The sequence below is a fragment of the Acidicapsa ligni genome (assembly GCF_025685655.1).
GTDB lineage: Bacteria > Acidobacteriota > Terriglobia > Terriglobales > Acidobacteriaceae > Acidicapsa > Acidicapsa ligni.
Window position 1 is genome coordinate 57672 of sequence record NZ_JAGSYG010000006.1, and the last position, 57671, is coordinate 115342.

Genomic DNA, 57671 nt, shown 5'->3' on the forward strand with positions numbered 1-57671 from the left:
TTACAGTGCATTCCCCGGCAAATATCTGAACGACAGCCCGTGGTATGGCAGCTTCCGCATTGTGGAGCGTCGCGGACAGCTCTGGGTCGATGGCGAATCGCCGTTGATCGAAATGGGCGACGCGCTTTTTCGCATGGGAGATGAGCCGGACAGTCCCGAAACGCTCGCTTTTTTTCATATCGCGGATGGGCGCGCACAGATGGTCAAGGTGAGTGGCATCGACTTCTGGCGCATCACTACGGAATCGGATTAGATCTCGGATTAGAGCGATGTCCGATCCGGATACACATGAGCCGACCTACTGATCTACAATTCATGGCTAATGACTAAGACTGTTTCCAAACCTGCCGCTCGCGTCACCAAATCGCCGGCCGTCAAGTCCGCCAGCAAACACTCTCCCGTAACTCTCACTGTAGATATCGGCGGCACCGGTCTCAAGATGATGGCGCTCAGCGGCGCAGGCAAACCGCTCAGCGAACGGCTGCGTATGCTGACTCCGAAAGATCCTACGCCAACGCGCGTTCTGGCTGCGCTCGACGAACTTCGCGACCAGTTTCCATCGGATACACCGGCCTTCGATCGCATCTCGGTTGGCTTTCCGGGCGTCGTCAAACACGGCGTCACGCTTATCGCGGTGAACCTGCATCCGGATTGGGCTAATTTTCCATTGCAGGCTACCCTGCACAAGCGCTGGAAAAAGCCGGTGATCGTCGCGAATGACGCGTCCGTGCAAGGCTACGGAGCCATTTACGGCAAGGGTGTAGAGCTTTGCCTGACGCTCGGCACGGGGCTGGGTTCTTCGCTGTTCACGGATGGGCGTCTCTGCCCCGGCCTGGAGCTGGCGCACCATCCCTGGCGCAAGGGCCTGACTTACGAGGAATTCCTGGGAATACGCGCGTTCAAGAAGCAGGGCAAGAAGCGTTGGAACAAGCTGCTGCAGAAGGCGATTGCGCAGACTGCTGCGACCTTCAACTGGGACTATCTGCACATCGGCGGCGGTAATGCAAAACATGTTGATTTTGAGCTGGGAAAGAATGTCCGCATTGTGCCGAATGAAGAGGGTTTGCTGGGTGGAGTAGCGCTCTGGCGGCATCAGTAAGAGAATTCGATCTATAAAATGAAAAGCCTGGGAACAAATCCGAGATCGACTCGGGCTTGTTCCCAGGCTTTTTGTTGCTGGACTATTTTTGTCTATTTGCGTGTTTCGTCTATTTGCGCGCAGGCGCGGTGAGCCCCAGCTCCCGCATGGCGATCTGGAGATCGGCCCAGGCGTGTTTTTTCTGGTTCGGATCGCGCAGTAAAAATGCCGGATGATAGGTCACGATCAGTTTTGTACCGCGTAGAGGATGGACCGTGCCGCGCCATGCTGAAAGCGGCTTTTTTTCGCCGGTGAGATAAGTCACAGCGGTCTGCCCCAGAGCCACGATTACCTGCGGCCTCACGACATCAATCTGTCTGAAGAGAAATGGTGAGCAGGTATGAGCCTCGTCCGGCTCGGGTGTGCGATTGGCAGGCGGCCTGCACTTCACCACGTTGGCGATGTAGACATCTTCGCGTTTGAGGCCCATGGCGTTGATCATGTTGTTCAACAGTTGCCCGCCGCGGCCTACGAAAGGCAGGCCTTGCGCGTCTTCATCCGCACCGGGGCCTTCGCCTACGAAGAACAGTTTGGCTTCGGGATGACCGTCGCCGAAGACGATCTTGTTGCGGCCCTTGGAGAGGTCGCAACGAGTGCAGTCGCCGATCTCTTCGCGAATGAGTTTCAACGCGGCAAAATGCTGCTCCGGAGGCAGGGCTGCGGCTTGAGGTGGGGGAGCGGGAAATGGTTTGCGGGGTGCGATGAGAGACTCCTCGATCTGGCTTGAAAATATAGCAGCATTGCGCACAGGCGGCGCGGCAGCGGCAGGAATCTCGCGGCGAACGGGTTCGGGCGGTGCAGCGACCCTGGCCTCTTCAAGCTGAGGCTCAGGCTCAGCTTGTGTCCAGGCAGCCTCGTCCACGGGACGGCGATAAAACTCGCCGATCCCCAGTTCGCGATAAAAGCGCAGGCGTTCGCTCAGTGCTTCGCGCATGGCTGGATCATTTGGAAAAGGAAGCGTCACAAAAACCTGCTGAGATGTGCGATTGAATCGCCTACTCGATCATAATCTGGCGGCGTGCTGCGGCTTGCGACTCCACACGATCCACCGTTTCGTTGGAGGCCAGCTCCACAAGCAATGACTGCGGCCTGCGCAATCCGACAACTTCGTCCAGGATACGATCGGCCAGCTTGCGTTTGGGCATCTCCGGCAGATCGATAGCCGTGGTTGCAGTCAGGAAAGTGGCTGCGTTCAGATCCGAATCAAAGCCTACGCCTTCGCGCGAAACATCGTTCATGACAATCGCGTCCACGCCTTTGCGCAGCAACTTGGCGCGACCGTTCTCGACACCGTTTTCGGTTTCGGCTGCAAAACCGACGATCAATTGCCCCGGCTTGCGCTGCCGTACTACTTCGGCGAGGATATCCTCGGTAGGCAGGAACTCGATGGTCAATGGGCCGGTTCGCTTCAGCTTCTGGTCGGCGACGATGCTGGGGCGGTAATCGGCTACGGCTGCCGATTTGATGACCAGCGTGGCTTCCGGCATGCGGCTCAACACGGCAGCGCGCATCTCGTCTGCGGTGGTGACTTTCACCAGTTCGCAATGGGCCGGGGGATACAGCGCCGACGGACCGCTGATCAGGATCACCTTTGCTCCGCGGCTCTGCGCGGCTTCGGCGAGAGAATAACCCATTTTGCCGCTCGAACGATTGCCCAGGAAGCGCACCGGATCCAGTGCCTCGCGTGTGCCGCCAGCGGTAATCAGGACTGTTTCGCCCGCGAGATCATGGCTGCGGCCCAGCGCGCCAAGGACTGCGTTGGCAATAAATTCCGGCTCGGCCATGCGGCCAGGACCGACCATTCCGCAGGCGAGATGGCCGGACCCGGGCTCGATTACACGAACGCCGCGCTGCCGCAGAATTTCCAGATTGGCCTGGGTGGCAGGATGCTCCCACATATTGACATTCATCGCCGGGGCAACCAGGACCGGGGCCGCCGTGGCGAGATACATGGTGGTTAAAAAATCGTCGGCCATGCCATGTGCGAACTTTGCCAGGGTGTGTGCCGTCGCAGGCGCGACAACAAGCGCATCCGCCCATTGGGCCTCGGCAATATGCTCGATGCTGGATTCAAACCCGCCGTCGCCGCTTCCGCCCGCTTCCGCCGACTGGGGCCAGAGACTGGTGATGACTTTATGCCCGGTCAGCGCGGCAAAAGTGAGCGGCTGCACGAACTTCTGCGCCGCATCGGTCATGACCACGCGGACATCCAGAGCCTGCCGTTGCAACTCACGCACCAGTTCAGCGGCCTTGTACGCCGCGATGCCGCCCGATACGCCAACCATGACTTTCATAACACGATTGTAACGCGGATGGAGATATCAGATCTTGCAGCGGCACGTCTGCGAAAAGATAACGCCGCCTGAGAATTCCAGGCGGCGTTGCATTGCTTCCAGTACCGCGAAACGAATCGCGATCATTTGCAGAAGAGTCAAACGGTTAGAACTTGCTGTAAAGGTACGAGCACACCGCGCCAGTTTTATCGCTCGTAAGGGCCAGATTTTTGGAGGTAAGCGCACGGCTGGAGCAGTATCCCGTGGAGTTGCCGGTAACGTAATTCTGCGTGCTGTTTGCCGAGCGGCCGGTGAAATTGCCGTTGGCGTCATAGTGCATATCATCCTGTGAGATCACTTCATTCATAGTCGCGTTCAGGAAGGGAGTTGCGTGACGGCCGTGGTCATCCCAGGGAGTTGCTCCGATGAACCAGTCCTGTTGATTTGAGGCATTGTGGACGGTGAGGGTACCGTCGGCATTCACGGTTTCATCGTAGTTAAAGGTGAAGGGATAATAGATCGTGCTGGCTACGACGGTCTTTGCTCCGTCAGCCACGGTCGTTGTTGTGACCAATCCTTCTGTGGATTGCGTCAGGTCTTGTTTGTAGGCTGAATCGTTGATGACAAAGTTCTGGCTGTTGGAGAAGTTGAGATTTCCAGCCACGGTTGTGATTACCGTTCCATGCGATGTTAGAGTCTTGCCGACAATCGAAAAGTTTCGTTTGGAAGCGACCGTGACATAGCCGGTAATATTGCCGCTTGCATCGGTGAGTATCTTATTCGTTATCGTCGGTGTTGGCGTGGCTGCCAGCGTGTTGGAGATAACTTCTCCAGTTACCTGCCTTGAATCCCTATCGGTATAAACAAGCAGGGTTGCAGTCGCGGCGAAGTAACTATCCGCATTGAAAACGCTGATCGCTACAGTATGCGGCTTGCCATTGGAAAGCACTCCGGCAAAGGGTGTGAGGTCAACGCGGAATGGTTTGAAATTGAGCGTCTGCACGCCGGGAATCGGCTCCCACAGCGCAGGATCTATTCCACCGGTGAAGATCCACGGATAGACTGGCGCGACGCCTGCGGGAACTCCATCGATACTGATCTCCGTCTCACGGAAGCCAGTGCCGCCGCAGCTTTGTAACTCGGCGGCCAGGGCATCGGGTACGCATAGATACCAGAACTCATCGTTTGACTGGCTCTGCGCGATTACATCCAGATAGGCCTTTTCCACATTCCTGGGGAGAGTTACAGCCTGAGTTAGCTGGCTTGCCGTTGTGTTCAGCGTAGCGGCGCCGCCGTTGCCGGGAAGGCCAATTACCACGTCTGGAACAGCGGGAACGCTTTCGCCACGTTCTGGAGGATAAAACTCCAATTGGGCATCACCATAAATGATGCCGGTGTAATCGGAGCCGCCCGACTCGCCAATGAAGTTACCCAGGATAGCTGTTCCAGCCTGCGAGTTATGAAGCAGCGCACTTAGATCGGTAACATCCCGCTCGACATGCCAGGAGGGGCTAAGTGCCGCGCGTGGCTCTGGCGTTGTGCCAAAGAAGATATTCGCACCACCCAGATAAAACTGGGCTGACCTGTCGAATTGCAGCCCTGCGGTTACGGTGAAATCCGCTTTGAAGATAACCTTTGCCCACGGCCCCTCGCAGCCCTTGGGCGGAGTGTAGGTATAGTTCTTGGTGTTGTAATCGGCAAACTCCAGGTTGGTAAATAGAGTTACCGCGCAGGGCGTGGTTTTTGGATGAGAAACGGGCGGATCGGCGGTAACAGTGTTACTGCTGCCGATAACTGGCGGATCGGGCGCAATAACAACCTGGGCATGTGTGGCCGATGGGAGAACAGCGGCGCAGACTGCTAACGCCAGCGTGGCATAAAATCTGGAATTCCATACGATGAGTGTCATTTTCGTTTCCTTTGGCTACCGGGTGAGATAGGAGAAAACCGATTCCGGTTTTCACGGAAAACAAGGCAAAAGACTCTCGACGCAACACGAACGAAGCTGGCAACGAACGCAGTTAAAGGGCACCGAAAAATGCAGTGAGAACAGAGGCGGGAGTTGAGGCGAATTGGTTGAGTTAAAGGGCTGATTGGAACGCAATCGTATCTGCTCCGTACGCAGGCACCCACGGCTATCCGGCAGCCCAGGATGGGGAATCCTGAGCTGGCCTGGAATTATTACCGCGCAATCATACAGCTAGATGGCAAGAATGGGAATGCCGGGATCTTCGAGTGTGGGTTTTTCCGGAGGAGGGCCGGTATGCACGTAGGCAATTTTGCCCGCCATGATCTCTTCCTGCGCGAGACGGCAGGCTTTGTTTGAATTGCTGCGGATCAGCGGGCTGGCGCCACTCTGAATCTGGCGTGCGCGACGTGCGGCTACCAGGACTTTACGGTAGTTGGAGTCAAACTTGGTCTCAATCGATAGTTCATTCGTTGGTTCCATGGTCATCTGTGGTCTCCAAAAGGCTGTACTGCTGTGAATGCGGGCCGGGAAGTATTCCAAACGACTCAAGCACTGGCTGTAGCCGCTCCCGCGAATTTGCTTCGCGGCAGCCTTCTGCAATCTCAAATTCCCGTTTTGTGCGCTGGTCTATCGGCCTGCCTTCCTGCCGTATTCGCTCCACCACCACAACTGCTTCCAGTTGCGCGACAGCACGCTCCAGTACATCGTTAACCAGAATATAACGATACTGACTATAATTCTCAATTTCCTTTTTGGCCTCGTTCAGACGCCGCTGCAAAACGGCCTCGTCTACATAGCCTTCGGCGCGGCTCCGGTTGCGCAATCGTGTCCGTAAGACCTTTGGATTGGGCGGCATAACGAAGATAGTCACGGCTTCCGGCACGCGCTGGCGCACCTGGACGGCACCCTGAACATCGATGTCCAGTAACAAGTCCCGCCCGCCCGATTTAGCCTCATCGAGCGAGCGCCGCGCCGTGCCGTAGTAGTTACCGAAGACTTCGGCGTACTCCAGAAACTCGCCCGCGTCGCGCATTCGCTCAAATTCATCGCGTGTGGTGAAGTGATATTCGCGCCCGGTCTGCTCGGAGCCACGGGGCTGCCTGGTGGTCCAGGAGATAGAAAAATCAATGCCGCCGACCTGGGAACGGAGCGCGTTCACCAGCGTACTTTTGCCCGACCCGGAGGGCGCCGAAATGATAAATAAAATGCCTGCCACAATCCCCTTTTTCTTTCCTGGTACGTCCTGCTTTATTACTGTTCTTTTATTGCTTTTCTTTATTGCGGTTCCATGATTCCCAGGACGATCCGTAAGATGATTCCTAAGACAATCCTTAAGCCCGGTTCCCTGCCCTATTCCAGGTTCATGATCTGCTCGCGGGCTTTTTCAATCTCGGCTTTCATGGCCAGGCCCAGCTCTGTGATCTGCGTACCTTTGCCCGCTACGCCTGCCGTCTTCGAGAGCAGTGTATTGGCTTCGCGATTCATCTCCTGCAGCAGAAAATCAAGCTTCTTGCCGGTTTCGCCGCCTGTTGCCAGTACATCGCGGAAGTGCTGAATATGCGTATGCATACGCGCAATCTCTTCGGAGACATCGCTGCGCTCTACCAGGAGCGCGACTTCCTCCAGCAGACGCTGACGATTGATTTCAGTGCCGATGGCGGCTTCGAGCTTTTGAGTCAGGCGCTCGTTATGCCGCGCCTCAACCTCCGGACGCAGATCGGCTACGCCGTTGACTGCTCGCGAAAGCCGGTCCAGCGTGTCGGTTAATACAACTGCGAGGGCAGAACCCTCCCGATGCCGCATGGCCTTGAGCGAAGCGATGAGCGCATCCACATGCTGTAGAACGCTTGCCGTCAGAGCGGCTGCGTCTTCGTCCACCGAACGCGACTCGATTTGCAGCACTCCCGGCATGCGCAGGATGACGTTGAGATCAGGCTGGCCTTGTAACTCAAACTCCAATGCTGCCGCCTGAAAAGCTTCAACATACGCATCGACAAGCTCGCGATTGTATCCGCCTCGTTGCTGTGCGGTGCGATCTACGGAGAGCGCCAGTTCAACATGGCCGCGCAGCAGACTTGCCTTGAGAATGCGGCGCAGTTCCATCTCCAGCAAATCAAGGCCGGAGGGCAAACGCAATTGCAGATCAAGGAAGCGATGGTTCACGCTCTTCAGCGTCAGGGTGTAATTGAGTTGCTCGTTTACCTGCACGGCGACGCGCGCGAAGCCGGTCATCGACGATACAGAAGAAGCAACGGGGGCAATGGCCGTGGGGAACTCAGATGACATAGATGAGTTTATTGACCTGTCTCCATAGTAATTGCAGCTTCAGGCAGTAAAACTTCAGACCCGCTCATAAATTGCAGGCTGTGCAAACGCTGATAGGTGGGTGAAGTGGTCAGCAACTCTTCATGCGGACCGATTGCCGTGATACGTCCATCTTCAAGCACCACGATTCGATTGGCGCGCCGTATGGTTGACAGGCGGTGCGCAATCACCATCACAGTTCGTCCCTGCATCAGGTTGCTGAGAGCAATCTGCACCAAGGATTCGCTCTCTGCATCGAGCGCGGATGTTGCTTCGTCCAGAATAAGGATCGGCGCGTTCTTGAGGATCGCACGGGCGATAGCAATTCGTTGCCGCTCGCCACCTGAAAGACGAAATCCCTTTTCGCCGATGACCGTGTCGTAACCCTGCGGCATGCGCAGGATGAAGTCGTGTGCAAGGGCATTGCGAGCAGCCTCTTCGACTAACTTCATCGCGGTATCCGGCTGGCCGTATGCGATGTTGTTGCGCACTGTGTCGTTGAAGAGAATTGTCTCTTGCGTGACCTGCGCGATCTGCTTACGCAGTGAATCCAGAGTAAGCGTGCGCACATCGTGACCATCAACCAGGATGCGTCCGCTGCTCACGTCATAAAAGCGTGGAATAAGATTAACCAGCGTGGATTTACCTGCGCCGCTGGGGCCGACGAGAGCCAGCATTTCTCCGGCGCGAACTTCAAGATCGACATTGTGAAGGATCTGATGTTCGCCTTCCTCTGTCGAATACGAGAAGCACACATTCTCGAATGCGATCTTGTCGTGGAAGCGCTTGAGGGAATGCGCCAGCACCTTTTCACGCACATCATGCTCAACATCGAGAAAGTTGAAGATCGAAACCGAGGCGCCCATCGCCTGCTGAAAACTGTTATAGAAAAACGCGAACTTGCGGACAGGATCGTACAGCTTGAAGAGCGCAATGATGAAGACGACAAAAGTCCCCATATCCATGCGCCCGGCCTTGATTTCCTGGCGGCCGATGTAGAGCAGCAGGGCGATGGCAATCGACCCGATCACGTCCATCAGTGGAGAGCTGATCGACTGCACGCGCACGCTGTGCAGGTTGGCGCGGAAGAGTCTGCGCGCTGCCTTCTTGAAGCGCAGAATCTCCCATATCTCCGTGCTGAAAGCTTTGACGATGCGGTTACCGGTGATGGTTTCGTGCAGGATGTTTTGAATCTCGGCGACGCGATCCTGACCGGTACGCGTTCTTGTGCGGACAGATCGGCCGATCTTGCGCGCCGACGTAATCACCACCGGCACGAATAGCAGGAGAGCCCAGCTCAGACGACCGCCCAGCGCAATGACCGCGGCCATCGTAAACAGAAAGGTAAATATCTGTTGCAGAAATTCGCCGAGAACTGCGCTGACCGCCGTCTGCACCCGCTCTACGTCATTGATCAGCGTCGAAAGAATCGTGCCGGTGGCGTGCTTGTGGAAGAAGCTCGCCGAGCTCTTCATGATGGTTTCGTAGAGGTGATTGCGTAGATCGGTGATCATGCCGTAGCCGGCGTAGTTCACCATGTATGTGCCTACGTAATCGCAGATGCCCTTGAGCAATGTGGACGCAATCAGGGCAAAGGTCACGACCGCCCATGCATTGTGAAAATGCGGCGGCACAAAATGCATCAAATCAAATTGATAGGGCTTGGGGAGATTGGGAATCAGGGGAATGGTTTGCGTCGGTGTGCCGGGGTTCAGCACCGTTTTGAGCACTGGCCCGAGAATCAGCAGCCGGACCGCCTCTAACAGGCCCACTGCGGCCAGCAGCACAATGCCTAGAAATGCCTGAAACCAATACGGAGCCACGTACCTTGTGAGGCGAAAGAACCGCTTCATGCCGCACAACCTTCTCCGGATACGGATCCGGCCAGAAGAGGCTGTGGCGTTTGGTTCGACTGCATTTATGTATTGTATCCGGCAAAGCGGATCGCTTCCCGGACTCCCGGAAATCTAGCTGGCTTCTCGTGGCGCGGTTACGAGGGCCATCAGGGTTCCGCAAGTTACGCCGATGGCGTCCACGAGAATGTCCTTCCACTCCAGAACTGAGTGGTAGATAGCATGCTCGGCAAATTCAATTCCGAAGCCAAAGATCAGGGCTGCTGCAAAAAGAAGCAGGCGTGCGCGGGTGGATCGAGCAAGTCTTGCCAGGGGGAAAGCGACAATACCAAAGGCGATCAGATGTCCCCAGGAATGGAACCTGCCGCGGGTGTGCAAAACCTCTTTGCCATCGCCGGGTAGAAAGGAAACGACTGCAATGCCCGTAACAACGAGGCAGGCAAGGACGATGGAGATTGTTCGTTCTCTGCGCGATCTACGGGCAAGAACGGATTGTTTCGAGACACTCACTGATTCATACTAACTTCTGCCGGTGTCCAGAACTCGGTCTTAATGAATCAGTGCTCTCAACATATGCGGTAATTCTGTTTGCAAATTATCGCGGCATATCCCGATGCACGGCCTTGATGCGATAACCGGCCTTCTCCAGCCGCTTGCCCATCTCTTCGGCCATCATTACCGAGCGATGCTGGCCGCCGGTGCAGCCAAAGGCCACGGTCAGATAGCTCTTGCCTTCCTTGATATAGTGCGGCAGCAGGAAGAGCATCATCCCCGTTACTCGCTCAAGAAACTCCGTTGTCTGCGGAAAATCGCGCACGTATTTCGCTACCTTGGGATCTTGTCCCGTCAGCTTACGAAACTCCGGAACGAAGTGCGGATTGGGTAGAAAACGCACATCGAAGACCAGATCGGCATCCAGAGGGACACCGTTTTTGAAGCCAAAGCTCAGGCACGAAACCAGCAACTGGCTGCCGGGTGAGACCGATCCATCCTGGGGACCGAACTTGGCCTGCACATGCGCACGCAACTCATGGACGTTGAAGCCCGAGGTGTCGATGATGAAATCCGCCACATTGCGCACCGCGTCCAGCAATTGCCGTTCGGAGGTGATGGAACGCGCGACCATCTCCGATCGGCTGAGCGGATGCGGCCTACGAGTCTCGGAGTAGCGGCGCACCAGTACGGCATCCGTAGCATCGAGAAAAATAACGCTCGTACGCAGCGTCTTTTTTACCTTGAGCAGAATGACAGGCAATTGATCGAGCGTTGGTCCTTCCCGTACATCCACCACAATCGCTGCGCGGTTCATCTCAGGAGAATCATGCACCAGCACGGCAAAATCAGGCAGCAGTTCGAGAGGCAGGTTGTCGACCGCGTAATAGCCCAGATCTTCAAAAGCCTTGAGTGCCGAGGCTTTGCCCGCACCTGAGATCCCGGTCACGATGACCAGTTCTTTTGAACTGGGCAGGACAACGGCGCTCTTCCGTGGTCGCGATGCTTTCTTAGCGACGGCTTTGGACTGCAATTTGATTTGGGATTTGCCTTTCTCATTCGACTGAGAATTCGGCTTATGGTTTGTGCCTTTGGAGGAACGCGACATGGCCCAATGCTAAACCTCCGCAGCTAAAATTTCGACGCTACTTTTGTACCATCTCTCGTTGGGCTTTAAGCATGCGGTACGGGGAGCCGATATCGGCTCCCCGTCTTGATGATTCCTTTATAGAAACCGCAGTGAAACCCGGCATCGAAGATCATGGAACGAAGATTATGGAACTTCGACCAACTCCATTTTTCCATCGCGGCGGCGGTGCAGTACGAACAGGTCTCCGGTTGCGCTGCGGAAGATCAGCAGATCCCGATCGCGAAACTCGGCCTCTTTCACAGCTTCCTCAATCGTCATGGGCCGAATCGCCAAGGCTTCGGCGGCGCTCAGGATATGCGGCTCGACAACTGCGGGTTTGCCTGGAAACGAATGTACAGTAATCGCGGCCTTGGTCTTCTTGCCCGGTGGGCGAACGATGGGAGGTTTCTCTACTTCTGCGGCGATCTCAACCCCGGGCCGCCCCGTCTTGCGAGGTCCGCGCGTCTCTGCCGTGGGAGCGACTTTGGGCAGTCGTTTGCTCGCACGCAGTTTATCTCGGAAGCGGTGCGCCTGGTGCTCTGCATGGGCCAGGGCATCGCGCAGCGCGATCTCCTGGCTGGGGGATTCGCCCTTGGAAACAATGCTGTGTTGTTTGCTTTGCAGTGAGATTTCTACGATCTGCAAGTGGCGTTCCGCTTTGAAGATAAGCGCTGCCGAAGTGACCTTGCCCAGCGAAATCGCGATGCGCTCGATACCTTCGACCGCGTTCGACTTCAGTGTTTTGGAGATTTTTACCTGTCTGGCAGTGAACTCTACGTCCATCTTCCCTCCAAACCTCCCTCGGCTCCCTATCTAACTGCGAAAGGTGAGCCCGAGGAGATGTAGTCAGGAGAGAATAAACCCATCAGGCCATCTTCGTCCGTGTCGAAATCAACGACAGCGTCGCGCAGCCCGATCTATTTCGATTTTGAGCCGCAAAATTAGTGGCCTCGGCGAACAGTTCCCTCAGGGGCAGGCTTCTGCGGCTGTCGCAGAGCAGCTTTTTGACCGCGCCGTCCCAGCAGAAACATGGTGAAGCCAAAAATCAGCAGAACAATGCCCCAATCGAGATTGGCATTGATTCCCAGGGACCTCGTATAGATCACGCTGCCCTGAGTGGCGAAGCCAAAAACGGTGAGGATCACGCCCACCAGCGTAAACATGAGCCCCATCGGAATACGCAAATCAAGATTCATTCCAGAGTCCTCTCGTCCGCGGATTAGCGGAAAATAATGTTCAGGCCAACGACCATGACCAGCAGAACTATCGCCAGCGCCTCAGGACGCTTCCACCACGGCAGATGTCCCATCTCAGGTTTGGGCGTAAGCGAATGCACCAGTCCGACCAGTTCCGACTCGGGCCTGGGTTTACCGAAAAGGCTCACGATGATGGTCACAATAAAGTTCGTGGAGAAGGCCCAGATCGCTGTCCAGAAATTTTGCGCCATATCGCTGGGATAGTGATGGATGACCGCGATCCAGCCGCCGTGCAGACCAGGATGCGCCTCGATTGGCAGCGACAAACCGTGATGGATGATCGCTGCCGTTGTGCCGGAGATCAGTCCGATAAACGCTCCGTTGCCGGTTGCGCGCTTCCAGAACATGCCCAGCAGGAAGGTCGCGAACAGTGGCGCATTCACAAAGGAAAACACCAACTGCAGGGTATCCATGATGTTGTTGAAGCCGGTCGCCGCGTAGGCTGTTGCCATGGAGAGCAATATGCCTCCGACGGTTGCCCAGCGACCCATCGCAAGGTAGTGGCTATCACTTGCGCCCTTCTTGATATACGACTGGTAGAGATCGTAAGTCCACACGGTATTGAAAGCCGTAACGTTGCCTGCCATGCCGCTCATAAAGCTGGCCAGGAGCGCCGTGAGCCCCAGCCCCAGAATGCCGGTGGGGAAATAGTGCAGCAGCATCGAAGGGATCGCCAGATCGTAATCCAGCAGCGGCTTGCCACTGGCGTCGAGTACGATCTTGCCCGTAAGCGGATCGGTCTTTGCCGGCACCAATCCCTGCCCCTTCATCGCGGCCTCGCTTGGAAACTCCGTGCTGCGCATGATCGCGCCATTCGGGCCCACATGCGTCGTTGTTACCGGCTTCGGCGTGGTTGCGGCAATCGCCAGCAGGCCGGGCAGGATAACGAGGAACGGGAAGAACATCTTGGGAATCGCGGCGATCAGCGGCACACGGCGCGCATTCTCCTCGGAATCCGTTGCCATCGCTGTCTGGATCACGAGGAAGTCTGTGCACCAGTAACCGAAGGACAACACAAATCCCAGACCCATCGCGAGGCCGAACCATTCGACGCCGAGCGGGTTGGTGTTGGCATGCTGCATGCCCTGCCACGAATGCAGATACGCCGGGCTAGGCAGCGAAGCCTTCAGGCCGTTCCATCCGCCGACATTTTTGAGGCCGATCAGTACCAGCGGTAAAAAGCCCGCGATGATCAGGAAGAATTGCAGCACTTCGTTGTAGATCGCGCTCGTCAGGCCGCCGAGGAAGATGTAGCCCAGAACGATGATCGCCGAAAGCAGAATCGAAAAGTGGAAGATGTAGCCAAGCGGCAGGCCTGCGGACAGGAAAAGATAATCAAAAACATGCAACGTCTGGATCAGGCGTGCCATGGCATACATCGAAATACCGGACGAAAACACCGTCATCACGGCAAACGAACAGGCATTGAGCGCGCGTGTCTTTTCGTCAAAACGGAGCCGTAAAAACTCCGGCACCGACCGCGCCTTGGATCCGTAGTAGAACGGCATCATGAAAATGCCGACAAAAATCATCGCCGGGATGGCGCCAATCCAATAAAAATGGCTGGTCGCAATGCCATACTTGGCGCCCGAAGCGCCCATGCCGATAACTTCCTGCGCGCCAAGGTTGGCGCTGATAAACGCCAGGCCGCAAATCCATGCCGGAAGCGCGCGGCCAGCCTGGAAGAAGTCCTTGCTGGTCTTCATGTAGCGCTTGAGGGCAAAGCCGATCCCCAGCACAAACACGAAGTACAGCAACATGATAAGCCAGTCAACAGAAGTCAGATTCGTATGGGTCAAGGCAGGCGAACTCCAGGCGTCGCAAAATGATACGCCGAAGTTCACTCTACTTATGCTGTGGGTCAGTCGTCCAGTCCAAAATGAAAACATTTCCAATTGTTCCGTTTCGGACCCTCTTTCGAAGCGGTTAAACTGGAAGAGATGATACTTACTCTTGAATGGACCCCCGAAGGCGTCCGGTTTATTGACCAGACCAAGCTTCCACTGGAAGAAAGCTACGTTCTTGCTACCAGCTACCAGCAGGTCGCGGACGTAATTGTGACTATGGTAGTTCGCGGAGCACCCGCGATCGGCGTCTCCGCTGCCATGGGTATCGCCCTTGGCGCGAAACAGACCAAGGCCTCCACAACTGAGGAGTTCGCGCCTGAATTTGAGCAGATCTGCAATCTTCTCGCGGGAACGCGCCCTACTGCAGTCAATCTGTTCTGGGCGATCGACCGCATGAAGGTGCTATTCAGCAAACTGCAGGCCCGCGAAGCCACACTTGCTGAGGTTCAGGAAGCGCTGCTCGCCGATGCGCTCGCTATGTACGACGAAGACATCGCCGCCTGCAAACAGATGGGTGCCTACGGCGCCGATCTCATGCCCGACGAAGGCACCGTGCTCACGCACTGCAATGCCGGAGCCCTGGCCACCTGTGGTTACGGTACAGCTCTTGGCGTGATTCGCGGCGCAGTCGAGCGCGGCAAGCGCATTCATGTTTTTGCCGACGAGACGCGCCCTTTTCTGCAAGGCGCACGTCTTACCGCCTGGGAACTGATGGCTGACGGAATCGAAACAACTGTTCTTTGCGACAATATGGCCGCAAGCCTTATGCGCCAGGGGCAAATCCAGGCTGTTGTTGTAGGAGCAGATCGCATCGCAGCCAATGGAGATGTCGCCAACAAGATTGGCACCTACGGCGTTGCGGTGCTCGCCAAGGAGCACGGCATTCCGTTCTACGTCGCCGCTCCGTGGTCCACGATCGACCGTGCGACGCTGACGGGCGACGCAATTCCAATCGAAGAGCGCGCTGCCATTGAAGTAACCCACCACGGCGGCAAACAGCTTACACCGAACGGTGTCGGTATCCGCAACCCCGCCTTTGATGTAACTCCGGCCAAGTATGTTACGGCGATCATCACGGAACGCGGCATTCTTAAAGCACCTTACTCCGAGTCGCTTCAGGCAATGGAACTGATAGCACAGTAACCAGGATAGTCAGCAGGGCGCGACGGATAACATCCTCCATCGCGTCCTGCTGGAGCTAGCCCCGCTGAAGTTATAGATATAGAAACTTCCACACCTACAAATCTCCCGGCGCAGAGACTACTTTCGGCATCTCAATCTTCTGCTTCATGGATACGATATTTACAGGCAGCGACAGCCTGGCTGGCATAACCGTGACCACTCCTGTTGTGCATTGAAAGCTGTAATTCGCCGCCTTGAGTGTGCCCACGCTCGCGATGAGCTTGTAGGATCCAACTGTAGATTTGCCGATGACGGATGTCTGCAATACAGGTTTTCCCGTCACAACACCTGCTGTATCGCCGTTAAGCAGCCCGCTGAACTGATACGTAAATACCGGCAGCGAACTACCATAAGTCATCGATACAGACTGAGGAACAACCGTTAGAGTGGCCTTGTTCACTGTAACGACTCCCGCCTTCATTTTGAAGGAGTAGATCGCACTGGCCAGCGTTCCCAATTCTGCCGTCACCGCATAGCTGCCAACGTTCGCCCTGGCGGGTGCCATGATCGCAAAAGCCGGTTTACCAGACACTGTGCTCGCTGTATCTCCATTCATAAAGCCGGTGAGATCGTATTGAAATAACGGAACCTTGCCGCCATAAGTCATCGAGGCAGCACGAGGCGAAATCGTCAACACCGCCTTGGCAATCACGGCTTGTGCCGTTCCCCATTGAAAGCTGTAGTTTGACGAAACCATCGTTCCGGCCTGTGCGGTGATACGGTAACTTCCGGGCTTTGATTTCGAACTCGCCGATGAGGTCAGGACTGGAGCACCACGGAATGCTTTGGCTGCCGTATCTCCACTTACAAGGCCTGCGACCTGATAGGTGAGCTTCGGCATACTTGCTCCATACGAAGCAGTTACAGCATCGGGTGTAATTGTAAGTGGAGCCTTGCCTATCGCGAGCGTACCCGATACGAACCTGAAACTATAGTTCGCCGAAACAAGGTTCCCCTGCGCGGGTGTTATCGCGTAGCTCCCGACCGTTGAATTTGCGTTTGCTGTCGATGTCATCGCAGGTGTTCCCTTGAAAGCTGTCATCGCGTTATCGCCGTTGACAAATCCTGAGGTTGTATAACTAAAAGAAGTAGGAATCGTTCCGTACACAGCGCTTATATTGGTGGCTTTAATCGTAAGTACGGCGGCAGTGACCAGGAAGCTCTGCGTCACGGGAGAAGCAGCAGTGGTGGATGAGTTGCCCACCTGAAGCGCCTCGATGACAACCGTGCCAACACCGCTTACCGTTAACGTCGTGCCGCTTTTCGCAAGAACCGCGGAGCCACTTATGACCTTGTAACTTACAGCCAATCCGGACGAAGACGTGGCAGATAATAAGACCGGCCCGGAGCCATAGATTACATTGCTGATTGCTGGAAAAGTGATCGTCTGATTGGTTTTTCCAAGAGCGGTTCCTTGCATCGGAATCGACTCTACAACGTCATTTTCCGCGCCTGTGTTGATCGCGAATGTGGCGGCTTCCTGAAGTGGAGTTCCCGCTGCCTGTGGGGCAAAATCAATTGATAAATTGCAAAATCCCCCTACGGAAATATTACTTTCATCGGCACACAGATTGCTGGCGGAAGCGGCCTCTGGAAAATCTTTGGCGTAGCTGATCGAACTGATCGCAAACGATTCGTTACCCCTGTTACCAATCCGCATCCCCTGCGCGCTATCTGCGCTTACTGAGCCGAGATAGGTGTTTGCAAAATTCATTTGCGCAGGCGTGGATAAGTCAAATTTTATAACTTGGTTATTTCCTGTATCCGCTACATATACATTTCCGTCTCTATCCAGAGCGAGGCCGGTCGGTCCATTCAGGCCTGTGGCCACGGTCACTTGCGGACCATAGGCATTTCCATTCCAGGGCAGCATTACGAGCTGATTGCCGTTTGTATCCAGCACGTAAAGATTCAAGTTGCCATCAACGGCGATCGCCGTGGGAAGAACCACTCTACTGAGAGTTATAGGCACCTGCAGAAGATAACTCGTCCCACTTTTCGGCAGCTTTACCAGCGCTTTCAGATAAGGATTTGTGATGTATACATCGCCTTGAATATCCACGGCAATACCGGTTGGAAATTTGAATGATCCATTCACCAAAGTACCCTTGGCAAAACCGCTGCCAGTCCATGCTTCGTAGTCGAGACGGCTGTCGAGCGTATCCGTGATGTACACATTGCCATGAGAATCGGCAGCGACATTCGATGGTCCGTACATGCCGGTTCCAAGTTTGATGGCAGTTCCATAGCCACTCCCCATCCAGGGCAATCGAACTACCTTGTCATTTCCATTTGAAACAACATACAGGTTATTCGCAGCATCGACCATGAGGCCCATCGGACTGTTCAGCCTGTCGATAGGGAGAGTTATCTGTGCTCCAAAGCCAGTGCTGCTCCAGGGCAGTTCAACTACGCGATTGTTGCCGGTGTCTGCAATAAAAACATTGCCATTGCCATCAATAGCCACACCGGATGGACCGCTCAAACCCGAGCCCAGAAACGTCCGCGTAGCAGGGAGAAATGCGATCTTCGGCTGCAATCCCATGCCGGCAAAGTAAGCGGCAGCCAGTATATTTCCTTCGGGGTCGTAGATCACCAGGGCACCCATGCGCGCGCCCGAGTCGCTCGGTGTAAAGGCAACATTGATTCCACATGCAGTAAGTGCGGCATAACTCTGTGCTAAGCATGAACTTGATCCTGCATCGGTAAAATCATGCCCGATCATGCCGTTCGTATAGATACTTACTGAGCCTATAACTGTTCCTGCTGCGATATTGAAGTTATAAGTCTGAACAGCGGCTGAAACCCCCACCGGCGTCGATGGAAAATTCACACTCGTCGTCAGCACCTGCCACGTCTGATTGCTGGCCGTTTCCTCAACATAGACTTTGCCGCTTCCGTCCACAATTACGCCGGATGGAGAAGCAAATACGCTGGCCACGGACACCTGCCCGTTAAAGCGAGTCTGGCCTGCTGCCCATATCTCTTCCACAACGCGATTGTTACCGGTATCCGTGACGTAGACGTTGCCCCCGGGATCTACAGCGATTGCAGCAGGGGCGAGTAATTGTTTGCCTAAAATCTGCTGCGTCGTGTACCTGGTTGCGGACCATGTCTCCTTCAACGCGCGGTTGTTTCCTGTATCCGCGATATACAGATTCAGCCCGGCATCGACGGCAACGCCGCGTGGATTACTTAAACCGGCGATGAGTACGGCAGGTGCGCCATAACTATTACCCAGGCGCGGCAGAATCACGATGCGATTGTTCCCGGCATCGGCCACATATACGTTGTCGGCAGCGTCTACAGCAATGCCGCTCGGAGTATTCAGACTCCTGGCGATAACTACGGCGGGGCCAAAGCCTGTGGATGTTACGGGCAACATGAGAATGCGATTATTACCCGTGTCCGATACATACACGTTGCCGCTCCAGTCAACGGCTACACCGGTCGGGCTTTCGAGTCCGCTGAGGATCGTTACCGGCGCTCCGAGTCCGCTACTGGAAGCCGCGAGGTACACCACGCGGTTGTTGCCTGTATCCGCAATGAACAGGTTGCCTTTGCCATCGGTGGCCAGCGCGGTTGGCGAGGCCAATCCCTGGTGCGCGACGCTGATTTGCGTCCCGGCAAATGTAACCTGCGCTTCTCCCTGTGCAGGCCAGAGCAACAAAAAAGCGGCAGGAATTGCCACTCCACGCAATACCAACAGCCTAGTCTTACCGATGGTCTTACCAAGGAAAAGCCAGCGACTAAGCATGGTCAGTAGAGCCTCGCATTCAAGTGATTTCAAATCCATTCATCGACGAGCGATCTGGATTTCTTGAATGAAAACCCGCTTTGGCACACTTATAATCGGGTAGATTTTCTGCTTACTTAGTTTTGCCTATAACGGGAAAGACCAGGCCTTATTAAAAACCAGGTCTTATTCTTTTGCCGTAGAGTGAATGCAGTGCTGCAGCGATCTCCAATCTTCCGGCTCAAACAACGATCCCTGGCCCGTGGCACTATCCTGGCCCTCGCGTGCTTCGCCATCAGTTTTCGCATGTCCAGTTTCCCGGATGTGCAGCCCTGCCTCTGGCTGATTCTTCCCTTCCTGGTAGTCTGCGGCGCTACATGGGACACGGCCCGGTGCCTGCAAAAACGCTGGAACTTTTATCACGGCGCGGTTCTGTTGCTGCTGTACGTCGATCTGATGATCCTGCTGATGATCGTGTTTTTCCTGCTGGCTCCCTACTCCAACGTTCTGCTGTAGTGCAATGTGAGTCTTCCCTTCGCCACATCCACGTTGTAGGATGGGCGAGTCGGGCATCCTGACCACGAAAGAGGGCCTTCATGCTGAAAGGTTTCAGGGACTTTATTCTTCGCGGGAACGTTGTTGATCTCGCAGTGGCTGTCATCCTTGGCGCCGCGTTTAACGCCATCGTCGGTTCGCTGGTTGCGAATATTCTCAACCCCCTGCTAGCAGCCCTCGTCGGTAAACCGGACTTCAGCTATCTGATCCTCGAGGTGCATGGCGGCAAAGTTCAATACGGACTCTTTCTCAATGCAGTCATTAACTTCCTGCTGGTCGCCAGCGCGGTTTATTTCGGCGTAGTTCTGCCGATCAACAAGTTCACCGCACGACTCCAGGCGCTTAAGGGACCTGCACCCGTCGCTGCTCCCACCACCAAGGCCTGCCCGGAATGCCTCAGCGAGATACCGCTGGCCGCCAGGCGCTGCTCCCACTGCGGCCAGCCTGTCGCCTGATTTCGGTCGTTTGTTTCAACGTAAATGGGCCTACGGAACTTGGTACGCATAACTCGCGTACACCAGGATGTCTGGAGGTCCAGTTTGCCTAATTCACGCGCCGGAATTCTCACCTTTGGCGGCCTTGCACTCGGCTGTCTCTTTGCCTGGGGTGTCTTCTGCTTTTCGTCGAACCCCTCTTCTGTCTCCGCCGCGGTCAATGAAATCTCCCCGCCAGCCTACTCCCTTGTCTACGACAAGGATGGCGATCTCGCCCCGCCGATGCAGTACCGCCAGTGGGTCTATCTCACCAGCGGTCTGGACATGAGCTACACGCCGAAAGCTGACAGCAGCATGTCGATGTTCGACAACGTCTTTGTAAATCCAGAGGCGTGGAACAGTTTTCAGACGACCGGCACCTGGCCCGACAAGACGGTGCTGGTGCTAGAGGTCCGCGGGGCTCAATCGAAGGGCTCCATCAATAAGAGCGGCCATTTCCAGAGTGGAGATCTCATGGGAATGGAGATTCACGTGAAAGACGAATCCCGTTTTCCCGGCAAGTGGGCTTTCTTCGATGTCGCCAGCCCGACAAAGGCTACGCTCATTCCCGAGAAAGCGTCCTGCTATACCTGCCATAAGGACCACGCAGCCGTAGACACAACATTCGTTCAGTTCTACCCGACACTACTGCCCATCGCGCAGAAAAAGGCCACGCTAAGCGCCCCCTATCGGAAAGAAGTTTCTCCCGAGACACCCAATAAGGCAGACGCCAAATAGCGGCGTCTATAACCTAGTGCGCGAACCGCAACACGGATGAGTCAACGCTCTGCAGCAGAATGTACAGGTAGCAGGCCGCACTCAACAAGGGTGGAAGCCACAAGGCTGCATGCTTCCGCACCAGATAATTGATTACCTTCATGTTAGGCGTCTTGTGGGGTGGAAAAGCCTTGCGATCATGCCGCGAGGCTTTTCGCGCCGCATCGAGGCTGAGTTCCGTCTTGAGGAGCGCAAAATTGGCCGTGTTGTGAAAGCGAAGTAATCCACGCAGCAGATGATCGGTGTCAATCCAGTATTCGCGGTCATAATCTGCCTCAAGCAGAGCGCAGGCAATCGCTTTTCTGGCCACGTGATCCAGATCCGGATGACCATCGTGATTCGGCGCAACCTGGGAAGGCGATGCAGGCAGTCCGGAGAGCCAGCGCAGGTAAAACGCATTGTCTTTCAGATGCCCAATCCGCACCGCGCGCGAATTTTCCTCCACACTGATGCCAGAGAGGAGATCCGCGACAGTAACTGTCATCTCCCGACGACGTTGCGCCTCATGACGAGCAAAATACAATGCCCGACGAGCCTCTTCGGTGTAGCGCTGCACAACGATCTCGGCTGTGTTGTTTGCCGATGTTTTCCCCGGTCCGATGAGTCCCATTTGCCCCGTCTCCTTCAGCTCTCTACTAGTCTTGCGTATATAAAAGTAGGTCGATCGATGGACGTTAACAATCACACGATAGCGCTGTCAACTTCCACCTATGGGTCACAGAAACGAAGAACCAAATCGGGTAGAAGTTCAGTCAGTTTCCCAATCTGGATCGCATCTGCAATTCACAAAATGGCGGCGATAGAGCAACGGGCGGCGGCAATGCGAATCTATCATTAACCGAAATTCGTCCATTAGAACCAGCGAGAGATTGCCTGTTGTAATCTGATTCTTCAATATTGTTTGCAATATCTAGCGATTGAGGAATCCCATACATGCATCTGCGCTCAACAGCTATACCGGTTTTATTTACTGTTTCGATGGCCTTCATCGCAGCGCCGCTCGGTGCGCAAACTTCTGCCCAGCCTCTGCCGGCCGCACCTGCGCATATTTTCGGCTATACCGACTTCACCGCGCAGGCTAAAATCGACGCGGATTTCCTCGCTGTTCCCGATGCCAGACTTGCCGGACAGCATCTCAAGACGCTCACCGCCGAGCCGCACATCGCCAGTTCCAAAGAGGACTATAAGACTGCCGAGTACGTCGCCGCCAGGTTCAAAGAAGCTGGTCTTGAAACCGAGATTGTGCCCTATCGCGTGTTGTTGAATCAGCCGCGAAAAGTCAGCTTTGAGGCCAGGTCAGACGATGGCAAACTGCTCTCCAGCGGACCCACGAGAGAGCATGTCAGCAACGATCCGTTTCAGGATGACCCTCGCGTGGTGATGCCTTTCAATGGCTCATCCGGTTCAGGAGATGTGACTGGAGAGGTCGTCTACGCCAACTACGGACGTCTCGAAGACTTCGATAAACTGGCCGAGCAGCACATCGATCTCCACGGCAAAATCGTCCTGGTTCGATATGGAGTGAACTTTCGCGGGGTGAAGGTCTACATCGCGGAGCAGCGCGGTGCCAAAGGCGTCCTCATCTATTCCGACCCGATGGACGATGGCTACTTCAAGGGCGACATGTACCCCAATGGACCCTGGCGTCCAGAGACAGGCGTGCAGCGCGGGAGCGTTCAGTATCTGTTCAAATATCCTGGCGATCCGCAGACCCCGGGCGTTGCCTCCACGGTCTCTCTGCCAGACTCGGCGCGGCTTGACCCACTCAAGACCGGCAACCAGCCCAGCATCATTTCCGTGCCGATCAGCTACCACGACGCCGCGCCTATTCTTGAAGCACTCAAAGGCCCCAGCGTTCCCGCAGGATGGCAGGGAGCGTTGAGCTTTCACTACCATCTTGGCGGAACTGGAGTGAGCATCCACCTGGTTTCTGACCAGGACTATAAAGTCCGCACCATCTGGGATGTGATCGGCAAAATTCCGGGTACGGATAACTCCGACGACTGGGTCGTTGCCGGGAATCACCGCGATGCATGGGTTTATGGAGCCGTCGATCCGAACAGCGGCACTGCGTCCATGCTGGAAGCAGTTCACGGCCTCGGCGTTCTGCTCAAGCAGGGTTGGAAGCCGAAACGCACCATCGTTATCGGTAGCTGGGATGCGGAAGAAGAAGGCCTCATTGGTTCGACGGAGTGGGTCGAGGAGCATGCCAAAGTTCTCGAACACGCCGTCGCTTACTTCAATGTGGACGTAGCTGTCGCCGGGCCGGATTTTGGTGCGGAAGCCGTGCCGTCGCTCAAGCAGTTCATTCGCGAAATCACCCACGAAGTTCCCAGCCCCAAAGGCGGCACGGTATACGACCAATGGAAACTTGAATCAGGCCATCAGCCAGGCGATGTCAACACAGGGCACGTTACCCGCTCCCACGCACCGGCTGAAGATGTCCGCGTCGGCGATCTAGGCTCCGGCTCGGATTACACACCGTTCCTGCAGCATGTCGGTGTTCCTTCGACGGATATCGGTTCGCATGGCGATTACGGCGTCTACCATTCGGTCTTCGACAACTACGCCTGGTATGTCCAGAATGCCGATCCCACCTTTGTCTATCTCCAGGAGATGGCTCGCATTCAAGGCCTTGAGATTCTTCACATGGCTGACGCCGACGTGCTGCCATACGACTACGTCACTTACGGCAAAGAAATCGTCTCCTATCTTCAGTCGGTGGAGCACATTCCCGGGGCAACGCTTGATTTTGCCGCCGCCGAAGCCGCTGCTGCCGGTTTCGTGCAAGCAGCTGAAGCTGTTCGCACGCGCCAATCGGCTCCGGGAATCGATGCGACCCAGCTCAATCGCCAATTACGCGCGACCGAGGCGGCCTTTATATCGGAGGCTGGTCTGCCCAACCGAAGCTGGTACAAACACACCATCTACGCTCCCGGTGAATACACCGGTTACGCGGCTGTCGTTATTCCCGGTGTAACCGAATCGATTGAAGCCAAAAGGCTTACAGTCGCCAGCCAGCAACTGGAAATCCTTACGCAGGCTTTGAATCGAGCTACACAAACGCTGAATACGCAGCAATAACAGCCTCGGTCGAGGGAGAGGATTTTTCCATACTTTCCCTCGCCGTGTCATCAAAAATATTTTTTCGAAATTGTTAATTTTTATCTGGACTATTTGTTTTTTTAGGCTCAAAGTAACCTTACTAAAGAGCTCCATGTAAGCAGTTTGCTATTACCAACGGGGGTACCCTGTGGATCAAGCTGCCTGGTGGAGCTGCCAGAGAGAACGTTCATGCATGATTTGTTAATCGCTGTGGTTTTCGTTGCAACAGTCGCATCCCCTGCCTTGATCGCGTACTCGCCTAAAAACCCGGCGCGACCTCGCGATAAACAATAACATTCCGCCTCGTCGCCCTGACTGCACGGTTGGACGATGGGAAGAGATCCCTCCCCCAGGACGGATCGGCATTTTCCGGATCGATACATATCGATCCGGAAAATGCCTTAAAGCACAGACTCAACCTTCCGGTCGGTTGACCCCGCCCACCACGCCTCGTAGAGTAGAAGATGTTCCCCGCTTCACGCGCTGAGATGAACAAGCAGCCAGAAGCACAGGAAAATGGGGTCAAAATGAAGCTATCTGGTCAATCTCTCCGCATCGGAATTGCTGCCGTAATCGTGCTCGGCACTATCGGCTACCTAGCCTACACGGGTACAGCCGCCAACAAGAGCTACTACGTCACCGTCCCGGAAATGCAGAATATGGGCGAAAAAGCCTACCAGTCGCACCTGCGCGTCGAGGGCTACGTCAAGCCGGAGACCATCCAGCGCAGCGGCCCCAACGTCCGGTTCACCCTCACCGAGTTTGAAAGCCACAATCCCAAGGCCACGCCCAATGCGCGGGCGATCACGGTCAGCTATCAGGGATCTGAGCCGCCACCGGATACCTTCAAAGGGGATGCCCAGGCGTTGGCTATCGGAACCTGGGGCCATGATGGCGTCTTTCACGCCACGCAGCTTCAGGCCAAATGTGCATCGAAATATGCTCCCGCTGGACCGAATCAGCAGCCCGGTCAGACACCAGCGACACCGATGAGCAGCCCATCTCCCAGCACCGGTCGCGCCTCCGTCGATTCCGCGCCGCTATCGACGGCCGTAGCTTCTGTTACTGGCCGGTAGGCCAAAAATCGCATGAGTGAGGCCGCCGAAGCCGCGCAATCCCCAGCCTCTGACTTGCAATCGGACGTGCTTGCCCGCATCGATTCCGTATCGCGCCTCTTCGGCAGCTTTGCGGCGCTTCGTCAAATCTCGCTCAATCTCGCTCCTGGCCGCTGCTATGTTCTGCTCGGCGAAAACGGCGCGGGCAAATCGACCCTGCTGCGCATCCTCGCCGGATTGCTGCTGCCGACGCAGGGCTCCGTCAAACTCTTCGGAGATCTCGCACCGCACGACGCTCGCGACCGTATCGGTTATATGAGCCACGCTCCAATGCTCTATGACGAACTCACCGGTCTGGAAAACCTGAAATATTTTCGCAATCTCTACCAGACCCGCGACTGCCTTACGCCTGAAGGAGCGCTCCGTGAGGTCAATCTCGACCCTGCACTGCCGCGAACCGTGGGCCAGTACTCGCAAGGAATGCGCCAGCGGGCCTCGCTAGCGCGTGTCCTGATCTCACAACCGGAATTGCTGCTGCTCGACGAGCCCTTTTCCAACATGGATGTCGAAAGCGCGCACCAGATGGTCAGCCTGCTTGCGCGGTTCCGCAACAGCAATCGCACTATCGTCCTCACGACACACCAGCGCGAATTAGCTCTCCCCATCGCAGACCATATTCTGACGCTGAAGGCTGGGCGCGTTCACTCCTTCGAGCATGGTAGCCCCAGCTTATGAAGACAAACGGAGCACGCTTCCTCGATAGCCTCGGCATCCACTACTCCTTGCGCGAGTACGAAGTCGACCCCGAAGATCTGACGGCAATCACCGTCGCGAAAAAGATCGACATGCCCGTGGAACAGGTCTTCAAAACTCTGCTGACGACAGACGGTGCTGGCGGCTACTTCTTCGCAGTGATTCCCGGAGACGCCGAGGTGGATTTCAAAAAGCTGGCTCGCGCCGCGGAAGTTCGCAAAATCGAGATGGTTTCGCTTAAAGAAGTGCAGCCGCTTACCGGCTACATTCGTGGCGGAGTCACCGTCTTCGGCGCGAAAAAAACCTACCCGGCATTTGTCGATGAGACAGTGGAGCTCTTCGATGAAATCAGCGTCTCCGCAGGCGTGCGCGGCACGCAGTTGATCCTCAACCCTGCCGATTACATTCGCGCAGCAGAGGCCACCCTTGCCGACCTGACCAAAGACGTACAGAGGGACACGAAACCCGGTGAGGTAGCACAGGCATGAGCGTGGCAACCATCCCCTCAACAGGCACCAAAGCAAGCTGGACCCGCCTGGTTCTGACGCATTTGAAAAAAGACCTGCGCATCGAGTGGCGTTCTCGCGAAGCCATCAATTCGATGCTCTTCTTTTCGCTGCTGGTAGTCGTGCTTTTCAGCATGGCATTCGATCCGAGTGCCGACACATCCCGCGAAATCGCAGGCGGCGTTCTCTGCGTGGCTACGCTTTTTGCCAGCGTCTCGGCACTCAATCAGGCCTGGGCTCGCGAGATGCGCCACCAGGTACTCGACGCACTGCGCATGACGCCCTCGAATGGAGCAGCGCTCTTCCTCGCCAAGGTACTCGCCAACTTCTTTTTCGTCTCGCTCGTTCAGGTGGTTCTGGGACCGATATTTTTTATCATGTACAACCTCCACCCTCTTGGCGATGCATGGCTATTGGCCCTGGTGATACCACTGGGAACATGGGCACTCGTGGCCAACGGAACTTTTTTTGCAGCGCTTTCCATTCGCAGCCGCAATCGCGAACTGCTGCTGCCGCTGATTCTCTTCCCTATCTTTCTGCCCGCGCTGCTGGCGATGGTTCTCTCGACCAAGACCATTCTCACCGGCGACGACAGCGATCCGACGCTTCTCTGGATCAAGCTGCTGGGCGGCTACGACATCATCTTCACAACGGTGAGTCTGCTGCTTTTTGATACCGTACTGCAGGCCGAATAGTTCGTGCGGCCGCAGCGCTAAACTAGTGGAATCCTCTTCGCAGTAACGAGGCATTATCTAATGAAGAAGCTATTTTCGGTAATCGGTATCGCGGCCGTTATTGCGCTTATGGCCTGGGCCTTCTATCAGGCGATGTATGTGGCGCCCGCGGAAGCCACCATGGGCGACGTCGCAAGAATCTTCTACTACCACGTGCCTCACGGCATGCTTTGCTATTTATTCTTCAGCATCAACTTCGTCGCTTCTGTGCTGGTTCTGGCGTGGCGGCGAACGAACCCGGCGCGGGCGCTTGCCGCCGATGCGTGGGCACTTGCCGGGGCTGAGGTTGGAGTGGTTTTTTGTTCCGTCGTGCTCATCACTGGCCCGCTCTGGGGCAGACCAGTCTGGGGTATCTGGTGGACCTGGGACGCTCGCCTGACAACGACGCTTGTTCTGTGGCTCATTTACGTCAGTTACCTGCTGGCGAGGCGCTTTACTGCCGGTGCGGAGATGCAGACGCTTGCGGCGGTGCTTTCCGTATTTGGCGCGCTCGACATGCCCATCAATTACCTGGCCAATCGCCTGTGGCGTACCCAGCATCCTTCCCCTGTATTTGGAGGCGATCCGGATGCCGGGCTTAAAGATCCACGCATGCTCGCCGCATTTGGATGGAACGTGCTTGCATGGGCAGTCTGGGGACTAACAGTGCTGGCGATTCGCATCTACATCCAACGGCGACAGCAACGGATTGACGGCGCTGAAGCACTTGCCGCCCTGGCTGGCGACTAATCCCTGCCGGGGTTACCGACAAGAATCTTTAGAAATCTGTGGGAGGAAATGTGGGACACAATTTTCTGGTAGCGGCGTTTTGCTGCACATGGGTAATTCAATTGGGCTATCTTACGTGGATGCTACTGAAATGGCAGAAGCAGCGCTCGAAGCTGCGTTCAAACAAATAACTCTTGAAAAACTCTGGCTGTAACACCAATGTGGGTACCTGGGTAACACCCATTTGAATTAAATCCAGTTTCTTTGTGGGATTTAAGTAATTTCTATTTCCGCCGAAGATAGATGTGTGAAAGAGTACTAGAAACACCTTCAAAGGAAAATCCCATGCATGATCTCGTCATTGCTCTTGCTTTTATTGGGCTAACAATTGTTCCTGCAGTTGTGATGGCCAAGACTCAGGTATCTCGTCCCACCCAACACGAAGCAGAGGTTCCCTCAGCCGAGGAACTCAAAACCTACTAGTTCAGATTCCTCTCAGGCAATGGGGCGGAAAGAACGTTTGCACCTGCAAACAAACGTTGCAATCTTTCCGCATAGAGCGGCATAAAACGCAGATCCGCATGGAGTAAAGAGCCGCGACTTTCAGCCGCAGACTTTCAATCTACACTTATATCTATCGACAGACATGAATCCCCTGCCCCATCGATCCCTATGCATTGCCTGAGAACAATTTCCCCAAAGCTTAGCCTTCGCGCGTCTCTCTCTAACGGCAGGTTGCCGAATCAATCCATAACTCAATTAATTCAGAACTGAATCAATCCGGAAGATATCGATCTAACACTTCAGAGGTATACGGCATACTACTGTTTCATTTTGGAACAGGAGAATGTGCTATTTCGTAACCTAGTTACTTCGGTCATGATCAATGTGTGGACGAGTTCAGACGAACTCCCACCAAGGAGCATCTCCCCAATGCATGATCTTCTTATCGCCCTCGCCTTTATTGGAATGGTTATCACCCCGGCCATAGTCGCCGCTCATTCCGGCACCTCGGAAAGCAACCCTGAGTAAGCCAGCAGTAACTCCTACCGAAACGATGATATTTTCCCGGCGATTGCCGACACGATTGCGATAGATTGAGCGCAATTAACCCCAGCCGATATCCTCGCTGGGGCATGTTTTTGGATATTTGCAGACTACCTGTATAGAAAATCATTAAGCCATGCTTTGAAACATGATCTGCCACGGTCCCTCTTCCACCATCCAGATATCCAGATGCCCGTTTCAAAACACTGCTATAAGGTTTCGTTCGCCTGCGGTCGCGTGCGAACCTGGCTCTCAATATAGGCATTCAGATGCTGTTGAGCTACGCGCAGGACGCGGCCAGATTCCTGTAGCTGTGAGGTGATAAAAGCACCCTCCATCAGAGAGATGATCAGAGTCGAGAGACCCTCAGGATCTACATCGGCACCGATTTCCCCTTTGCTCTGCCCCTCTTCGATGATCTGGTTGAGAGCCGAGATCCAATCGCGCAGCGCTTCTTTCGCCATCGAGCGAAGCACGGAGTTGCCGTCATCGGTATCGGTTGCGGTATTCCATAAGGGGCAGCCGCCTGGAAAGGCCTGCTTTGACGCCAGATTTTCGATATGCAGCTTGAGCTTGTCGACACTGTTCGCGACATCGCCGAGATTGCCCATTCTGGCCGAGCAACTCTGCTTCCACGCATAACGGAACGCCTCGCCTGCCAGCTCCTCTTTGGTGGCAAAGTGGCCGTAGAGGCTCGCTTTTTCAAGGCCAGTCGCAACGCTGATCTCCTGCATGGAACAGCCGTCGAAGCCGTGCTTATTGAAGAGCGGCGCAGCCTCAGAAATGATGCGGTTACGTGTTATCTCACCTTTCGTCATGGTGCTCCATCTCCATAATTAGAGCAGGCGGGTAGGGAATGCCCCACCCGCCCACTGCTCAAATCAGGTTCGCAATTACCAGGCAACTTCGCAATTACCAGGGCAGCTCTGATCCCAGGTGAATAAACCGGCCGTTAGGGCCGTCCGGGCCAATTAAGGCAAGCTCTACGCTCGTCTTGGCGCCATCGACGATCTCCATAGGCGCCTGATCGGTACCCATTTCTGTCTTGACCCAACCAGGATGTGCGGAGTTCACCTTGATCTTTGTGTCCTTGAGCTCATTGGCGAGATGGATAGTAAAGGCATTCAGCGCTGTCTTTGAAGCGTCGTAGGCGAAGACCTTGATCGACGCAATGGGGCTGTTCGGATCGGCATGCAATGTAAGCGAACCAAGGACGCTGGAGAGATTGACGATGCGGCCGCCTTCGCTCTTCTTCAACAACGGAAGAAACTCGCGGGTGACAGCGATAACCGAGAAGAGGTTGGTGCCAAAAACGGTCTGAAGCTCTTCCTCTGTCGTCTGGCTGGTCTTCGGGTTGAACATGCCGTCCTGCGCGCCGACGCCTGCATTGTTGATCAGGATATCGAGCTTGCCGAACTTGTCTGTGACGATCTTGGCAGCAGCAGTGCGGTCAGCAGCTTTGGTTACATCGAGCTGAACGGCAAAGGCGTCGATACCCTCAGCCTTGAGAGTGGTAGCTGTCTGCTCTGCGGCATCCAGAGTGCGCGCAGCAACAATGACAGTGGTTCCCTTGTGGCCTAATTGCCGTGCTGTTTCCAGACCGATGCCACGATTGGCGCCGGTGATGAGTGCGATTTTCTTGTCAATTGCCATTGGAATTGACCTCCTTGTTAGCAGATGTGGAGGCAGGAGGATGGATTCACGTTTTTCTACCGATTGGTAGTTTTTTAAGAATTCTTAATGTTGCCACGGGAATGTTGGGAACAATTTAACACCTAGGTGTGAAACCCGCTAACACCGTCTCGATTCGGAACAGCGTGTTCGTGGTATTTTCGATTTTCGTTGCCTGGATCATGATGAAGGGGTGGACGGGTTCAGACGAATCCCCAAGGAGAATTACCCCAATGCATGATCTTCTTATCGCTCTCAGCTTCATCGGAATGGTTATCGCCCCCGCAATCGTCGCCTCCAAATCCGGCACCTCTGAATCCAACCCTGAGTAATGCAACCCTGAGTAGGGTTGCCGACTGTCACTGACACAGGATTGCCCTTGCCTGCAACAGGGATTACACTCACTCTTTGAGGGTAAGACGATGCTGGTAGTCATGAAAGCGCAAGCTACGCCAGAGCAGGTCAAGGCTGTTTGCGACCATATTGAGCAGTTAGGTTTCCGTGCGCACTCCCTTCCTGGAGCGCAGCGGACAGCAATTGGAATCACTGGAAATCAGGGCGAAGTCGAACGCGGCAATCTTGAAGAGCTGCCCGGAGTCGCCGAGGTTATCCGGGTTTCAAAGGCATACAAGCTGGCCAGCCGCGATGCCAAGGAAGACAATACGATCATTCGTTTTCCCGGTACGGATGCAACGATCGGCGGCAACGATATTGCCATCGTCGCTGGACCATGCTCGATCGAAACACGCGAGCAGGCATTCACCATCGCAGAAAAAGTCGCCGCCTCCGGCGCGCAGTTCTTCCGTGGCGGAGCATTCAAACCACGCACGTCTCCTTATGCATTTCAAGGCCTGGGCATTGAAGCTCTGCAGATCATGGCTGAGATTCGCGATGCCTTTGGTCTGAGAATCATCACCGAAGCAATCGACAACGAATCGCTGGAGCTGGTGGTAGAGTATGCGGACGTCATCCAGATTGGCGCGCGCAATATGCAGAACTATTCCCTGCTGAAGAAGGCCGGCAAAACACGCAAACCGGTGCTGATCAAGCGCGGCATGTCTGCAACGCTCGATGAGTTTTTGATGTCTGCCGAGTACGTGATGAGCGAGGGAAATTACCAGGTCATCCTATGCGAGCGTGGTGTGCGGACTTTTGCCGATCACACACGCAACACGCTGGACCTAAGTATCGTTCCCGCTGTGCAACGGCTGAGCCACCTGCCAATCCTGGTCGACCCAAGCCACGGCACGGGCAAGCGCAACAAGGTTATTCCGATGGCTCGCGCGGGCGTTGCTGTAGGCGCGGACGGAATCATGGTGGAAGTCCATCATGAGCCGGAAAAAGCATGGTCGGATGGCCCACAGTCCATCTATCCCGAGCAGTTTGCAAGCATGATGGACGAGTTGGAGCAGATTGCAGCAGTGCTGCATCGGCGCGTGCCGCGTGGGATTCATGTCGAGGCAGCTACAGCTTGAGATCTGGCCTCATTTCAAAAAAAAAGGCCGGGAAGCCTGCCAGTCTATCTGCGTTGGGCGCATTCTGTGCGCTTGCGTTCGCGGGGCTGTCCCTGGTAGGCTGCCGCCCGCATGACTTCCCGGAGTATCCTGCAAACTACCGCGAATTCGCATATGTGACCAATGGCGGCAGCAACACGGTCAGCGTCTTTGACGTGGTGCATCTACGTCTGGATCGAGAGATTCAGGTTGGCCAGAATCCGACAGGCGTGGCTGCGAATCCCAAACGCAACGAAATCTATGTCGTGAATACCGGCAATGGGCAGAGCAACGGATCCGTGTCCGTTATCGATGCTGAAAAAAATGCGGTAGCTGCGACCATTCCTGTTCGCAAAGCTCCGTATTTTATCGATATCGATGCAAAACGCGATCTCGCCTATGTGGCCAACTCCGGCTCGAACTCAGTGTCGGTGATCGATCTGAAAATGCATCGTGAAACGGCTGTGATCGGCGTTGGCGAAGGCCCCGGCCTGGCACGGCTATCGCCGGATGGAAAATCGCTGGTAGTGACCAACCGAACCGGCAACAGCGTAAGCGTTCTCGATACATCCACAAACCGCCTGCGCGCCGTAATCGAGGGTTGCCCCGGCGCCACGGACGCAGTGGTTATGCACGACTCCACCAAGGCATTTGTGGCATGTTCCGGCGGGCACCAGGTGATGGTCGTTGCGTTGGCCCGCGAGGCGGACGCGAATGGCCCGGCGCGTCCCGATGCGATGGAAGCACTGCTGGATGTTGGCCGCTCTCCTGTTCATCTAGCCCTCAAGCCCGATGGAGGCGAGGTATTCGTATCGAATTTTGACTCGGACTCGATCTCTGAAATCGTAACCGGAACCGATGATGTCGGCGGCACCTATCTCATGGGTTCCAGGCCGGTGCGCGGATTGGTGAGCAACGATAACTCCCTGCTCTACGTGAGCAATTTCAATTCGCAGGATCTGTCGATCTATGGAATTGACGATGGCAAACGCGTGGGATCTGTTCACGTTGGCGACGGACCGGATGCCCTGGCCTTTTCCGCAGCCGGTAACCTGCTCTTCGCCGTAGATGCTCGGTCGGGCGACGTGGCCGTGGTGCGCACCAGTTCGCGGTCGTTATTTACCCTGCTGCCCACCGGACGTCGACCCAGCTCAATCGTGGTGAAGGCTTTCCGAATACGATAAAGGCATCGCCGGTCAAGGTTAAGAACCAGACAATATACGTTACCCCCGTAACTAATTAAGTATTGGTTCCTGAATGTCTCGTAAATTTTCCTTGAAAATTGGAGACTGCAAACCTCATCCCATCGACATAAAATCTGGCTTGAAACTTCCGCAAAATCATTGATTACCGAGGAGTACGCAGCTCAAGGAACGAGCCTGCGGACGCGAGCTCGCGGATTTTTTCATCAGGGTTCCCTATTCAAAATCTGCATGTTTTCCGAGGTCTCTCCATGCTGGTAAATGCTGAAAAACCGCGCACGAAATTTCGTACGCGGGTGCAGACAAAACAGATGATCGCTCCGTCGCGCAAGACGGATTCCGCTCCAATCGGCTTTACTTTTTTCAGCAATCACGCTCATGTTCTGCTGCTGATTGCGCGTGAGTCCGATGTCCGTATGCGCGAACTGGCCGCTGAAGTTGGCATCACCGAGCGCGCAGTCCAGCGCATCATCGACGATCTCACCGCAAATGGCTATGTCACCGTTACGAAGGAAGGACGCCGTAATCTGTATCAGATTCAAGGGGATTTGCCGCTCCGCCATCCCATAGAGAGGCATTGCACTATCGGCAGCCTGATCGGTCTTGTATTTCCTTAAAAGGAATGCCGTAATTCCAGCCGTAGAGGAATCGTCCTAGGCAGCAGCCCCGGGACGATTGCGGCTGTTGTGGCGCATGGCGCTAAACTGCGCCCCGGCAAACAGCAGCAGCCCCGAAACATAAGCCCACAGGAGCAATCCGACCGAGACATAGAACGGCCCGTATAGCGCCCGAAGATCGAGCCGCGGCAGCACCGCAACAAAGAGATACTTCGCGCCCACCCAGAGCAATCCGGTGACGATTGCAACGCGAATGACAGGGCGTACCGGTACCTTGCGATTGGGCAACAGCCAATAGATGGAAAAGAAAAACAGGATGCTGGCAATCGCAGTAGAAATTGCCAGCCATGAATCGCTCAGAAAGTGGAAAGCAACATTGTCCACATGGCCCCAGAAGATCACAGTGAGGATCTTGCGCTCACCCTGGTTGATGAAGATGCTGCCCATGCCGAGAATAACCATCCAGATAGCGAGGCCGAGAGCGACCAACTGGTTCATGAGGTAGTTGCGGCTGTGCGCCACTCCCCACGAGCGATTGAGCGCGACCTCCAGCGGCAGAAAGATGCCGGTGCAGGAAACAAGAATCGCGATCAGAGAAAAAGCGCGAACCCCCTTGTGATCTGCAACCAGTGCGAGGTTCTGCGCCACCCAATCCTGATTCGACGGGAAGAAATACTTCACCATATCGCCGATAACAGCAGCCATGGCCGGGGAGTGAAAGATGCTGTGCGCGATGGTGTACAGCATCACGATAAATGGAATGAACGAAAGAATTGCATTCGCCGATACGCTGAACGCGAAGGTGTGAACCTCACTGTCGAGCAGGTAGCTCAGCAGCGTCTTGCCATCTCTGCGCCACTCAAATCCATAGATCGGCAGCGGCCCTTCAGCGGCAGCGCGTTGCGGCTCAGGTCCGCGAGCAGCACCAGGCTCGGGTAAAACTTCTGTCTCGGATGGTGAAATCGGTGGCATAGAGGGCTCGCGTAGGAATGCAGCTAAAAAGCTAATTTTAACCCGCGTGAACACTACGAATTCGCAACGATGGTTAACAGCGCACGCGGAGGCTGACTATTTTTTCTTGCATTTTCAAAGAAATGCTGCCATAACCAGAGCACGGTGAGCGTTGGGAGCGCTCATTTATCTTTCAGCCAACACAGCCTCAACACTGTTACCAGGCAGGATTGCCAATTGGGCGTAGTTATATTCCGGACATGACTTCGAGCTGCCACTCTGTTCCGATTACGGACCTACTGGTGGCTCTTGGCATATCTGGAGCTTGCTTCATCACCAATCATCGAGGAGAGTACGAGTGAAGGAAACAGGTGTAGTCAAGTGGTTTAACGGGGCCAAGGGCTATGGTTTTATTCAACGTTCTACGGGAGAGGATGTCTTCGTTCATTTTTCTGCGATCATGACAGATGGTTATCGTTCGCTCAATGAGGGTGAGTCCGTCGAATTCGAGTTACAGCAAGGTCCAAAGGGACTGAACGCGGTCGAAGTTACACGAAGCGCGTAGCTCGCCACCGCACGGCTGAGTTACTTCCCATCCTCGGGAGGTAACTCAGTCGTGCGGCTGCCTTGGATCTGCTTCAAAGCCCACAAAGCTGCATCCTGGACTGCAACCGTCTCTGCCTGCGCAGAGTCCGACCATCGCTCCAGCCAGGGCAGAAACCGCGCCAGGCGACTGTTGCCCATGGCAACGGCGATGTTTCTGCGCAGACCCAGAAAGCCCGCTCTTCGCACCGGTGAGCCGTTGAAGAGACGTTCGAAATCGGCTTCTTCCATCTCCGCCAGCCATTCCAATGAGGGATTGATCAGCTCACGACGCGGCGCAAGTTCAGAATCAGTGCTGATGGGCGCCTTGCGATTCCACGGGCAAACATCCTGGCAGATATCGCAGCCTAGGATCTGGCGGCCCATTCCTGCCAGAAGCTCTTCGCTGATGGCGCCGCGATGCTCGATGGTCAGATAGGCGATGCAGCGCGAAGCATCCATCCGATACGGCTCAAACAGCGCGTCCGTAGGGCAGGCATCGATGCAGCGGGTGCAGCTTCCGCAGCGATCGGGAACCACAAGTGGCGTCGATTCTGCCGCCACCGGCAGAGCGGTGACGAGCACGGCGAGAAAATTCCACGAGCCAAGCTTCGGATGAATCAGGCAGGTATTTTTCCCCGTCCAGCCAAGCCCGGCAGCGCGCGCAATCGAACGTTCAACCACCGGGCCGGTATCGACATAAGCGCGGCATTCGAACTCCCCATAGGCCTCGTGCATCGACGCTTCGAGGGCTCGCAGACGCTTCAACAGAACCTTGTGATAATCGCTGGGGCGCACGTTGCCGTTCGGATCCTTGCGGCTCGACCAGGCATAGCGGGCGATCCAGCCTGCCGCAGCATCGGCAGAAGCGATCGAGAGCGGTGCATCGGCATGGTAGCTGGCGAGGCAAACGACGACCGAGCGCGCCCACGGAAACGGCACCTCGACCTTGCTGCGGATGAGTTCCCCCTGCTCATTGCGGCGGGCAAGGTAATTCATCGTCGCGGATCGGCCTGTTTCTACAAATTCCGTAAAGCGCGCAGCATCCCGTTCCGTCTGGACGTAGGGGATCGGAACAATGCCCGCTTCGGTGAATCCGGCCTGGCGGGCAAGCGCGCGCAGATCCGCCTGTGTTGGCAAACTCGATACTGCCTCTGGAGCAATCGTAGGGGTCGGGATGGAACTGGATGAGGGCATTTTTGCGTATACCTACCACGAACGGGTGTCGCGGCGCTTGATTGTAATTACTCCGCGCTGCCATCCCGATCTGGAGGACCTTGTATGAATGTACCGCCTTATTCCAATACTGTTCTTGCCACAGAGGATCTGCCCACGGTGATCGCCGTGAATTATGAGCTGGTGCGAGGCTCGGAAACACAAATTATGGACGACCTGCTGCCCCGCGTAAAAAACGAGTCGGTAGCGCTCGATCTCTCCGGCGTGGGACGCATCGACGCAGCAGGTATCGCGGCGCTGATCACGCTCTATTGCAGCTCCGTCGAGTCTGGAACGGATTTCTCGATCGTTGCTCCGTCGTCGCATGTCCTGGAACTGTTGCGAATTGTCGGCCTGGAGTCGATCCTGATCGCACACTGCCGCCCGACAACTGCGGCTGGCTCTCGGCAGGACAGGTCCGCGGCTTAAATCGCAGTTTGAGTTTGGCTTGAAAAGCTGAATTTTCTCGCCGACGGAGCATTCAAGGCATCCTATACAAGTGAGTAAACCTTTCCTTGAGGATTGGAGAGGATCGCGGAAAACCGCGAAGGAATGCGAGGATGCCCTGAATCGCCGTCAATTTGCCACTCTTCTAACAGCCTTTGGCCTGACCGGGGATTCCCCTGGATTCAGCCTCGACACCAAAACAAATGCCGAACCGCAATTACTGCAACTCTCCCGCAACGGATGGATGCCGAACAACGAACATCTGCCCGTAATCCTTTACCGCGGAGCGATTGATTTAACCGGCGTTGATCCGGCTGCGAGCTTTGAAAGAGTCTTCGAGGCTAATGGATGGCCTGCGCAATGGCGCAATGGTGTCTATAACTTCCATCACTATCACTCGACTGCACATGAGGTTTTGGGCTTTGCCTCCGGACACGCGCGATTGATGCTGGGTGGCGAAAATGGCCACGAAGTTCAAGTCAGCGCCGGTGATGTCGCGATCTTACCCACAGGCACCGGACACTGCCGCCTGGAGGCCAGCGACGACTTCCTCGTGGTTGGGGCCTATCCACCGCATCAGAGCTGGGATATCTGTCGCAGCGCTCCGGACGCCGAGGCCGATGCAAGAATGCTGCATCTTCCCTTTCCAGGTTCCGACCCGGTAACAGGAAAATCAGGCGCGCTTACAAAGCAATGGCGAAGCGATGGCCAGGCAATGGGCCAAAACAATAACCCGAAGTAATGCCCGGCTAATCCTGTGAAAAATAACCCTCGCGCGTGACAACGGTCAGCTTCTCGTCCTTGGCTTTCAATGCGATTTTGTGAAAGCCGTCGGAATCGTCCTTGCTGGCAGGCTTGTCAGGCGTGTAGCTCAACAGATATTGCCCGCGAAGTTCATCACTGATCTGGGCATATACCTCATCGAAGCTGTCCTTCTTTTTCGCCTCAAAGAATCGGCCGCCGGTACGACTGGCAATCTGTTCCATGATTTTTTTGCCGTCGATCTTCGGTTCGGATTCGGAGGGGCGCTGGCCCCCGCGACCGCCAGGGTAACCACCACCGCCGCCCGGATAGCCACCTCCACCGGGATAACCGCCGCCACCCATGCCACCGCGATGCCCGCCCATGGGATTCATGCTGTGATGCTCTTCTTCGCCTTTAAAATAAACGGTATAGATGGAGAGATTCGCTTTCTCCGCTGCATCGATAGCCGAGTTCAGAGATTCCTTGCTGCCGCGATCCGCGCCGTCCGAAAACACGATCAGCGCCTTGCGTCCAGGCTGCGGCTGCATCAGTTCGGTGGACGCGAGATAGATGGCGTCATACAACTGTGTTCCGCCGCGACGGCCACCACCGCGCTCGCCTGAACTGTTGCCGCTGTCGCCGCTTCCCGATCCGCTACTTGCCCCACCGCCCGAAGAACTCGTCATCTCGTCCAGCTCATGATGGAGCTTCTCTTTGGAAGAAGTGAAGTCCTGCAATAGCTCCACTTCATGATCAAAGTGCAGCAGAAACGCCTTGTCCGCCGGCTGGGAGAGCATCTGGTCGATGAATTTTCCGCTGGCAGAGCGCTCGCCCGGAAGCGCGTTTTCCTCGCTGCGGCTGGTGTCGATCAACAGCCCCAGGCGGTACGGCAGGTTCGTCTGATGGTTAAAGCTTTTGATTACCTGTGGACGCCCATCTTCTTGAAGAGTAAAGTCCGCCTGCGTAAGCGTGGAGACAATCTTGCCGCTCTTATCGCGAACCGTGACCGGCAGCAGAACTTCATGCACCTGTGCCTTCAGGGTGGTCACCGGCGCATTGTCCGATGCTGACTTTGAAGCGTCCTGCGCCAGCCCGGCGATAGCCAGGCTGCCAGTGAAAGAGACGAGAATGAAAGAGCCGAAAAGTGCTGCTTGAGTTCTGTTCATAGTCAGTTTTGGCAGGCTGCGCAGGCGTGCGGCGCCTTGTCTCCCGATTAGGTCTGCTGATTAGACGAGTCCCGCTAAAAGTAGTTGACGCTACACCCGCTTCATCGACGAACTAATGTTGAATGACCTCAATAACGGACGAATCGGAATCCGGCCATGCTGAATCGCCCGTATGCGTCAGCTTCTTTGTCGAGTCGTCCCAGTGAATCTGCGTAATACGGCTCTTGCCCTTCTCGTAGTCGTAGCTGGTGCCATCGTCGTCGTAGAGAGTAAAGTCGGCATCCGATCCGGGATAGATGCGTACTCGGGCAATCTTCTGTGCCTGGGTGGTATTTTCGATCGGCTGGCCAATCGGCAGGATCGAACCGGCGCGGACGAAAAGCGGCAGCGTGTCGATCGGCGCGTTTACGGTGATTGTCTGACCGCCCTTCACGCGCTCGTTGGTCCAGTAGTTGAACCAGTCCGAGCTCTCCGGCAGATAGACCTTGCGGCTGGTTGCGCCCTGATCCGAGATAGGAGCAACGAGAAAAGACGGGCCCAGCATGTATTCATCCCGCAGATCGGCAACGTTAGGGTCGTTGGGAAAATCCATGAAAAGAGCGCGCATGATGGGTGCGCCGGTCTTCCAGGTCTTGTATTCCGCCGAGTAAAGGTAAGGCAAAATCTGGTATCGAAGCTTCAGGTATTTCTCCAGGATCGGCTCAGCCTGCTTGCCGTAGGACCAGACCTCGTTCGTAAGACGGCTGCCGTGTGCGCGCATGATCGGCAGGAATGTTGCGTACTCAAACCAGCGCGTGTACAACTCGGGATAATCGTCGTAACCGCCGACATTGTCGCGGGCGTCTGAAGGATCAAGCAGCGGCGGGTGCACAGGATGATGCTCGGCGGGCAGATACTGCCAGCCTCCGGTATCGTTGCTCCAGTTGGCAATGCCGGACGCGGTGAAGTCCAACCCGGTAGGGATCTGCCGCTTAAGCGTGTCCCAGGTGTCGTGAATGTCAGATGACCAGACGATATCCCCATTGCGCTGCACTCCGAGATACGCGTCTCGCGAAAGACTAAGCGCTCGCTTCTGCGGCAGATCGCGACGGAATCCGTCATACAGCGAAGCCGTGTGAAACAACGGATAGATATTGAAATACTGCGTCCCCGGCCCAACATGCAGGTAGCTGCCATTGGGCGGCAGATCAGGCTCTGTTTCGTCCAGCCAGATGGAGTCAAATCCCTTGCTCAAAATGTTGTCGCGGATCGCTCCCCAATACCACTTTGCCGCCTCAGGATTCGTGGTATCGATATCGGAACCAGCGCGATCATAGGGCAATCCATTGGTAGGCGTGCCGTCTGCGAGATGTTCAAACCAGCCATTCTTGAGAATGAGATCGTAGAAGCGCGAACCGGGCACATAACGCGGCCAGACGCTGATCATTGTCTGAAAACCCATCTCATGCAATTGCTTGTTCATCGCGACAGGATCGGGCCAGAGCGCGGGATCGAAGTCCATCTGCCCCATCTTCGTGTAGTAGAACCAGTCGACAACCATCACATCCACGGGCAGATGGCGGTCGCGATATCCCTTGGCGACGGCCAGCACTTCGGCCTGTGAACGATAGCGCTGCTTGCATTGGATGTATCCGTAAGCCGCCTTGGGCAGCAGAGGCGTTGGCCCGGTAAGCAGCCGGTAGCCTGCGTAGATTTCGTCTGTCGTCCTGCCGGAAATCACGAAGAAAGAAACCCGGTCGCCGACTTCGGATGTCCACGTTGTCTGCTCGTTAAATCCAGGCCGGATGGTGGTGCGCGAAGGATTGTCCCACACCAGGCCGTAGCCCTTGTTGGTCACCAGAAACGGCACGCAGACACTCGGACCGGCTGCGGCGTTGTAGTCATGCCAGCATGGAACCACATGGCCGCGATGATCGAGGAAGCCTTCCTGATTCTGCCCCAGCCCGTAGTAATGTTCATCGTCCGGAGAGTGAAAGGACGCGCCCACCTGGAAGAACTCCGAGTCCGTGGGACGGCGGTCGTTCAGGATCTGCTGGTTGCCGTCTTTGTAGTTGGGCACAGACTGCGACCAGCCATTCATATCGAGCAGCGTCTTGCCCTCAGGAGTGCTGAAGACAATGTGCGCCCCCGGCGTCGAGCCATTGAAAAATTTTCCAATGTCCATCTGCGTCTGGATAGGCTTCCACGGCTTGCCTGCAGGAAGCTTCACCACGAGCTGCGAGGACTGGTAGGTCTCGCCATCGGCAGCCTCGGTATGCTTCCATCCATCTGCGGCAGGAGTAGCGATGAATCCGTAGCCGGGGCCGGCAACGGCGTGCTCTTTTTGCAGGCTGAGCGTGACGCGAATGATATTCGGCGCATACGGTTCAAGGACCAATGTGCTGCCATGCAGATCCAGTTGCAGCTTTTGAATGCTGTCCTCATGCTGGGCCTGAACGGACGTAGCAAGCGCAATCACAGCGATGGGCAAGAGAACGTGGAGCGAGGAAATACATTTCATCACTTCGAACCTGCTTCAATATCTGGCTGCTGTGGTTTGACCTTTACTTGATCGATTTACCAAGCGCAGGAAGAGTATAGCGCCAGCCTCATTCAAGTGTCGTGGATCTTCTTTGCAGACTCCCTTCCAGGCTGCGTATTTGTATCTCTGGCGATTTCGGGTTACGCTTCTTGCAACTATCCGCACCAGATGATTATCCGCACCAGATGATGGGGTTATCCAATGCCACTTCGCAGATTGCGTGGGCTGGCGCTTGCCGTACTGCCCACTGCCGTGCTGTCCACTGCCTTCGCTCTCTTTACCTTTCTGCCCGGCCACGCCCTCGGGCACAGGGATGCGCCGAAGGCCTGTGTGACGACCGCGGAAGCGGCCCAGCAGCCCAACAAGGATATCTGCGTGAGTGCGCACGTCTACAACGTTGTGGAGTCGGCCGACGGCACCCGCTTTCTCGATGTCTGCTCAACCGAGTTAGCCGATAAGGACTGCCGCTTCGTCATTCTCAGCCTGCGCGACGATCGCAACGATGTTGGCGAACTGAGCCAGTATCGCGGGCAGGAGGTGGCGATACGCGGCACCATTCGGCCTCTGCACGGACGGATGGGCATCGTACTGAGTCATGCGCGCCAGTTCTCCGGTGGGCCGGAGAAGTTCAGGCCCAACCCGAAATTGTTGCGAGGGTTCAACGGACAGTCGGACCAGATGCCCGTCAAGGACCCGAACCTGCGCAGCTCCGGGCGGCACCGCAGCTTCATGGATACTTCAGACAAGGAATCGCTGCCCGCAGCGAAGGAAAAATAGCCGTTTTAAAAAATCTTTACCAGAATTTGCCGGCGTGGGCGCGAAGATTCTTCAAGGGATAGAGCGTGCCACGCCAGATAACTCCGCCACGCACCAGCGCCAGGATCATGGAGCGCAACATGGCAAAGAGAAGTAGGCTCGCCGCCAGCGGATAAAGCAGCACATAAGCAGGCGGAACGCGCGTGTATTTGCGACTGGCGGAATACAGCGCCGTAATCGCAAGATAGGTCGCAATGCCCGCAACTCTGGCCCATCCTCCCGCGATAATCGCCGCGATGGGTAACACGATCTGGATGGCAAATCCCAGGCATGCGAGAAGCGTAACCGGCACCTTGTACCGGTACAGGGCAAACATATTTTTTTCGACGTTGCGCACCACGCCCCATGCTCCATGAGACCAGCGGACTGAGGCCAGTCCGGGGCCGAGCACGACTCGCTGGCGATAGCCTGCATGTTTCAGCTTCCAGCCAAAGCACAGGTCTTCGAGCACCTCCATATGCAACGCGCCAAACCCACCCAAGGCCTCATAGGTACTTCGACGCACAAGATTGAAGGCTCCAACGCCAATAAAATCACGGGCCTTCGGATCGGCCACACGCCACAGCCGCACCGTCCATATGGAGAGAGCATAGATAGCTCCAAACATGGCCGCCTCGCCAACAGTCTTCATGACGAACTCCGGCATCAGAACCAGATGGTCTGAACCCAGATGATCGGACGGCCTGCCGAGTGCATAACGCAGCGCCAGAGTCATCGTCTGTGGAGCGAAAAACACGTCGCCGTCAGTGAAGAGAATCCAGTCCGCCCGGGCAAGCTCAGCGGCACAGGCAAGCGCATGTGGCTTACCCAGCCAGCCCTCGGGAAGCACCTGGATATGCAATGCCTGAAGCGTGTGCCCTCCGGTTCCGGAGCCAACCTCAGCCTCAATCCGAGAGATGATTGCGCCGGTGCTATCCGTCGAACGATCGTTCACCGCGATGATCTGCAGCCGAACCCCCTCGGAAGCCAGCAGCGAGCGCAGCGTGGCCTCAATTGAAGCCTCCTCGTTGCAGGCAGGCACAACGACCGTGAGGTGGGGAGCTTCAATGTCTTTCAGTATTGGACTTGTCAGAGCCGGACTTGTCAGAACGGGATTTGCCAAAACGGGCAGCGAATCAGGTGGAATGAGATTGAGATTGTCCAGTTCAGAAAAGTGAAGCATCCATTGGATGGTCTTCCAGAGCCAGCCGAGGGCCAGCAATGAGGCCAGAACAAGGAAAATCCAACCCCGGATAATCGTCAAAGTCACAACTTTATTATCGACGCTCCGGCTACATCCAGCCGAAAGCCTCCGTTATTCGTTGGGAGGGGTCGCAGGGGGCGTCGCAGGCTGGCCCGGCTGACCGTTATTCTGCAACTGCTGTTGCAGTTGCTGCTGCCGCTGCTGCATCTCTTCCATGACCTGTTGAGGAGTACGGCCCGAGCCAGGCTGTTGCGGGGGTGTTGTAAAAGGTCGCCGATTTGGCGGCTGATCCCCGGGCTGCTCCGGCGGCTCCGGATCCTCAGGCGCTTCTTCATCGTTGCCTTGCTGCGGAGCCTGTGCCTGCGACGGATTGCCCGCCGGAAGGTTTCCCTTCGCAGTCAGAACAAGCTCGCGAGGCTCTCCCTGGCCTTTATCGCCGATCATGATTACGTTGTAACCGGAGCCATCCAGCAGCTTTTCAAGCACATCCCGGGCTGGCGCCGGTCCATAATTACCAAAAACGCGCTGATCCTTGGACATGCCATCCATCTGAACGCCCGTGGCCGTAGAGATGTCGCGAAGAATCTGCAGCAGGCTGGAGTTTGTAGCCGTCACACTGAGCACACGGCCATCCCAGCCCACGGCAGCAGGTTGAGGCTGATTATTCGCTGGCCAGTTCGGCGGCGGTGGCGGAGGTGGAGGCTGAAAAGCTACCACTGGAGGCGCGGGATCGGGCTTTTTCTTGTGTTTCTTACTGACATGCTTCACAGTCGCAGGAGCCTGCACCGTCGGAGCTTTGCCGGATGCAGCTGTATTCGGCGCTGGAGTGCCCTGGGCAAGCAGGCTTGCAGCGCAAAAAAACACGCTCGCGGCCGCAATCGCCATTCCGCATTGCCGAAAACCCGATGCTGAACTGAAACCGAACGCCATCTACCGCTTCTCTCCGGACTGAGTCCAATCAAGGCAGCATCTCGCCGCAACTTGCCGGGCAGACGCAGCCGTACCACTCACTGTACTAGACTAACAATGTTTCGCGAACGCTCATCGAGAGCAGCGCGGGGAGTAGCAGCGTTGGCACCAGAATCGCCGCAAGGCTTGTTTCAAAATGGAATTCGGACACGATTTAGCAGCGTTCGCGCCGCAGCAACAGCCAGCATTGGACTATTCACGCTGGCCCTACTGTTTGCGCCTTTACAGGCCGCAGCCCTGAGCTGCACCACTCAGGCCGAGTTGTCCCCCGCAGACCGCGACGCCCTGCTGGCAGCGGCCAATCCTCTGGCAGCCGCAGTCGCAAGCCAGAATATGGACCTGCTGCAGTCTTCCCTGCTGCCCAGTGTCACCGGCGATTGGGAAAGCCTGCGCGGTGTGGCAGAGTCGGCAAAATCGCTCCTGCAAGGTGGGCAACTGCAATGGCGCAACGGCTATCTGCTGGACGCGACAGACATGAAAGCCCCGGCCGACGCGCAGTTTTTTTGCACCAATACGGACAATTCCATGACCGTAACGGTGAACCTGCACGCCTTGCCGCCGGGGAAATACGCGTTGGTGCTCGGCGACTTCACCGGCAATCCGCTGACCGGCCAACTGGGCATGATCCTTGGATTTGACACCAAGTGGAAGCTCGGCGGATTGTTTGTTCGCGAAGGCGCCCTCGGTGGCCATGACGGCGTCTGGTACTGGAGCCATGCCCGCGAAGAAATGAAAGCCAAGCACACCTGGGCTGCGTGGTTCGACTACGACGTGGCGCGCTGGCTGCTGCTGCCTGTGGATTTTCTCTCTTCGCCAAACCTCGACAAGCTGAACACAGAGCAGTTGCAGATGACGGCTCCCTCTGACAGCCTGCCTCTCACCGTTGCATCCACAGCAGCGTCGGACGCGGGCAAAAGCTGGAAGATAACCGGGCTTCGCCTCGACACCACACTCCACCAGCCAGACCTCGGCCTCACCTATGAGAGCACCGGCCTCACCGATCCAACGGCGTCGCGCGCTGAAGCGCTTGGAGTTATGAGCGGCCTGCTGCACACGTACCCGGAGTTGCGCGCAAACTTCCAGGGGCTATGGGCCTATGCGGAAAAAGACGGCAAGCGCACGTACGCCATCGAAATTCCAATGCATGACATTCCTTAGCTCGCAGCGAACTTCAAGACACGCCGCGACAGGAGCAGCCGCTTGACGCAAAGAGAATATCCAGCCACCCCGCTGGTAGGCGTAGGCGGCGTTGTTTTCGACTTCGAAGGCCGTGTCCTGCTGATCCGTCGCGGCACCGAGCCTCGCAAAGGATTGTGGTCCATTCCCGGCGGGCTGGTCGAACTGGGGGAATCTCTCACCGACGCCCTCAAGCGCGAGATTGCAGAAGAATCCGGCCTCATCGTGGAACCTGTCGCCATCATCGAAGTTGTCGACCGTATCTATACCGACGAATCAGCCCAGGGCGGGCGCGTTCGCTTCCATTACGTCATCGTGGACTATCTCTGCCGCATCGTTGGCGGAGAAGCCAAAGCCGGTGATGACGCGGCTGAAATAAGCTGGGCAGATAGAGCAGAATGGAATAGAACCAACCTTTATGGCTTGGAATCCATCACAGTCAAAGTAATAGAAAATGGCTGGAAGATGGCGTATGCGAGTGGCGAATCGGCGTAGAGGAAGTCTGTTCTGGGGATTAGTGGCTGCGACCATACTGCTGGTCCTCGTCTCCGCAACGACACTTTACCTTCAGCCGCTGTGGGTCTTTAACAAAATCCAGAGAATTCGATTGAAGGTTGAAGGCGTCACCGATCACGAAGTTCTGATCGGTGGCCATCGCATTCATTACTACGTTCGCGGGCCTGTCTGGGGACCACCCGTTGTGCTCGTTCATGGATTGGGCGGCCGCGCGGAGGACTGGGGCAACCTGCTGCCCTATCTGATTCGTGCCGGATACCGCGTTTACACACCCGATCTGCTGGGATTCGGTCAGTCCGAGGAGCCTCCTAACGCCAGCTACTCCATCGCGGAACAGGCCCGGGTCGTCGTCCGATTCATTGACGCCATGGGGCTCAAGCAGACCGACCTCGTAGGCTGGTCGATGGGTGGGTGGATCGCGCAAAAAGTCGCGGTCGATCATCCGGAAAGAGTCCGCCGGTTGGTGTTGATGGACAGTGCCGGATTGTCGATGCCGCCATCCTGGGACACCAGGCTCTTCACGCCAAATTCGAGAGAAGACCTCGAACAACTCGACGCGCTTCTGATGCCCCATCCGCCGCGCATACCGGAGTTCCTGGTCGCGGACATACTGCGTGTTTCGCATAAACACCGCTGGGTTATCGAACGCGCGATGGCTTCCATGCTGACCGCAAAAGATGTCATGGATGCACAGTTGCCGTCACTCCAGATGCCGGTGTTGATTCTTTGGGGAGATCAGGACCAGATCACGCCGCTCAGCGAAGGCCGCGCTATCCACGCGCTGATTTCACACTCACGGCTGTCGGTAGCAAGAGATTGCGGGCATCTCGCGCCGGAAGAGTGCGCCGATCGCTTCGGTCCGGAGATGGCCGCATTTCTGCAGGCTACTACAGAGTTATCGCCGGGCGAGAGTGTTATGAGCGGCCAATAACAGCGATAACAATTCCTTACTCGCCGGACTTCCAGATATAAGCATCCTTCTGCGGAAGTCCGATGTGAGCAAGCACCCGATAGACAAACTGGCGCGCCATTTCTGTTGAATCAATCGGCTTGTTATAGAAGGCAGGAATCACCGGAAAGATCACCGCTCCTGCATCCGAAGCTAACTGCATGTTGCGCAGATGGATTCGACTGAACGGCGTCTCGCGCACGCATAGAATCAGGGGCCGGCGCTCTTTGAGAGTGACGTCGGCGGCACGGGCAATGAGTGTTTCAGCCATGCCATTGGCAATGCTCGCCAGTGTTCCCATGCTGCATGGCAGCACAATCATGCCGTTGGATGGATAACTTCCACTGGCGATGGGCGCGCCGATATCCTGCTCGGAAAGTTGAACCGTCTTACTCGATGCGCAGCCCAGAAGTTTCTCAACTAAGTTATTACGCCCACTTAGTCCAAGCTCCTCTGCCATCACGCGCAGAGAGTTCTCTGAAGCAACAAAATGCACGCGTCCCACGCGCTCATCCGCCTCCAGCGCGACTAACAGTTCGCGGCCAAATACAGATCCCGACGCACCAGTTATCGCCACGATTAAATTGACGGTTTCCACTGCTTAGACTCCCATCGTAGATGCTGGACAGATATGCTCGAACCCGAACATTACTCGCCCAGCACGCGTGTGAAGATCGCATCGACATTGCCTAACTGGCGGGTCATATCAAATGTTTCGGCTAACTGATCAGCCGCCAGTAAAGAAGCAATCTCCGGGTCGCGAGCTACTTCGTCGCGAAAGACAAGATCTTCCTTCCACGAGCGCATCGCGTGGCTCTGAACAAGCCTGTACGCATCCTCGCGCATCATGCCGGCCTCAGACAGATCGAGCAGTAATTGCCCGCTGAAGATAAGCCCGCCAGTGCTCTCAAGATTGCGCTGCATCCGCGCCGGATAGACCAGCAGCTTGTCGATCAGATTGGTCGTCTTCGCCAGCAAATAGTGCGTCAGAATCGTCGAATCAGGAAAGATCACGCGCTCGACAGAAGAGTGAGAAATATCCCGCTCATGCCACAGGGCAATATTCTCGAATGCCGCCTGCGCATTGCTGCGCAGCACGCGGGCGAGACCGCTGATCTGCTCCGAAGTGATGGGGTTTTTCTTGTGCGGCATCGCAGAAGAACCCTTCTGCTTCTCGCTGAAATACTCCTGCGCCTCACGCACCTCGGTGCGCTGCAGATGGCGAACTTCGACAGCAATCTTATCCAGCGTGGAACCAATCAGCGCCAGGACCGAGATATACGCCGCGTGACGATCCCGCTGAATCACCTGCGTAGCCACAGGAGCAGGCTTCAGTCCGAGACGTGCGCAGATGCGCTCTTCATGCTCCGGCTTCAAATGTCCAAACGTGCCCACCGCGCCTGATAGCTTGCCGACGCGCATATCTTCGGCTGCCGCATCGAAGCGAACAAGATTGCGCTCCATCTCGGCAAACCAGTTCAGAATTTTCAATCCAAAGGTCGTCGGCTCAGCATGGATGCCGTGTGTACGGCCAATCGTCGGCGTGTGCTTGAACTCGATTGCCCGCTTTTTCAGCACGGCAATAAACTCAACCAGCGCGGTGCGAATCAGGCTCGACGCCTCTTTTATCTGGAGCGCCTGGGCGGTGTCCACAATGTCGTTCGAGGTAAGTCCATAGTGCAGCCAGCGCGATTCAGCATCCAGCCCCTGCGCCTTGAGCGATTCGGAAACGGCGGTCGTGAAGGCGATGACATCATGCTTCACCTCGGCCTCAATGGCCTGAATGCGCCCCACATCGAAGCTCGCCTTGGCTGCAATCGCTTCAGCGGCCGCAGGGGGAATCACCCCGTCTTCAGCCAGGATGGTGCTGGCAGCCGACTCCACCTGGAGCCAGCAGCTATATTTATTTTCTTCGGTCCAGATGCGGCCCATCGCGGGCAGGGTATAGCGATCGATCAAGGGGAATGCCTCCTGCTGCCGAAGGTTCGCGAAATAGCGCGGCAACCCTCTATTGTAGCGGCTTTATCACCACAGGAGACGAGGCAATGGGCGACAGACTACAGCCTCGTTTTGATTCCAAACTTTTCGTCGAGCTCGTCATACAGAATGCCCCGGCCCGGTTTGTAAGGCTGGAACCACTCCCCGTCGAGAACAAGCTGCGGAATGGCTCGTTTACCGACGCGACGCAGCACTTCGTCAGAAGCTCCAGGCACAGTTTCGATATCAATTTCGGTGAAGGCAATGCCATGCGAATCGAGATAGCGCTTGGTCTCGCGGCAGTCGCGGCACCAGGGAGCGGAATACATCAGAACATCCATGTGAGCCATTTTAGCCTCAGTACAGCCTTTTGGGCAGCCATTTAAGAGCATTAGGATGGGTACATGACGGCAAACGAAATCAAGATGATTTTAGGGCTGGAAGCGCACCCTGTCGAGGGCGGCTACTTCCGCCGGACTTACGTATCAAAGCTCAATGTCGAATTAGAACGAGGCACCCGGGCTGCCGGAACAGCCATTTACTACCTGCTTGAACCGGACACATTCTCCGAAATGCACGTACTCTCGTCCGATGAACTCTTCCACTTCTACCTCGGCGACCCGGTAGAAATGCTCCAGCTCTGGCCCGATGGGCACACGGAATTGGTCATCCTCGGCCAGGACCTCGCCGCCGGACAGCATGTGCAGTTACTCGTACCCGCCGGAGTCTGGCAAGGCATGCGCCTCATCGGTGACGGCAAAGCAGCGTTGCTCGGCTGCTCAGTAACTCCAGGCTTCGACTTCGCGGACTACATCGGCGGCACCTGTGCCGAGCTGGCCGCCAAATGGCCGGAACAATCCGAGATGATTACCGAACTTACTCGTTGCTGATTTCGCTGCCGATCTCGCTCTTAATTTCGGTATTCATCTCACCACCGCCCTTGCGCCGCTCTCGAAAAAAAGCCCGCAGCAACTCCGCAGACTCAGCCGCCAGCAGGCCGGAATCCAACTGCATCTGGTGGTTCAATCGAGGATGGTTTATCACCGAAAGCACCGATCCGGCAGCTCCCGCCTTGGGATCGGCAGTCGCGTAGACAACACGATCCAGCCGCGCATGTACCAGGGCTCCCGCGCACATGGAACACGGCTCAAGCGTCACAAACATGGTGCAGCCGTTGAGTCGATGGTTTCCCAGCGTCTGCCCTGCCGCGCGCAGAGCGACAACCTCAGCGTGGCCGGTGGGGTCGTTGTCGCGCAGCACGCGATTTTGCGCACGCACCAGCACCGCATTCTTATGCACAATAATCGCGCCGACAGGCACTTCGCCAGCCTGTCCGGCAGCAATGGCTTCGTCGAGCGCGAGTTGAAGATAGTCCAGGTCAGTCATTCGGAGGGAGCGAGTGTCTCTACTATGAGTTTAGAGCATCGCTCATCATGCCGAAACGGCAGCAGGCTGCTGCTGTGTCATACAGTGCAGCGCGCCCAGCCCCCAGATAAAATCTACGCAGTGAATACCGACGACCTCGCGGTCAGGAAAAAGCTCGGCCAGGATGTTGAGCGCGACGCGATCCTTGGGGTCGTGAAACGTGGGCACAAGCACGATGCCGTTCGCAATATAGAAATTTGCGTAGCTTGCAGGCAGACGCTGTCCGCGAAAGACAACCGGACGCGGCATCGGTAGCTCCACCAGCGTAAACTGCTTGCCGCCGGGCGTACGCGCAGCCTTGAGACGGGCAAGATTTTCAGCAAGAGGAGCATAGTTGTCGTCGGAGACATCCGGTTCAACAGCGGTGACAATCGTCTCCGGCGCCACAAAACGCGTGATGTCGTCCACGTGTCCATGCGTGTCATCACCAGCCGCACCGCGATTCAACCAAAGCACCTGGTCGATTCCGAGATAGTCATGGAAAGCCGCATCCAACTGCTCGCGGCTGACTCCCGGATTGCGCTGCTGGATGGGGCTCAGCAGGCACTCTTCTGTCGTAATGAGCGTTCCCTTGCCGTTGACATCTATACTGCCGCCTTCCAGCACCAGCCGATGCGCCTTGCCATTGGGCAGCGCGACCGATGGCTGCCATTGCGGCAATCGAAGCAGTTTCGCTGCGCGAGCAGGAATCTGATCGTCCAGCTTCCAATCGTCGTACTTGGCCCAGGCATTGAATTTCCAGTTGGTGATAGCCGTCTGGCCTGCGTCGTTCTTCACAAAAATCGGACCCGAATCACGTAGCCACACGCGATCCGTCGGCCAGAGATGGAAGACGATGCGATCCAGATTCGCCCCATTGCGGCGCAGAATGCTCGTCGCTCGCTGCTGCTGCGCTTCCGTATCGACGAGTACATTGACCGTTTCATGCGCCGCAAGCAGGCGGATGATCTCTGCATAAATCCACGGAATCGCCGCAAATTTACCCGGCCAGTCGCTGGCATTATGCGGCCATGCCAGCCAGGTGCCGTCGTGCTGCTCCCATTCGGCAGGCATGCGAAAGCCAAGTTCGCGCGGAAGCTTTTTACCAGTATCTACGGTATTCATCGCGACTTTATCTGCCGTGATACCCGGTGTGATCTTCTTCGCCACGGCTACTTCAGCTCCGGCAGAGAGGATCCTGCGTCAAGAAAACGCTGATTGATCTTTCCATAGGCATCGATGCGGCGATCCCGCAGGAACGGCCAGTTGCGGCGCGTATCTTCGAGCAGCCCCGGATCGATCTCGCCGATCAGAATCTCTTCGCTGTCATGGGATGCTTTGGCGATGATGCGGCCAAACGGATCGGCCAGAAAAGATCCGCCCCAGAATTCGATCCCCTGCCCATCGGCACGATTACCGCGGATATCCCCTTGTTCGTGTCCCACACGATTGATGCCGGCCACGTACACTCCATTGGCGATGGCATGCGAGCGCTGAATCGTCTGCCACGCGTCATACTGCGCCGTGCCAAACTCTTCTTTCTCCGCCGGATGCCAGCCGATTGCCGTCGGGTAAAACAGCGCTTCCGCGCCCTGCAGCGCCGTAAGACGCGCTCCCTCGGGATACCATTGATCCCAGCAAACCAGCGTACCGATATTGCCAAAAGCCGTGTCCACAGCCTGAAAACCACGATCGCCCGGGGTGAAGTAATACTTCTCGTAATACAAGGGATCGTCTGGAATGTGCATCTTGCGATAGACGCTGGCGACAGATCCGTCGGTATGAAAAGTTACAGCAGTATTGTGATACAGCCCCGCAGCGCGACGCTCAAAAAGCGAAGCAATCACCACAGTCCGCGTCTCACGAGCAACCTCTGCGATACGCGCCGTCGTCGGCCCGGGAATTGGCTCAGCCAGATCGAACAACTGCGTATCTTCACGCTGGCAAAAGTATTGCGCCTGAAAAAGCTCCGGCAGGCAGATCACGTTCGCACCCCGTTGCGCGGCCTCGCGAACGAACTTCAATGCCGACTCCAGATTGGCTTCCGGATCCGGCGTCATACGCATTTGAATGAGTCCGACTTTATACTTACGCGAGTTCGGCTTGACTGGATGAGACATCTTCTGTATTTCTCCTGACGCTGCAAGGCTGGAACGCGACTGCTCGTATGTTCCGACCTCTGAGTTTATCTCATTATTGGATTAATGAACTCGAGTTTGGATGCATACAACGAAGGCTTAACCCAGCATTTATAAACCGGCTTGCCGTAGGAGAAATTGCCCTGGCTCAGTGCGCGGGCTGCGACTGCGAGAACCACAGACGGATGCGGTTACGCAAAGGGATTTCTATAAATCGGTAGCTGACAAATGCCGCAACCAATGCGCATAAAACCCGGACAGCCAATGGGATGAAGTAGAGGCGCTCACACAGGATAAAGAGTTCCTGCCATAGATAGAGGCTATACGAGAGCAAACCCAATTGCACGAGTGGCCAGGAATCGAGAGCCTTCCGCACAACGCCGCCTGAACCGGAAATCAGCCAGAAAATGAAGAGCATCACGGAAGCGCATTCCAACGAGGGCGTAATCACCACGTTTGCCCCGCGAATCCTGGCCTCCAGCAGAGGGCAGAGACCAAAGGCAACCAGTGCGCTAAGCCACGGAAGTGCAGCCCGGTATTTCAACCTTGAGATACGATCGACAGCGCCGCGCTGCCATGCAAACGCCCCAACCACGCCCCACAAAATGGTGTCCGCGCCGGTATGGAACATGCCCATAATCTGGCCGCGCGTAGATGGAATCAGGAAGTACGAAGCCAGCCGGACAAGGGGTAAAAGGCATACACAAGCAACTGCGAAACGCGCGGCCCAGCGTTTTCCGAGAAGAATCAGGCACGCCGGCCAGAGCAGATAGAACTGCTCCTCTAGAGAAATAGTCCATAAATGGCCCATAACCTGCCCGGAAGCAGTTGTCCCTGCATTCCAAAGCGACCCATAATTCCAGGTGAAAGTAGCCCCTGTAACTAAGTCCTGCCAGCGGATATCGAGAACATGAAAGAACGCCAGAACAGCGATTGTAATGATGTACGTATAAAAAGCAGGAAAAATGCGGGCGATACGTCGCTCATAAAATCCAGAGAGCGAAATTTTCCCGGTTTTCTCCATTTCTTTCAGCAACAATGTCGTAATTAAAAATCCGCTGATAACAAAGAAGACGCGCACACCGAGGCGCCCATTTGCAATCAAATCAACAGGAATAGCCGCCCTGGTTTGAAACCATGGGATGAAGAGTTTGCAGTGACCAAGAACTACAGTCGCAATGGAAAAGGCACGTAATCCGTCAAGGTACGGGATACGACGAGGGATATTCCATACTGTCTCGGCCATTATTCAGAATGCTACCAGATGCAGGAAATGCAAAGCAAAGAGCCTGCAAAGCGAACCACCTTACCCTTCAGTAGCCGACGAGTTTGCATAAAGCATCAAAGTTCAGAACGTTGTCTCAGCCCTCGCTCCTAGCCGTTGCCTTCGCCCTCGCAGTTGCAGTTGCCCTTGCCGTTGCCCTTGCAGTTGCAGTTGCCCTTGCTCTTGCCCTTGCAGTTGCCGTTCTGTCTGTCATTCCCGAAGGGAATCTGCTTCTTCTTTTGTCCTTGCCCTTGCCGTTCCATCTGTCATTCCCAAAGAGAATCCACTTCTCCCCCTCCAAACAAAAGAACAACCCCCACACCCAATTCATGTAACAAATCTGAAACCTACCCACGATTTTCGTTCAATAATTCCCGCCCGGCGAACAAGTCTCTCTCACCCGAATTGCCACCTACAAATTCAGGGTGTTAGCCTCTAGTTTCGGCTCGTGGATCGTGTATTGTCGCAACAAAGAGCCGAACCCTAATCTGAATCGTCGAAAGGAAACGGGAAATCAATGCAGAGCAGCTATAACGGATTGGCATTACCGGCGGATGGCTCGCCGATTGAATACAAAAATGGGCAATTTACAGTCCCCGACAACCCCATTATCCCGTTTATCGAAGGCGACGGAACCGGCCGCGACATCTGGAAGGCTTCGCAGCGAGTATTTGATGCGGCAGTCGAAAAGGCCTATGGCGGCAAGCGCTCCATCAAATGGTTTGAAATTTACGCCGGCGAAAAAGCATATCGCCAGTTCCAGACGTGGCTCCCGGATGACAGCGTCAATGCTGCCCGCGATCTGCGCGTTTCTATCAAAGGACCGCTGACAACCCCGGTTGGCGGCGGTATTCGCTCCCTCAACGTTGCGCTTCGCCAGATCCTGGATCTTTATTCGTGCGTTCGGCCGGTCAAGTATTACTCAGGTGTGCCTTCGCCCGTAAAGCACCCCGAGAAGCTCGACATCCTGCTCTATCGCGAAAACACCGAGGACGTTTACTCGGGCATCGAGTTCAAGCAGGGCTCCGCAGACGCTGCCACGCTGATCGACTTCCTGAACAAGGATCTGCTCCAGAAAAAGGAAAATGGCGGCGGCAAAAAGCAGGTTCGCGCCGACTCCGGCGTAGGCATCAAGCCAATCTCGATCTTCGGAACCAAGCGCCTGGTACGCGCTGCAATCAATGGCGCGCTGGCCGCGGGCCGCAAGACGGTCACACTCGTACACAAGGGCAATATTCAGAAGTTCACTGAAGGCGCATTCCGCGAATGGGGCTATGAAGTTGCCGTTGAGGAGTTCCGCGATCAGACCGTAACCGAGCGCGAAAGCTGGATTCTCGGCAATGTCGAAGCAAACCCGTCGATCACCATTGAAGAGAATGCTGCCCTGATCGAGCCCGGCCTCGAGTTCGGCACAGAAGCCTTCCGCAACGACCTCTACAGCGAAGTCAAGGGCGTCCTCGACTCCATCGGCGCAACCCACGGCGGCGGCAAGTGGAAGTCGAAGATTCTCGTCAACGACCGCATAGCTGACTCCATCTTCCAGCAGATCATTATTCGCCCCGAGGACTATAGCGTTCTCGCAACTTCAAACCTCAACGGCGACTATATTTCTGACGCTGCCGCTGCACAGGTCGGCGGCCTGGGCATCGCTCCCGGAGCGAACATCGGTGACGGCTATGCAGTCTTCGAAGCAACCCACGGGACTGCTCCCAAGTATGCGGACAAGGACATGATCAATCCCGGATCGGTGATTCTTTCCGGCGTGATGCTGCTTGAGTTCCTGGGCTGGAAAGAAGCTGCTGCCCTGATCGAAAGCTCACTCGAAAAGACCATCGTTCAAAAGACGGTCACCTATGACTTTGCCCGCCAGCTCGAAGGCTCCACCAAGGTCGGCACCAGTGCATTTGCAAGCGCAATGATAGCCAATATGTAACCTGGTCCACTGTAACTGGATGTAACTTGCGCGTGAAGCGCACAGAGGAGAATTATGCGGAAGAAAGTTAGTATTGTCGGCGCCGGAAATGTAGGCGCCACTGCAGCACATTGGATCGCGGCCAAGGAGCTCGCCGATGTTGTGCTGATCGATATCGCCGAAGGCATACCCCAGGGCAAGGCTCTGGATTTGCTGGAAGCAATGCCGATCGAGAAGCGCGATGTACAGGTGATTGGCGCGAATGACTACGCCGCGACCGCTAACTCGGACATCGTGGTCATCACTGCAGGCATCCCACGCAAGCCGGGTATGAGCCGCGACGACCTGCTGCACACCAACTACAAAATCATGTCGGATGTTGTTTCGAAAGTGGTTGCCCAATCGCCTGAATCCATCCTGATTATCGTCTCCAATCCTCTGGACGCGATGGCTCAGGCTGCATTCAAGCAGTCCGGCTTCAACCGTGAGCGAGTTATTGGCATGGCCGGGATCCTCGACTCTGCGCGCTTCCGCACATTCATCGCGCAAGAGCTCAATGTCAGCGTAGAAAACGTAACGGCCTTTGTTCTCGGCGGTCACGGAGATACGATGGTTCCGCTGCCGCGCTACTCAACTGTTGCCGGCATTCCGATCACAGAATTGATTCCGAAGGATCGTCTCGATGCCATCGTGCAACGTACCCGCGACGGCGGTGCTGAAATCGTAAAGCATCTCAAGACGGGCAGTGCTTACTATGCTCCGTCAGCGGCTGCTGTTGAGATGGTTGAAGCTATCCTCAAAGACAAAAAGAAGATCGTGCCGTGCGCAGTACACCTGCAAGGTGAGTACGGCATCGACGGCTACTTCGTCGGCGTTCCCTGCAAGCTGGGCGCTGCCGGTCTGGAGCAGATCATCGAAATCAAGCTCACTGCCGAAGAAGACGCGGCGTTGAAGAAGAGCGTTGATGCGGTGAAGGAACTATGCGGCGTGATCGGCGTCTAGCTCTTTCCTCTCGTGGTTCAAGGCCGCTCTAACCAGAGCGGCCTTTCTATTGCAAACTACGAATCCTCTCGAACTTAACTTGAGATATTTCTACATACCAGTTCGTCCACCTAACTCTCACCCTCTTGACAGGTGCACATGAAGATAACCCTAACTTCCCTTCTCCTTGCGTTCGTTGCGATCAACTCCCATGCGCAAACAAATGCTTCCGGCATAAACGGATTTTTTCATAACTGGGCCGCACGCACGACTGCAACCCAGGCCAAACAACCGGGATGGATCGTGCCCCTGGTCACAACGACCACCGGACTTATTCAAATCGCTCGCTTCGATGCGACTCGCCAGATTGCTCCCACCGGTACGGATACATGGAACTTCGGCAACAGCAAAGGCTTCAACCTTGTTCCCTGGGCCAACACAGAACTGGTAGTCAATCTTCCCTCTTACATTGAGCACAACACCCAGGCCAAAGACGGAGCAGCCGACTTATCGTTCACCGGCAAATATCGCTTCTTAACCGGCAACGAACAGCACGGCAATTACACCTTTACCGGATTTGTTGTAGCGACTATTCCGACCGGCAGTTACTCCAACGGATCGCACGACGCCACGCTGCAACCTAACCTCGGTGGAGGCAAAGGATACGGTCGATTTGACGTCCAGACCACGCTTGGAGCCACATTGCCTCTTGGCAATACAACGTACAAGACCGCTGGACGCCCCATACTCTGGAACACCGTGGCTCAATATCACGTCGGCAAATATTTCTGGCCGGAGTTAGAAAGCAATGCCACATATTACAAAGGCGGCACAAGCGATGGAAAGGTACAGGAGTTCCTGACTCCCGGCGTAGTGATCGGCAAA

Annotated in this window: 57 protein-coding genes (2 of these 57 cut by a window edge); 27 read left to right on the forward strand and 30 right to left on the reverse strand. The window is 55.8% G+C overall.

Annotated elements, in window-relative coordinates; all coding sequences use genetic code 11:
• A protein-coding gene (locus OHL19_RS18540; RefSeq protein WP_263359318.1) for a serine hydrolase domain-containing protein crosses the window boundary here: on the forward strand, positions 1-253 show its end. 1574 nt of this gene lie to the left of the window's left edge; only the last 253 of its 1827 coding nucleotides appear in the window; its start codon lies beyond the left edge, outside the window; the stop codon is at positions 251-253.
• 69 nt (positions 254-322) lie between these two features.
• Complete coding sequence (locus OHL19_RS18545; protein ID WP_263359319.1) at positions 323-1099, forward strand: ROK family protein; 777 nt, start codon at positions 323-325, stop codon at positions 1097-1099.
• A 109-nt stretch (positions 1100-1208) separates the two neighbouring features.
• Here the strand turns inward: OHL19_RS18545 and OHL19_RS18550 are convergent, their stop codons facing one another.
• From OHL19_RS18550 to OHL19_RS18605, 12 genes are all read right to left on the reverse strand, one after another.
• Positions 1209-2102 (reverse strand): uracil-DNA glycosylase, encoded by an 894-nt coding sequence (locus OHL19_RS18550; protein ID WP_263359320.1) that lies wholly within the window; start codon positions 2100-2102, stop codon positions 1209-1211.
• Between the two features lie 31 nt (positions 2103-2133).
• Positions 2134-3432: a bifunctional phosphopantothenoylcysteine decarboxylase/phosphopantothenate--cysteine ligase CoaBC gene (gene coaBC, locus OHL19_RS18555; RefSeq protein WP_263359321.1), complete on the reverse strand. Its 1299-nt coding sequence runs from the start codon at positions 3430-3432 to the stop codon at positions 2134-2136.
• Between the two features lie 145 nt (positions 3433-3577).
• Entirely contained in the window at positions 3578-5320 is a 1743-nt protein-coding gene (locus OHL19_RS18560) for a peptide-N4-asparagine amidase (RefSeq protein ID WP_263359322.1), read from the reverse strand.
• A gap of 291 nt (positions 5321-5611) precedes the next feature.
• Positions 5612-5866 (reverse strand): DNA-directed RNA polymerase subunit omega, encoded by a 255-nt coding sequence (gene rpoZ, locus OHL19_RS18565; RefSeq protein ID WP_263359323.1) that lies wholly within the window; start codon positions 5864-5866, stop codon positions 5612-5614.
• Complete coding sequence (gene gmk / locus OHL19_RS18570) at positions 5844-6596, reverse strand: guanylate kinase (RefSeq protein ID WP_263359324.1); 753 nt, start codon at positions 6594-6596, stop codon at positions 5844-5846. The genes rpoZ and gmk overlap by 23 nt, the downstream gene beginning before the upstream one ends.
• A 134-nt stretch (positions 6597-6730) precedes the next feature.
• On the reverse strand, positions 6731-7666 hold the full coding sequence (locus OHL19_RS18575) for a YicC/YloC family endoribonuclease (RefSeq protein WP_263359325.1): 936 nt from the start codon (positions 7664-7666) through the stop codon (positions 6731-6733).
• 8 nt (positions 7667-7674) lie between these two features.
• On the reverse strand, positions 7675-9537 hold the full coding sequence (locus tag OHL19_RS18580; RefSeq protein WP_263359326.1) for an ABC transporter ATP-binding protein: 1863 nt from the start codon (positions 9535-9537) through the stop codon (positions 7675-7677).
• 114 nt (positions 9538-9651) lie between these two features.
• Positions 9652-10047: a hypothetical protein gene (locus tag OHL19_RS18585; RefSeq protein WP_263359327.1), complete on the reverse strand. Its 396-nt coding sequence runs from the start codon at positions 10045-10047 to the stop codon at positions 9652-9654.
• Between the two features lie 85 nt (positions 10048-10132).
• Entirely contained in the window at positions 10133-11062 is a 930-nt protein-coding gene (rapZ, locus tag OHL19_RS18590; RefSeq protein WP_396126809.1) for an RNase adapter RapZ, read from the reverse strand.
• Positions 11063-11302: 240 nt separating this feature from the next.
• Positions 11303-11941, reverse strand: coding sequence for an HPF/RaiA family ribosome-associated protein (locus tag OHL19_RS18595; RefSeq protein WP_263359329.1), 639 nt, complete (start codon positions 11939-11941; stop codon positions 11303-11305).
• Between the two features lie 158 nt (positions 11942-12099).
• Positions 12100-12354 carry a hypothetical protein gene (locus tag OHL19_RS18600; RefSeq protein ID WP_263359330.1) on the reverse strand — a complete coding sequence of 85 codons (255 nt, stop codon included), beginning with the start codon at positions 12352-12354 and terminating at the stop codon, positions 12100-12102.
• A 23-nt stretch (positions 12355-12377) separates the two neighbouring features.
• Positions 12378-14174: a sodium:solute symporter family protein gene (locus OHL19_RS18605; RefSeq protein WP_263359529.1), complete on the reverse strand. Its 1797-nt coding sequence runs from the start codon at positions 14172-14174 to the stop codon at positions 12378-12380.
• A gap of 180 nt (positions 14175-14354) precedes the next feature.
• Here OHL19_RS18605 and mtnA point away from each other — a divergent pair, with 180 nt between their 5' ends.
• Positions 14355-15404: an S-methyl-5-thioribose-1-phosphate isomerase gene (mtnA, locus tag OHL19_RS18610; RefSeq protein ID WP_263359331.1), complete on the forward strand. Its 1050-nt coding sequence runs from the start codon at positions 14355-14357 to the stop codon at positions 15402-15404.
• Positions 15405-15498: 94 nt separating this feature from the next.
• On the opposite strand, the gene OHL19_RS18615 is transcribed toward mtnA, so the two are convergent.
• A complete protein-coding gene (locus OHL19_RS18615; RefSeq protein ID WP_263359332.1) occupies positions 15499-19233 on the reverse strand; it encodes an MBG domain-containing protein in 3735 nt (1244 codons plus the stop codon).
• 252 nt (positions 19234-19485) lie between these two features.
• Here OHL19_RS18615 and OHL19_RS18620 point away from each other — a divergent pair, with 252 nt between their 5' ends.
• The 3 genes from OHL19_RS18620 to OHL19_RS18630 all read left to right on the forward strand — a co-directional run bounded on the left by OHL19_RS18620 (position 19486) and on the right by OHL19_RS18630 (position 20945).
• A complete protein-coding gene (locus tag OHL19_RS18620) occupies positions 19486-19695 on the forward strand; it encodes a permease (RefSeq protein ID WP_263359333.1) in 210 nt (69 codons plus the stop codon).
• 80 nt (positions 19696-19775) lie between these two features.
• The gene (gene mscL / locus OHL19_RS18625; RefSeq protein ID WP_263359334.1) at positions 19776-20189 is read left to right on the forward strand and encodes a large conductance mechanosensitive channel protein MscL; all 414 of its coding nucleotides are present in this window, start codon (positions 19776-19778) and stop codon (positions 20187-20189) included.
• Between the two features lie 84 nt (positions 20190-20273).
• On the forward strand, positions 20274-20945 hold the full coding sequence (locus tag OHL19_RS18630; RefSeq protein WP_263359335.1) for a cytochrome P460 family protein: 672 nt from the start codon (positions 20274-20276) through the stop codon (positions 20943-20945).
• A 13-nt stretch (positions 20946-20958) separates the two neighbouring features.
• On the opposite strand, the gene OHL19_RS18635 is transcribed toward OHL19_RS18630, so the two are convergent.
• Complete coding sequence (locus OHL19_RS18635) at positions 20959-21594, reverse strand: hypothetical protein (RefSeq protein ID WP_263359336.1); 636 nt, start codon at positions 21592-21594, stop codon at positions 20959-20961.
• A 323-nt stretch (positions 21595-21917) separates the two neighbouring features.
• Here OHL19_RS18635 and OHL19_RS18640 point away from each other — a divergent pair, with 323 nt between their 5' ends.
• From OHL19_RS18640 to OHL19_RS18670, 7 genes are all read left to right on the forward strand, one after another.
• Positions 21918-24068: a M28 family metallopeptidase gene (locus tag OHL19_RS18640; protein WP_263359337.1), complete on the forward strand. Its 2151-nt coding sequence runs from the start codon at positions 21918-21920 to the stop codon at positions 24066-24068.
• 548 nt (positions 24069-24616) lie between these two features.
• Entirely contained in the window at positions 24617-25165 is a 549-nt protein-coding gene (locus OHL19_RS18645) for a cytochrome c maturation protein CcmE (RefSeq protein WP_263359338.1), read from the forward strand.
• A 12-nt stretch (positions 25166-25177) separates the two neighbouring features.
• A complete protein-coding gene (ccmA, locus tag OHL19_RS18650) occupies positions 25178-25879 on the forward strand; it encodes a heme ABC exporter ATP-binding protein CcmA (protein WP_263359339.1) in 702 nt (233 codons plus the stop codon).
• Positions 25876-26385 carry a Cys-tRNA(Pro) deacylase gene (ybaK, locus tag OHL19_RS18655; protein WP_263359340.1) on the forward strand — a complete coding sequence of 170 codons (510 nt, stop codon included), beginning with the start codon at positions 25876-25878 and terminating at the stop codon, positions 26383-26385. Before ccmA ends, ybaK begins: the two co-directional genes overlap by 4 nt.
• Complete coding sequence (locus tag OHL19_RS18660; protein WP_263359341.1) at positions 26382-27098, forward strand: heme exporter protein CcmB; 717 nt, start codon at positions 26382-26384, stop codon at positions 27096-27098. The genes ybaK and OHL19_RS18660 overlap by 4 nt, the downstream gene beginning before the upstream one ends.
• A 30-nt stretch (positions 27099-27128) precedes the next feature.
• On the forward strand, positions 27129-27866 hold the full coding sequence (locus OHL19_RS18665) for a cytochrome c biogenesis protein (protein WP_263359530.1): 738 nt from the start codon (positions 27129-27131) through the stop codon (positions 27864-27866).
• A gap of 324 nt (positions 27867-28190) precedes the next feature.
• Positions 28191-28328 (forward strand): hypothetical protein, encoded by a 138-nt coding sequence (locus OHL19_RS18670; RefSeq protein ID WP_263359342.1) that lies wholly within the window; start codon positions 28191-28193, stop codon positions 28326-28328.
• Positions 28329-29101: 773 nt separating this feature from the next.
• Here OHL19_RS18670 and OHL19_RS18675 read toward each other — a convergent pair.
• Together OHL19_RS18675 and OHL19_RS18680 are read right to left on the reverse strand one after the other, a co-directional pair.
• Entirely contained in the window at positions 29102-29710 is a 609-nt protein-coding gene (locus OHL19_RS18675; protein ID WP_263359343.1) for a TetR/AcrR family transcriptional regulator, read from the reverse strand.
• Between the two features lie 94 nt (positions 29711-29804).
• Positions 29805-30545, reverse strand: coding sequence for an SDR family oxidoreductase (locus tag OHL19_RS18680; protein WP_263359344.1), 741 nt, complete (start codon positions 30543-30545; stop codon positions 29805-29807).
• A gap of 452 nt (positions 30546-30997) precedes the next feature.
• Here OHL19_RS18680 and aroF point away from each other — a divergent pair, with 452 nt between their 5' ends.
• The 3 genes from aroF to OHL19_RS18695 all read left to right on the forward strand — a co-directional run bounded on the left by aroF (position 30998) and on the right by OHL19_RS18695 (position 33875).
• Complete coding sequence (gene aroF / locus OHL19_RS18685) at positions 30998-32038, forward strand: 3-deoxy-7-phosphoheptulonate synthase (protein ID WP_263359345.1); 1041 nt, start codon at positions 30998-31000, stop codon at positions 32036-32038.
• 53 nt (positions 32039-32091) lie between these two features.
• Positions 32092-33240: a beta-propeller fold lactonase family protein gene (locus tag OHL19_RS18690; protein WP_263359346.1), complete on the forward strand. Its 1149-nt coding sequence runs from the start codon at positions 32092-32094 to the stop codon at positions 33238-33240.
• 269 nt (positions 33241-33509) lie between these two features.
• A complete protein-coding gene (locus tag OHL19_RS18695; protein ID WP_263359347.1) occupies positions 33510-33875 on the forward strand; it encodes a helix-turn-helix transcriptional regulator in 366 nt (121 codons plus the stop codon).
• 36 nt (positions 33876-33911) lie between these two features.
• Here the strand turns inward: OHL19_RS18695 and OHL19_RS18700 are convergent, their stop codons facing one another.
• The gene (locus OHL19_RS18700; RefSeq protein ID WP_263359348.1) at positions 33912-34847 is read right to left on the reverse strand and encodes a YihY/virulence factor BrkB family protein; all 936 of its coding nucleotides are present in this window, start codon (positions 34845-34847) and stop codon (positions 33912-33914) included.
• 337 nt (positions 34848-35184) lie between these two features.
• On the opposite strand from OHL19_RS18700, the gene OHL19_RS18705 reads away from it, so the two are divergent.
• Positions 35185-35391 (forward strand): cold-shock protein, encoded by a 207-nt coding sequence (locus OHL19_RS18705; RefSeq protein WP_263359349.1) that lies wholly within the window; start codon positions 35185-35187, stop codon positions 35389-35391.
• A 20-nt stretch (positions 35392-35411) separates the two neighbouring features.
• On the opposite strand, the gene queG is transcribed toward OHL19_RS18705, so the two are convergent.
• The gene (gene queG, locus OHL19_RS18710) at positions 35412-36605 is read right to left on the reverse strand and encodes a tRNA epoxyqueuosine(34) reductase QueG (protein ID WP_263359350.1); all 1194 of its coding nucleotides are present in this window, start codon (positions 36603-36605) and stop codon (positions 35412-35414) included.
• Between the two features lie 84 nt (positions 36606-36689).
• Between queG and OHL19_RS18715 the strand changes: the two genes are divergently transcribed.
• Positions 36690-37052, forward strand: coding sequence for an STAS domain-containing protein (locus OHL19_RS18715; protein WP_263359351.1), 363 nt, complete (start codon positions 36690-36692; stop codon positions 37050-37052).
• 70 nt (positions 37053-37122) lie between these two features.
• Positions 37123-37812 carry a cupin gene (locus OHL19_RS18720; protein WP_263359352.1) on the forward strand — a complete coding sequence of 230 codons (690 nt, stop codon included), beginning with the start codon at positions 37123-37125 and terminating at the stop codon, positions 37810-37812.
• A 7-nt stretch (positions 37813-37819) separates the two neighbouring features.
• Here the strand turns inward: OHL19_RS18720 and OHL19_RS18725 are convergent, their stop codons facing one another.
• Both OHL19_RS18725 and OHL19_RS18730 read right to left on the reverse strand, forming a co-directional pair.
• Positions 37820-38980 carry a VWA domain-containing protein gene (locus OHL19_RS18725; RefSeq protein WP_263359353.1) on the reverse strand — a complete coding sequence of 387 codons (1161 nt, stop codon included), beginning with the start codon at positions 38978-38980 and terminating at the stop codon, positions 37820-37822.
• Positions 38981-39092: 112 nt separating this feature from the next.
• A complete protein-coding gene (locus tag OHL19_RS18730; protein WP_263359354.1) occupies positions 39093-41480 on the reverse strand; it encodes a glycoside hydrolase family 31 protein in 2388 nt (795 codons plus the stop codon).
• A gap of 222 nt (positions 41481-41702) precedes the next feature.
• Here OHL19_RS18730 and OHL19_RS18735 point away from each other — a divergent pair, with 222 nt between their 5' ends.
• Positions 41703-42278, forward strand: a complete 576-nt coding sequence (locus OHL19_RS18735) for a hypothetical protein (protein ID WP_263359355.1) — start codon at positions 41703-41705, stop codon at positions 42276-42278.
• A 16-nt stretch (positions 42279-42294) separates the two neighbouring features.
• On the opposite strand, the gene OHL19_RS18740 is transcribed toward OHL19_RS18735, so the two are convergent.
• Both OHL19_RS18740 and OHL19_RS18745 read right to left on the reverse strand, forming a co-directional pair.
• Entirely contained in the window at positions 42295-43566 is a 1272-nt protein-coding gene (locus tag OHL19_RS18740; protein ID WP_263359356.1) for a glycosyltransferase, read from the reverse strand.
• Between the two features lie 45 nt (positions 43567-43611).
• Positions 43612-44430 (reverse strand): hypothetical protein, encoded by an 819-nt coding sequence (locus tag OHL19_RS18745; protein WP_263359357.1) that lies wholly within the window; start codon positions 44428-44430, stop codon positions 43612-43614.
• 141 nt (positions 44431-44571) lie between these two features.
• On the opposite strand from OHL19_RS18745, the gene OHL19_RS18750 reads away from it, so the two are divergent.
• The 3 genes from OHL19_RS18750 to OHL19_RS18760 are packed head-to-tail and all read left to right on the forward strand — an operon-like array spanning position 44572 to position 47092.
• Positions 44572-45627, forward strand: a complete 1056-nt coding sequence (locus OHL19_RS18750; protein ID WP_263359358.1) for a hypothetical protein — start codon at positions 44572-44574, stop codon at positions 45625-45627.
• A 42-nt stretch (positions 45628-45669) separates the two neighbouring features.
• The gene (locus OHL19_RS18755) at positions 45670-46140 is read left to right on the forward strand and encodes an NUDIX hydrolase (RefSeq protein WP_263359359.1); all 471 of its coding nucleotides are present in this window, start codon (positions 45670-45672) and stop codon (positions 46138-46140) included.
• On the forward strand, positions 46118-47092 hold the full coding sequence (locus OHL19_RS18760; protein ID WP_263359360.1) for an alpha/beta fold hydrolase: 975 nt from the start codon (positions 46118-46120) through the stop codon (positions 47090-47092). Before OHL19_RS18755 ends, OHL19_RS18760 begins: the two co-directional genes overlap by 23 nt.
• Before the next feature lie 16 nt (positions 47093-47108).
• On the opposite strand, the gene OHL19_RS18765 is transcribed toward OHL19_RS18760, so the two are convergent.
• The 3 genes from OHL19_RS18765 to OHL19_RS18775 all read right to left on the reverse strand — a co-directional run bounded on the left by OHL19_RS18765 (position 47109) and on the right by OHL19_RS18775 (position 49437).
• Complete coding sequence (locus OHL19_RS18765) at positions 47109-47708, reverse strand: UbiX family flavin prenyltransferase (RefSeq protein WP_263359361.1); 600 nt, start codon at positions 47706-47708, stop codon at positions 47109-47111.
• Positions 47709-47758: 50 nt separating this feature from the next.
• Complete coding sequence (purB, locus tag OHL19_RS18770) at positions 47759-49069, reverse strand: adenylosuccinate lyase (protein ID WP_263359362.1); 1311 nt, start codon at positions 49067-49069, stop codon at positions 47759-47761.
• A 98-nt stretch (positions 49070-49167) separates the two neighbouring features.
• Entirely contained in the window at positions 49168-49437 is a 270-nt protein-coding gene (locus OHL19_RS18775; RefSeq protein WP_317890595.1) for a glutaredoxin family protein, read from the reverse strand.
• A 54-nt stretch (positions 49438-49491) separates the two neighbouring features.
• Here OHL19_RS18775 and OHL19_RS18780 point away from each other — a divergent pair, with 54 nt between their 5' ends.
• Entirely contained in the window at positions 49492-49977 is a 486-nt protein-coding gene (locus OHL19_RS18780; RefSeq protein ID WP_263359363.1) for a cupin domain-containing protein, read from the forward strand.
• Here OHL19_RS18780 and tadA read toward each other — a convergent pair.
• The 5 genes from tadA to OHL19_RS18805 form a co-directional block, all read right to left on the reverse strand.
• Positions 49964-50473, reverse strand: a complete 510-nt coding sequence (gene tadA, locus OHL19_RS18785) for a tRNA adenosine(34) deaminase TadA (RefSeq protein WP_263359364.1) — start codon at positions 50471-50473, stop codon at positions 49964-49966. The genes OHL19_RS18780 and tadA overlap by 14 nt on opposite strands.
• A gap of 45 nt (positions 50474-50518) precedes the next feature.
• Positions 50519-51616 (reverse strand): agmatine deiminase family protein, encoded by a 1098-nt coding sequence (locus OHL19_RS18790; RefSeq protein ID WP_263359532.1) that lies wholly within the window; start codon positions 51614-51616, stop codon positions 50519-50521.
• 47 nt (positions 51617-51663) lie between these two features.
• A complete protein-coding gene (locus OHL19_RS18795) occupies positions 51664-52611 on the reverse strand; it encodes a carbon-nitrogen hydrolase (protein ID WP_263359365.1) in 948 nt (315 codons plus the stop codon).
• A gap of 166 nt (positions 52612-52777) precedes the next feature.
• The gene (locus OHL19_RS18800) at positions 52778-53875 is read right to left on the reverse strand and encodes an acyltransferase family protein (RefSeq protein ID WP_263359366.1); all 1098 of its coding nucleotides are present in this window, start codon (positions 53873-53875) and stop codon (positions 52778-52780) included.
• Between the two features lie 128 nt (positions 53876-54003).
• Complete coding sequence (locus tag OHL19_RS18805; protein WP_263359367.1) at positions 54004-54156, reverse strand: hypothetical protein; 153 nt, start codon at positions 54154-54156, stop codon at positions 54004-54006.
• A gap of 254 nt (positions 54157-54410) precedes the next feature.
• On the opposite strand from OHL19_RS18805, the gene OHL19_RS18810 reads away from it, so the two are divergent.
• The 3 genes from OHL19_RS18810 to OHL19_RS18820 form a co-directional block, all read left to right on the forward strand.
• A complete protein-coding gene (locus tag OHL19_RS18810) occupies positions 54411-55826 on the forward strand; it encodes an NADP-dependent isocitrate dehydrogenase (RefSeq protein ID WP_263359368.1) in 1416 nt (471 codons plus the stop codon).
• Between the two features lie 54 nt (positions 55827-55880).
• The gene (gene mdh, locus OHL19_RS18815) at positions 55881-56807 is read left to right on the forward strand and encodes a malate dehydrogenase (RefSeq protein ID WP_263359369.1); all 927 of its coding nucleotides are present in this window, start codon (positions 55881-55883) and stop codon (positions 56805-56807) included.
• Positions 56808-56945: 138 nt separating this feature from the next.
• Positions 56946-57671 carry the 5' portion of a hypothetical protein gene (locus tag OHL19_RS18820; RefSeq protein WP_263359370.1) on the forward strand. It continues 129 nt past the right edge of the window, so the window shows 726 of its 855 coding nt (coding positions 1-726); it begins with the start codon at positions 56946-56948; its stop codon lies beyond the right edge, outside the window.

Coding starts and splice junctions, on each gene's coding strand:
- mtnA (WP_263359331.1), top strand. CDS start 14,355: ATGATACTTACTCTTGAATGGACCCCCGAAGGCGTCCGGTTTATTGAC.
- OHL19_RS18675 (WP_263359343.1), bottom strand. CDS start 29,710: ATGACGAAAGGTGAGATAACACGTAACCGCATCATTTCTGAGGCTGCG.
- ybaK (WP_263359340.1), top strand. CDS start 25,876: ATGAAGACAAACGGAGCACGCTTCCTCGATAGCCTCGGCATCCACTAC.
- rpoZ (WP_263359323.1), bottom strand. CDS start 5,866: ATGACCATGGAACCAACGAATGAACTATCGATTGAGACCAAGTTTGAC.
- tadA (WP_263359364.1), bottom strand. CDS start 50,473: ATGACTGACCTGGACTATCTTCAACTCGCGCTCGACGAAGCCATTGCT.
- OHL19_RS18605 (WP_263359529.1), bottom strand. CDS start 14,174: ATGTTGCTGTACTTCGTGTTTGTGCTGGGGATCGGCTTTGCCCTCAAG.
- OHL19_RS18640 (WP_263359337.1), top strand. CDS start 21,918: ATGCATCTGCGCTCAACAGCTATACCGGTTTTATTTACTGTTTCGATG.
- OHL19_RS18635 (WP_263359336.1), bottom strand. CDS start 21,594: ATGGGACTCATCGGACCGGGGAAAACATCGGCAAACAACACAGCCGAG.
- OHL19_RS18810 (WP_263359368.1), top strand. CDS start 54,411: ATGCAGAGCAGCTATAACGGATTGGCATTACCGGCGGATGGCTCGCCG.
- OHL19_RS18760 (WP_263359360.1), top strand. CDS start 46,118: ATGCGAGTGGCGAATCGGCGTAGAGGAAGTCTGTTCTGGGGATTAGTG.
- coaBC (WP_263359321.1), bottom strand. CDS start 3,432: ATGAAAGTCATGGTTGGCGTATCGGGCGGCATCGCGGCGTACAAGGCC.
- OHL19_RS18680 (WP_263359344.1), bottom strand. CDS start 30,545: ATGGCAATTGACAAGAAAATCGCACTCATCACCGGCGCCAATCGTGGC.
- mdh (WP_263359369.1), top strand. CDS start 55,881: ATGCGGAAGAAAGTTAGTATTGTCGGCGCCGGAAATGTAGGCGCCACT.
- OHL19_RS18560 (WP_263359322.1), bottom strand. CDS start 5,320: ATGACACTCATCGTATGGAATTCCAGATTTTATGCCACGCTGGCGTTA.
- OHL19_RS18645 (WP_263359338.1), top strand. CDS start 24,617: ATGAAGCTATCTGGTCAATCTCTCCGCATCGGAATTGCTGCCGTAATC.
- OHL19_RS18805 (WP_263359367.1), bottom strand. CDS start 54,156: ATGGAACGGCAAGGGCAAGGACAAAAGAAGAAGCAGATTCCCTTCGGG.
- OHL19_RS18790 (WP_263359532.1), bottom strand. CDS start 51,616: ATGAATACCGTAGATACTGGTAAAAAGCTTCCGCGCGAACTTGGCTTT.
- OHL19_RS18700 (WP_263359348.1), bottom strand. CDS start 34,847: ATGCCACCGATTTCACCATCCGAGACAGAAGTTTTACCCGAGCCTGGT.
- OHL19_RS18730 (WP_263359354.1), bottom strand. CDS start 41,480: ATGAAATGTATTTCCTCGCTCCACGTTCTCTTGCCCATCGCTGTGATT.
- OHL19_RS18735 (WP_263359355.1), top strand. CDS start 41,703: ATGCCACTTCGCAGATTGCGTGGGCTGGCGCTTGCCGTACTGCCCACT.
- mscL (WP_263359334.1), top strand. CDS start 19,776: ATGCTGAAAGGTTTCAGGGACTTTATTCTTCGCGGGAACGTTGTTGAT.
- OHL19_RS18595 (WP_263359329.1), bottom strand. CDS start 11,941: ATGGACGTAGAGTTCACTGCCAGACAGGTAAAAATCTCCAAAACACTG.
- OHL19_RS18660 (WP_263359341.1), top strand. CDS start 26,382: ATGAGCGTGGCAACCATCCCCTCAACAGGCACCAAAGCAAGCTGGACC.
- OHL19_RS18780 (WP_263359363.1), top strand. CDS start 49,492: ATGACGGCAAACGAAATCAAGATGATTTTAGGGCTGGAAGCGCACCCT.
- OHL19_RS18800 (WP_263359366.1), bottom strand. CDS start 53,875: ATGGCCGAGACAGTATGGAATATCCCTCGTCGTATCCCGTACCTTGAC.
- OHL19_RS18715 (WP_263359351.1), top strand. CDS start 36,690: ATGAATGTACCGCCTTATTCCAATACTGTTCTTGCCACAGAGGATCTG.
- queG (WP_263359350.1), bottom strand. CDS start 36,605: ATGCCCTCATCCAGTTCCATCCCGACCCCTACGATTGCTCCAGAGGCA.
- OHL19_RS18580 (WP_263359326.1), bottom strand. CDS start 9,537: ATGAAGCGGTTCTTTCGCCTCACAAGGTACGTGGCTCCGTATTGGTTT.
- ccmA (WP_263359339.1), top strand. CDS start 25,178: ATGAGTGAGGCCGCCGAAGCCGCGCAATCCCCAGCCTCTGACTTGCAA.
- OHL19_RS18600 (WP_263359330.1), bottom strand. CDS start 12,354: ATGAATCTTGATTTGCGTATTCCGATGGGGCTCATGTTTACGCTGGTG.
- OHL19_RS18620 (WP_263359333.1), top strand. CDS start 19,486: ATGTCCAGTTTCCCGGATGTGCAGCCCTGCCTCTGGCTGATTCTTCCC.
- OHL19_RS18775 (WP_317890595.1), bottom strand. CDS start 49,437: ATGGCTCACATGGATGTTCTGATGTATTCCGCTCCCTGGTGCCGCGAC.
- OHL19_RS18670 (WP_263359342.1), top strand. CDS start 28,191: ATGCATGATCTCGTCATTGCTCTTGCTTTTATTGGGCTAACAATTGTT.
- OHL19_RS18695 (WP_263359347.1), top strand. CDS start 33,510: ATGCTGGTAAATGCTGAAAAACCGCGCACGAAATTTCGTACGCGGGTG.
- OHL19_RS18575 (WP_263359325.1), bottom strand. CDS start 7,666: ATGTCATCTGAGTTCCCCACGGCCATTGCCCCCGTTGCTTCTTCTGTA.
- OHL19_RS18545 (WP_263359319.1), top strand. CDS start 323: ATGACTAAGACTGTTTCCAAACCTGCCGCTCGCGTCACCAAATCGCCG.
- OHL19_RS18745 (WP_263359357.1), bottom strand. CDS start 44,430: ATGGCGTTCGGTTTCAGTTCAGCATCGGGTTTTCGGCAATGCGGAATG.
- OHL19_RS18725 (WP_263359353.1), bottom strand. CDS start 38,980: ATGAACAGAACTCAAGCAGCACTTTTCGGCTCTTTCATTCTCGTCTCT.
- OHL19_RS18795 (WP_263359365.1), bottom strand. CDS start 52,611: ATGTCTCATCCAGTCAAGCCGAACTCGCGTAAGTATAAAGTCGGACTC.
- aroF (WP_263359345.1), top strand. CDS start 30,998: ATGAAAGCGCAAGCTACGCCAGAGCAGGTCAAGGCTGTTTGCGACCAT.